This is a genomic window from Ruegeria sp. AM1 (genome assembly GCF_056540745.1).
In genome coordinates, this window is sequence record NZ_JBQFXH010000014.1 from 1 (window position 1) to 54,390 (window position 54,390).

Annotated in this window: 47 protein-coding genes and 2 pseudogenes; 35 read left to right on the plus strand and 14 right to left on the minus strand. The window is 55.6% G+C overall.

All coding sequences use genetic code 11. The features are described 5' to 3' along the window. Positions 1 to 146: 146 nt before the first annotated feature. Complete coding sequence (locus tag ACR0I7_RS18040; RefSeq protein ID WP_480513495.1) at positions 147 to 1,190, minus strand: LacI family DNA-binding transcriptional regulator; 1,044 nt, start codon at positions 1,188 to 1,190, stop codon at positions 147 to 149. 101 nt (positions 1,191 to 1,291) lie between these two features. Here ACR0I7_RS18040 and ACR0I7_RS18045 point away from each other — a divergent pair, with 101 nt between their 5' ends. The 5 genes from ACR0I7_RS18045 (at position 1,292) to ACR0I7_RS18065 (ending at position 7,044) form a co-directional block, all read left to right on the plus strand. Next, the gene (locus ACR0I7_RS18045) at positions 1,292 to 2,530 is read left to right on the plus strand and encodes an ABC transporter substrate-binding protein (RefSeq protein ID WP_480513497.1); all 1,239 of its coding nucleotides are present in this window, start codon (positions 1,292 to 1,294) and stop codon (positions 2,528 to 2,530) included. Positions 2,531 to 2,641: 111 nt separating this feature from the next. Then, positions 2,642 to 3,496: a carbohydrate ABC transporter permease gene (locus ACR0I7_RS18050; protein WP_480513499.1), complete on the plus strand. Its 855-nt coding sequence runs from the start codon at positions 2,642 to 2,644 to the stop codon at positions 3,494 to 3,496. Continuing rightward, entirely contained in the window at positions 3,489 to 4,394 is a 906-nt protein-coding gene (locus ACR0I7_RS18055) for a carbohydrate ABC transporter permease (protein WP_480513500.1), read from the plus strand. Before ACR0I7_RS18050 ends, ACR0I7_RS18055 begins: the two co-directional genes overlap by 8 nt. After that, complete coding sequence (locus ACR0I7_RS18060) at positions 4,391 to 5,521, plus strand: ABC transporter ATP-binding protein (protein ID WP_480513502.1); 1,131 nt, start codon at positions 4,391 to 4,393, stop codon at positions 5,519 to 5,521. The genes ACR0I7_RS18055 and ACR0I7_RS18060 overlap by 4 nt, the downstream gene beginning before the upstream one ends. A gap of 95 nt (positions 5,522 to 5,616) precedes the next feature. Beyond that, positions 5,617 to 7,044 carry a beta-glucosidase gene (locus tag ACR0I7_RS18065; protein WP_480513503.1) on the plus strand — a complete coding sequence of 476 codons (1,428 nt, stop codon included), beginning with the start codon at positions 5,617 to 5,619 and terminating at the stop codon, positions 7,042 to 7,044. A 508-nt stretch (positions 7,045 to 7,552) separates the two neighbouring features. Here the strand turns inward: ACR0I7_RS18065 and ACR0I7_RS18070 are convergent. Further along, the gene (locus ACR0I7_RS18070) at positions 7,553 to 8,923 is read right to left on the minus strand and encodes a tryptophanase (RefSeq protein WP_480513504.1); all 1,371 of its coding nucleotides are present in this window, start codon (positions 8,921 to 8,923) and stop codon (positions 7,553 to 7,555) included. A gap of 210 nt (positions 8,924 to 9,133) precedes the next feature. Next, positions 9,134 to 10,003 (minus strand): LysR family transcriptional regulator, encoded by an 870-nt coding sequence (locus ACR0I7_RS18075; RefSeq protein ID WP_480513506.1) that lies wholly within the window; start codon positions 10,001 to 10,003, stop codon positions 9,134 to 9,136. Positions 10,004 to 10,106: 103 nt separating this feature from the next. On the opposite strand from ACR0I7_RS18075, the gene ACR0I7_RS18080 reads away from it, so the two are divergent. The 3 genes from ACR0I7_RS18080 to ACR0I7_RS18090 are packed head-to-tail and all read left to right on the plus strand — an operon-like array spanning position 10,107 to position 12,240. After that, the gene (locus tag ACR0I7_RS18080) at positions 10,107 to 10,685 is read left to right on the plus strand and encodes a redoxin domain-containing protein (protein WP_480513508.1); all 579 of its coding nucleotides are present in this window, start codon (positions 10,107 to 10,109) and stop codon (positions 10,683 to 10,685) included. 26 nt (positions 10,686 to 10,711) lie between these two features. Beyond that, positions 10,712 to 11,605: an SDR family oxidoreductase gene (locus ACR0I7_RS18085; protein WP_480513509.1), complete on the plus strand. Its 894-nt coding sequence runs from the start codon at positions 10,712 to 10,714 to the stop codon at positions 11,603 to 11,605. A gap of 2 nt (positions 11,606 to 11,607) precedes the next feature. Continuing rightward, the gene (locus ACR0I7_RS18090; protein WP_480513510.1) at positions 11,608 to 12,240 is read left to right on the plus strand and encodes a hypothetical protein; all 633 of its coding nucleotides are present in this window, start codon (positions 11,608 to 11,610) and stop codon (positions 12,238 to 12,240) included. A gap of 50 nt (positions 12,241 to 12,290) precedes the next feature. On the opposite strand, the gene ACR0I7_RS18095 is transcribed toward ACR0I7_RS18090, so the two are convergent. Next, entirely contained in the window at positions 12,291 to 12,623 is a 333-nt protein-coding gene (locus ACR0I7_RS18095; protein ID WP_480513511.1) for a winged helix-turn-helix transcriptional regulator, read from the minus strand. 136 nt (positions 12,624 to 12,759) lie between these two features. Between ACR0I7_RS18095 and ACR0I7_RS18100 the strand changes: the two genes are divergently transcribed. The 4 genes and pseudogenes from ACR0I7_RS18100 (at position 12,760) to tnpB (ending at position 15,466) form a co-directional block, all read left to right on the plus strand. Next, the gene (locus ACR0I7_RS18100) at positions 12,760 to 13,176 is read left to right on the plus strand and encodes a YybH family protein (RefSeq protein ID WP_480513513.1); all 417 of its coding nucleotides are present in this window, start codon (positions 12,760 to 12,762) and stop codon (positions 13,174 to 13,176) included. A 29-nt stretch (positions 13,177 to 13,205) separates the two neighbouring features. Beyond that, a complete protein-coding gene (locus ACR0I7_RS18105; RefSeq protein WP_480513515.1) occupies positions 13,206 to 13,601 on the plus strand; it encodes a YybH family protein in 396 nt (131 codons plus the stop codon). Between the two features lie 69 nt (positions 13,602 to 13,670). Continuing rightward, on the plus strand, positions 13,671 to 14,654 hold the full coding sequence (locus tag ACR0I7_RS18110; protein ID WP_480513517.1) for an NADPH:quinone reductase: 984 nt from the start codon (positions 13,671 to 13,673) through the stop codon (positions 14,652 to 14,654). A gap of 528 nt (positions 14,655 to 15,182) precedes the next feature. Further along, positions 15,183 to 15,466 (plus strand): annotated as a pseudogene (gene tnpB, locus ACR0I7_RS18115) (IS66 family insertion sequence element accessory protein TnpB). Positions 15,467 to 15,576: 110 nt separating this feature from the next. Here the strand turns inward: tnpB and ACR0I7_RS18120 are convergent. The 3 genes from ACR0I7_RS18120 to ACR0I7_RS18130 all read right to left on the minus strand — a co-directional run bounded on the left by ACR0I7_RS18120 (position 15,577) and on the right by ACR0I7_RS18130 (position 18,804). After that, positions 15,577 to 16,203, minus strand: a complete 627-nt coding sequence (locus ACR0I7_RS18120) for a hypothetical protein (protein WP_480513519.1) — start codon at positions 16,201 to 16,203, stop codon at positions 15,577 to 15,579. A gap of 111 nt (positions 16,204 to 16,314) precedes the next feature. After that, complete coding sequence (locus ACR0I7_RS18125; protein ID WP_480513521.1) at positions 16,315 to 16,923, minus strand: DUF6778 family protein; 609 nt, start codon at positions 16,921 to 16,923, stop codon at positions 16,315 to 16,317. A 648-nt stretch (positions 16,924 to 17,571) separates the two neighbouring features. Beyond that, positions 17,572 to 18,804 carry a Hint domain-containing protein gene (locus ACR0I7_RS18130; protein ID WP_480513523.1) on the minus strand — a complete coding sequence of 411 codons (1,233 nt, stop codon included), beginning with the start codon at positions 18,802 to 18,804 and terminating at the stop codon, positions 17,572 to 17,574. 330 nt (positions 18,805 to 19,134) lie between these two features. Here ACR0I7_RS18130 and ACR0I7_RS18135 point away from each other — a divergent pair, with 330 nt between their 5' ends. Together ACR0I7_RS18135 and ACR0I7_RS18140 are read left to right on the plus strand one after the other, a co-directional pair. Further along, the gene (locus tag ACR0I7_RS18135; protein WP_480513524.1) at positions 19,135 to 19,941 is read left to right on the plus strand and encodes a LytTR family DNA-binding domain-containing protein; all 807 of its coding nucleotides are present in this window, start codon (positions 19,135 to 19,137) and stop codon (positions 19,939 to 19,941) included. An 815-nt stretch (positions 19,942 to 20,756) separates the two neighbouring features. Continuing rightward, positions 20,757 to 22,292, plus strand: coding sequence for a sulfatase (locus ACR0I7_RS18140; protein WP_480513526.1), 1,536 nt, complete (start codon positions 20,757 to 20,759; stop codon positions 22,290 to 22,292). 17 nt (positions 22,293 to 22,309) lie between these two features. On the opposite strand, the gene ACR0I7_RS18145 is transcribed toward ACR0I7_RS18140, so the two are convergent. The 3 genes from ACR0I7_RS18145 to ACR0I7_RS18155 form a co-directional block, all read right to left on the minus strand. Continuing rightward, positions 22,310 to 23,161 carry a formylglycine-generating enzyme family protein gene (locus tag ACR0I7_RS18145; protein WP_480513528.1) on the minus strand — a complete coding sequence of 284 codons (852 nt, stop codon included), beginning with the start codon at positions 23,159 to 23,161 and terminating at the stop codon, positions 22,310 to 22,312. Positions 23,162 to 23,262: 101 nt separating this feature from the next. Next, complete coding sequence (locus ACR0I7_RS18150; RefSeq protein ID WP_480513530.1) at positions 23,263 to 24,267, minus strand: transketolase family protein; 1,005 nt, start codon at positions 24,265 to 24,267, stop codon at positions 23,263 to 23,265. A gap of 12 nt (positions 24,268 to 24,279) precedes the next feature. After that, a complete protein-coding gene (locus tag ACR0I7_RS18155; RefSeq protein ID WP_480513532.1) occupies positions 24,280 to 25,206 on the minus strand; it encodes a transketolase in 927 nt (308 codons plus the stop codon). A 122-nt stretch (positions 25,207 to 25,328) separates the two neighbouring features. Here ACR0I7_RS18155 and ACR0I7_RS18160 point away from each other — a divergent pair, with 122 nt between their 5' ends. The 9 genes and pseudogenes from ACR0I7_RS18160 (at position 25,329) to ACR0I7_RS18200 (ending at position 35,620) form a co-directional block, all read left to right on the plus strand. Beyond that, entirely contained in the window at positions 25,329 to 27,614 is a 2,286-nt protein-coding gene (locus tag ACR0I7_RS18160) for a molybdopterin-dependent oxidoreductase (RefSeq protein ID WP_480513534.1), read from the plus strand. A 19-nt stretch (positions 27,615 to 27,633) separates the two neighbouring features. Next, entirely contained in the window at positions 27,634 to 29,145 is a 1,512-nt protein-coding gene (locus ACR0I7_RS18165; RefSeq protein WP_480513535.1) for an FGGY-family carbohydrate kinase, read from the plus strand. Next, positions 29,142 to 30,203 carry a zinc-binding dehydrogenase gene (locus ACR0I7_RS18170; protein ID WP_480513537.1) on the plus strand — a complete coding sequence of 354 codons (1,062 nt, stop codon included), beginning with the start codon at positions 29,142 to 29,144 and terminating at the stop codon, positions 30,201 to 30,203. Before ACR0I7_RS18165 ends, ACR0I7_RS18170 begins: the two co-directional genes overlap by 4 nt. Further along, a complete protein-coding gene (locus ACR0I7_RS18175; RefSeq protein WP_480513539.1) occupies positions 30,196 to 30,861 on the plus strand; it encodes a class II aldolase/adducin family protein in 666 nt (221 codons plus the stop codon). The genes ACR0I7_RS18170 and ACR0I7_RS18175 overlap by 8 nt, the downstream gene beginning before the upstream one ends. Before the next feature lies 1 nt (position 30,862). Continuing rightward, complete coding sequence (locus tag ACR0I7_RS18180) at positions 30,863 to 31,837, plus strand: sugar-binding transcriptional regulator (protein ID WP_480513541.1); 975 nt, start codon at positions 30,863 to 30,865, stop codon at positions 31,835 to 31,837. Between the two features lie 184 nt (positions 31,838 to 32,021). Further along, positions 32,022 to 33,056 carry an ABC transporter substrate-binding protein gene (locus ACR0I7_RS18185; protein ID WP_480513543.1) on the plus strand — a complete coding sequence of 345 codons (1,035 nt, stop codon included), beginning with the start codon at positions 32,022 to 32,024 and terminating at the stop codon, positions 33,054 to 33,056. A 1-nt stretch (position 33,057) separates the two neighbouring features. Further along, positions 33,058 to 33,834, plus strand: a complete 777-nt coding sequence (locus ACR0I7_RS18190; RefSeq protein ID WP_480513545.1) for an ABC transporter permease — start codon at positions 33,058 to 33,060, stop codon at positions 33,832 to 33,834. After that, the gene (locus ACR0I7_RS18195; RefSeq protein ID WP_480513547.1) at positions 33,834 to 34,589 is read left to right on the plus strand and encodes an ABC transporter ATP-binding protein; all 756 of its coding nucleotides are present in this window, start codon (positions 33,834 to 33,836) and stop codon (positions 34,587 to 34,589) included. Before ACR0I7_RS18190 ends, ACR0I7_RS18195 begins: the two co-directional genes overlap by 1 nt. A gap of 400 nt (positions 34,590 to 34,989) precedes the next feature. Next, a pseudogene (locus ACR0I7_RS18200) lies at positions 34,990 to 35,620 on the plus strand (tyrosine-type recombinase/integrase). A gap of 381 nt (positions 35,621 to 36,001) precedes the next feature. Here the strand turns inward: ACR0I7_RS18200 and ACR0I7_RS18205 are convergent. From ACR0I7_RS18205 to ACR0I7_RS18220, 4 genes are read right to left on the minus strand one after another with little or no spacing between them, the layout of a single operon-like run. Then, complete coding sequence (locus tag ACR0I7_RS18205; protein WP_480513549.1) at positions 36,002 to 36,784, minus strand: arginine deiminase family protein; 783 nt, start codon at positions 36,782 to 36,784, stop codon at positions 36,002 to 36,004. Between the two features lie 3 nt (positions 36,785 to 36,787). Beyond that, positions 36,788 to 38,392: a 5-guanidino-2-oxopentanoate decarboxylase gene (locus tag ACR0I7_RS18210; protein ID WP_480513550.1), complete on the minus strand. Its 1,605-nt coding sequence runs from the start codon at positions 38,390 to 38,392 to the stop codon at positions 36,788 to 36,790. Beyond that, the gene (locus ACR0I7_RS18215) at positions 38,389 to 39,573 is read right to left on the minus strand and encodes a pyridoxal phosphate-dependent aminotransferase (protein ID WP_480513552.1); all 1,185 of its coding nucleotides are present in this window, start codon (positions 39,571 to 39,573) and stop codon (positions 38,389 to 38,391) included. Before ACR0I7_RS18215 ends, ACR0I7_RS18210 begins: the two co-directional genes overlap by 4 nt. Then, a complete protein-coding gene (locus tag ACR0I7_RS18220; RefSeq protein WP_480513554.1) occupies positions 39,570 to 40,226 on the minus strand; it encodes a TetR family transcriptional regulator C-terminal domain-containing protein in 657 nt (218 codons plus the stop codon). The genes ACR0I7_RS18215 and ACR0I7_RS18220 overlap by 4 nt, the downstream gene beginning before the upstream one ends. 77 nt (positions 40,227 to 40,303) lie before the next feature. Here ACR0I7_RS18220 and ACR0I7_RS18225 point away from each other — a divergent pair, with 77 nt between their 5' ends. The 12 genes from ACR0I7_RS18225 to ACR0I7_RS18280 all read left to right on the plus strand — a co-directional run bounded on the left by ACR0I7_RS18225 (position 40,304) and on the right by ACR0I7_RS18280 (position 54,095). Continuing rightward, positions 40,304 to 41,101, plus strand: a complete 798-nt coding sequence (locus tag ACR0I7_RS18225) for an ABC transporter ATP-binding protein (RefSeq protein ID WP_480513556.1) — start codon at positions 40,304 to 40,306, stop codon at positions 41,099 to 41,101. A 39-nt stretch (positions 41,102 to 41,140) separates the two neighbouring features. Further along, a complete protein-coding gene (locus ACR0I7_RS18230) occupies positions 41,141 to 41,905 on the plus strand; it encodes a transporter substrate-binding domain-containing protein (RefSeq protein ID WP_480513558.1) in 765 nt (254 codons plus the stop codon). Positions 41,906 to 41,914: 9 nt separating this feature from the next. Beyond that, on the plus strand, positions 41,915 to 42,667 hold the full coding sequence (locus ACR0I7_RS18235) for an ABC transporter permease (RefSeq protein ID WP_480513560.1): 753 nt from the start codon (positions 41,915 to 41,917) through the stop codon (positions 42,665 to 42,667). Then, the gene (locus ACR0I7_RS18240; RefSeq protein WP_480513562.1) at positions 42,664 to 43,446 is read left to right on the plus strand and encodes an ABC transporter permease; all 783 of its coding nucleotides are present in this window, start codon (positions 42,664 to 42,666) and stop codon (positions 43,444 to 43,446) included. Before ACR0I7_RS18235 ends, ACR0I7_RS18240 begins: the two co-directional genes overlap by 4 nt. A gap of 730 nt (positions 43,447 to 44,176) precedes the next feature. Beyond that, the gene (locus ACR0I7_RS18245; protein WP_480513564.1) at positions 44,177 to 45,055 is read left to right on the plus strand and encodes a LysR family transcriptional regulator; all 879 of its coding nucleotides are present in this window, start codon (positions 44,177 to 44,179) and stop codon (positions 45,053 to 45,055) included. A 92-nt stretch (positions 45,056 to 45,147) separates the two neighbouring features. After that, positions 45,148 to 45,993, plus strand: a complete 846-nt coding sequence (locus ACR0I7_RS18250) for a putative hydro-lyase (protein ID WP_480513565.1) — start codon at positions 45,148 to 45,150, stop codon at positions 45,991 to 45,993. Then, a complete protein-coding gene (locus tag ACR0I7_RS18255; protein WP_480513567.1) occupies positions 45,990 to 47,015 on the plus strand; it encodes a TRAP transporter substrate-binding protein in 1,026 nt (341 codons plus the stop codon). Before ACR0I7_RS18250 ends, ACR0I7_RS18255 begins: the two co-directional genes overlap by 4 nt. Positions 47,016 to 47,044: 29 nt before the next feature. Continuing rightward, the gene (locus ACR0I7_RS18260) at positions 47,045 to 47,593 is read left to right on the plus strand and encodes a TRAP transporter small permease subunit (RefSeq protein ID WP_480513569.1); all 549 of its coding nucleotides are present in this window, start codon (positions 47,045 to 47,047) and stop codon (positions 47,591 to 47,593) included. Next, positions 47,590 to 48,873: a TRAP transporter large permease gene (locus ACR0I7_RS18265; protein WP_480513571.1), complete on the plus strand. Its 1,284-nt coding sequence runs from the start codon at positions 47,590 to 47,592 to the stop codon at positions 48,871 to 48,873. The genes ACR0I7_RS18260 and ACR0I7_RS18265 overlap by 4 nt, the downstream gene beginning before the upstream one ends. A gap of 68 nt (positions 48,874 to 48,941) precedes the next feature. Next, positions 48,942 to 52,520: a hydantoinase B/oxoprolinase family protein gene (locus ACR0I7_RS18270; protein ID WP_480513572.1), complete on the plus strand. Its 3,579-nt coding sequence runs from the start codon at positions 48,942 to 48,944 to the stop codon at positions 52,518 to 52,520. Then, positions 52,517 to 53,170, plus strand: a complete 654-nt coding sequence (locus ACR0I7_RS18275) for a DUF2848 domain-containing protein (protein ID WP_480513574.1) — start codon at positions 52,517 to 52,519, stop codon at positions 53,168 to 53,170. Before ACR0I7_RS18270 ends, ACR0I7_RS18275 begins: the two co-directional genes overlap by 4 nt. 187 nt (positions 53,171 to 53,357) lie before the next feature. Continuing rightward, a complete protein-coding gene (locus ACR0I7_RS18280; RefSeq protein WP_480513576.1) occupies positions 53,358 to 54,095 on the plus strand; it encodes a Stf0 family sulfotransferase in 738 nt (245 codons plus the stop codon). Positions 54,096 to 54,390: the final 295 nt, after the last annotated feature.

A 54,390-nucleotide genomic window follows, 5' to 3' on the forward strand; every position in this document is an offset into this window, starting at 1 on the left:
TTGAGCTACGCAACGGCTCCGCTCAGCAGGCCTTGACCGCAACCTAAACACGAGAAAGAAACAGGAACGGATTCTACATCCAAACGGCCCGGATCAAGGGGCTGGGTCAAACTGTTTCGAGCTCTTCAAGAGCTATGGCGTGGCTTTTACGCACGATCATCGGGTAGATTTTGAGGGACCTCAAGATGCTGCATCAAGGGTTCATCTGGGGCTTCGATGCGGCGCAAAACGGCTTTTGCCAAGAAGGTTCCAGCCGCGCCGGCATCTTCGAATTGGGTCAGAATACCGGGCCGAAATCGGGACAGGAACGGAATCGCTTCTTTTGAAAAGAGATCGAGTTCTTTGCCGACTGACAGCTTCTGCTGTTCTGCTGCATACACGCAGGCCATGCAACTTGCGGAAGAGGCGCAGATTACCGCGTCGGCTGCGATACCTCTCTGATTCAAGAATGGCATCATGGCCTCTTCGATCTGGGCGGTAGGGGAGTCGCTTGTCGCGTCCTCGACGATGTGTATGGTTGCCCCGACTTTTTCGGCCTGAGCCTTTGCTCCGGCGATCAGCTCCATTGCATAGAATTGGTTCGGAGGCGGCGCCAGAAGCGCAATATTTTTTCTACCTCTGGAGATCAGGCGGCTTACCGCGATGTGTCCCAAAGCGCGGTTGTCAAAATCGTAATAGTCGTGCTGGCTTGCGAAATCGGTCCGCCCATGTGTGGCAAAGGGGAAGCTCTGTTCCATCAGGTATCGAACCCGAGGATCTTCAGGCTGCGTTTGGTTCAGGATGATTGCGTCAGCCGCTTTTGTTTCGACGATGTTTCGGATTGGAGACATCGGATCTTCATCGGGGAAAACTGGCGTAATCGTAAGGTTATAGCGTGTACCTCTTAGACCTGCTGCCACTGAGTTGATCAGCTTGGCCGTCAGATTCATGACATCTGCTTCTGTTGAAAGAACAAGCGACACAACATAGCTACGACCAGTCCTCAATCGCACACCCGCCCGATTCGGAACGTAGCCAATTTCCTTTGCAACTTCCTGAACCCGCGCTCGGGTCGAGGCCCCGATATCTTGCGCTCCGCTTAACGCGCGGGAAACTGTTGGAACCGCCAAGCCGGTGATATCAGAGATGGTTTTCAAAGTTGGTCGTTGGTTTTTTTTGTTCATTTTCAAAGCCACCAATTCTTTGTTCACGCCTGAACTACCCTACTTCACCATAGATATCCAAACGACGCTTGCAAAACAACCTAAAACGTTTTAGGAAAATCTATAACGTTTTAGATTGGGAGGATCTGATGAATAAGGTGAAACACTTTTTGGCGGCTTCGACTTTGCTATGTGGCAGCGCTGCCATGGCTGAGGGGGTCAAACTGGAAGTGACACACTGGTGGACCTCCGGTGGTGAGGCTGCCGCTGTGGGCGCATTGGCGGATGTGTTCAGCAGCAAGTCTGACAATGAGTGGGTCGATGGCGCAATCGCGGGCGGTGGCTCGACAGCCAGGCCCGTCATGATCAGCCGGATCACTGGCGGCGACCCAATGCATGCCACTCAGTTCAATCATGGCCGTCAGGCCGAAGAGCTTGTCGAGGCTGGCTTGATGCTGGACCTCACCGACGTCGCCGAGGCAGAAGGTTGGAGCGACACGATCAACCCAGTTTCCCTGCTCGAGAGCTGCACATACGATGGAAAAGTATATTGCGTGCCGATCAATATTCATTCCTGGCAATGGATGTGGTTGTCGAACAAAGCGTTTGCAGATGCGGGTGTAGATGTGCCTGCCGATTGGAACGAATTCGTTGCGTCTGCGCCAGCGCTCGAAGCCGCCGGGAAGGTTCCGTTGGTCGTTGGGCAACAAGATTGGCAAGCTCGCGGTGCATTCACTGTTTTGCTTGTCGCGATTGGTGGGCCAGACTTATGGCGAGAAATCTATGCCAATAAAAATGCCGATGCCGTGCGTGGTGATGCAATGGTTAAAGTGTTTGAGGCAGCAGATACCGCGCGCAAACTGAGTGCAAACAGCAATGTTGGTGATTGGAACCTTGCGACTGCTAAGATCATCAATGGTGAAGCTGGCGCGCAGATCATGGGTGACTGGGCGCAGGGTGAGTTCGCTATTGCCGAAAAAGTTGCAGGCGAAGACTACACCTGTTTACCTGGACTGGGTGTGAACGAAGTAATCTCGACCGGAGGGGATGCATTCTATTTCCCGAAACATGACGATCCGGCGGTTACCGCAGCTCAGAAAGAGCTCGCCTCGACTATGTTCTCGAAAGAGGCGCAGGTTGCGTTCAACCTCAAGAAAGGCTCGCTGCCCGTGCGAGGCGACATCGATCTGGCCGCGGCCAATGATTGCATGAAGAAGGGTCTCGAAATCCTGGCGGCTGGGAATGTTCTGCCTTCGGCCGAACAGGCGATCTCGTCAGATACTGAACAGCAAATGCGTGACCTGTTCATCGAGTTCTTCAACAATAAGGACCTGTCGATTGCCGACGCGCAGGAGCGTATGGCACAACTTATCGAGCAAGCTGACTGATCAGCGTTTGATACGTTTGATCCAGTGGTCATGCCGGGAACCCACGGCATGACCCCTAGTATCGGAATGACCTGAATGCACACCCAAAGGCCAAATGCACTGTTTCGCAATATGACCGCAAAAATTGCGGCCTTGCCGATGATTGCGGTCGCCCTTTGCGTTTTTGTCGGCTGCACGCTTTGGACGGTATACTACTCTTTCACAAAATCCCGGATGCTGCCCAGCAGCAAATGGGTAGGGCTCGACCAGTACGAGCGTTTGTGGAACACGCCCAAATGGCAGATCGCCGTTGAAAACCTGTTTATCTTTGGGTTCTGCATGATGATCCTAAGCCTTGTGATCGGCTTTACGCTTGCGGCGCTTCTTGACCAAAAAATTCGGTTCGAAAACACCATTCGCACCATCATTCTTTATCCGTTCGCATTGTCCTTTGTGGTCACCGGGCTGATCTGGCAATGGTTGTTGAATCCCGATTTCGGTCTGCAAAAGATCGTGCGAAACCTGGGATGGACAAGTTTTGAGTTCAATCCTTTGTTCGACGCCCAGATCGTCATTTATGGCTTGCTGATCGCGGCGATCTGGCAAGGGTCCGGCTTTATCATGGTGGTGATGCTGGCCGGGCTACGCGGGATCGATGAAGAAATCTGGAAAGCCGCGCGCGTTGATGGGATCCCGAAATGGCGGACGTATGTTTTCATCATTATCCCCATGATGCGTCCGGTTTTTGTGACCGCGCTGGTATTGATCGCCTCGGGCATCATAAAGGTCTACGACCTTGTAAAGGCTCAGACAAATGGCGGGCCCGGAATTTCTTCCGAGGTGCCGGCAAAATACGTGATCGATATGATGTTCGGCAATCAGAACCTGGGTCAGGGCTTTGCCGCATCTACGATGATGCTGTTGTCTGTCGCCGTCATCCTGATCCCGTGGGCCTATCTTGAATTTGGGAAGAAGAAGCATGTCTGACGCCGGATACATGACGGACACAGCTGCCCGCGGCCCGAAACCCCGGCGCGTTGTTTCGAAGGGGAATGTGATCCTGTGGTCATCCCTTGCTGTGATCCTCGCCTACTATGCACTGCCGCTTTACATTATGGCTGTGACCTCGCTGAAGGGCATGCCCGAAATCCGCATGGGCAACATCTTTGCCCCACCGGTCGAGATCACGTTTGACGCCTGGCACAAGGCGGCATTCACCGCATGTACGGGGCTGAATTGCGAGGGTCTGTCGCGCGGGTTCTGGAACTCGGTTCGCATCCTGATCCCCTCGATCATCATGTCCATAGCGGTTGCTTCGGTGTCCGGCTACGCCATGGCCAACTGGAAATTCAAAGGGTCCGAAGTGTTTTTTACCATCCTGATTTTTGGGGCCTTCATACCCTATCAAGTGATGATTTATCCCCTTGTTATCGTGCTGCGCGAGATCGGTCTTTTTGGGTCACTCTGGGGGCTTGTTCTGGTTCACACGGTGTTCGGCATGCCGATCCTGACGCTGTTGTTCCGCAACTACTTCTCATCCCTTCCAGAGGAGCTGTTTAAGGCGGCCCGTGTCGATGGCGCAGGGTTTTGGGGCATTTTCCTGCGGGTGCTGGTGCCCATGTCCCTGCCGATCTTCATGGTTGCCCTGATCCTGCAGATCACCGGTATCTGGAACGATTTCCTGTTCGGTGTGATCTACACAAGACCAGAGAATTACCCGATGACCGTCCAGCTCAACAACATCGTAAATGCGGTGCAGGGTGTGAAGGAATACAACGTCAATATGGCCGCGACCCTGCTGACCGGGATCGTACCGCTGACCATCTACTTTGTGTCAGGCAAGCTGTTCGTGCGCGGTATCGCAGCCGGAGCGGTCAAAGGATGAAAGATGAAATCAAACTCAATCTGGCTGAGGGCATCACTATGACTACTCAAGAGCCCTCTGTCTCAATTCGCGATTTGGATCTGAGCTTCGGCAGCGTCGATGTCCTCAAGGGCCTGAACCTGGAGATCGCACCCGGAGAGTTTCTGGTTCTATTGGGATCGTCAGGTTGCGGCAAGTCCACCCTTTTGGGGTGTATCGCCGGGCTTCTCGATCTTTCGGACGGGCAGATCTTCATCAACGGCAAGAACGTCACATGGGCCGAGCCCTCGGAAAGGGGCATCGGCATGGTTTTCCAAAGCTACGCGCTTTACCCCCAGATGACGGTTGAAGGAAACCTCAGTTTTGGCCTGAAGAATGCCGGCGTCCCTCGAGGCGAGATCAATGAACGCATCGCCAAGGCGGCGAAGCTGCTTCAGATCGAACCACTTCTCAAACGTCGACCCGCCGCACTGTCTGGTGGTCAAAGGCAACGGGTCGCAATCGGGCGCGCGCTGGTGCGCGATGTTGATGTGTTCCTCTTTGATGAGCCTCTTTCGAACCTTGATGCCAAGCTGCGTGCAGACCTACGAGTTGAAATCAAGGTACTGCATCAAAAGCTTGGCAACACTATGATCTACGTGACCCACGATCAGGTCGAGGCCATGACACTTGCCGATCGTATTGCGATCATGAAGGATGGCCGGATTATGCAGCTCGGCTCGCCTGATGATGTGTATAACTGTCCCGAAAACAAGTATGTTGCCGAGTTCGTCGGGGCGCCTGCTATGAACTTCCTGGACGGTACAATCACTGGCGACACGCTGACCGTTGGCGGTTTGAACATGGACCTCAGTTCCTACGCTTTCCGTGACGCCAATCAAGGCGATCAGGACGTCATCGTCGGAGTTCGCCCGGAGCATATCATGTTCGGAGGTGACTTCGCACGGGCTGCTGCCACAACCACCGTGACGGCTGAAATTGTCGAGCCTATGGGGGCGGATACGCTGGTCTGGACGTCTTTTGCAGGTCATCGGTTCCGCGTTCGGATCGATGGGCAGATCAAGATCACAACGGGCTCTCAAATGGAGATCGGCTTTAGCGCCGACACCCTGAACCTTTTTGATCGCAACACCGAAGTGCGGCTTTAGGAGCAACCCTGATGAATAAAACAGACCTAGCAACTTCGGTTGTTCCAGACGCGGCAAACCAAACGACGGCGCCAGGTTCATTTAGTGCCCAATCCATGTCTGATCCGAAGACACTGGCGGCGCGTTTTGGGAAAGATTTTCTTTGGGGCGTGGCAACGGCGTCCTATCAGATCGAAGGCGCAACGCGTGAGGATGGGCGCGGTCCAAGTATCTGGGATGCGTTTTCCAACATGCCCGGCCGGGTGTATCAGGGCCACAACGGCGACATAGCCTGTGACCATTATCGCAGGTGGGAAGAGGACCTTGATCTGATCCAGTCCATGGGGGTGAAAGCGTATCGCTTCTCAATCGCCTGGCCCCGTATATTTCCAAATGGCCGCGGAGAGGTGAACGCGGCGGGTCTCGATTTTTATGACAGGCTCATCGACGGTCTGGTCGCGCGCGACATCGAAGTATTTCCGACCCTTTATCACTGGGATCTTCCGCTGGCTTTGGCTGGCTACGGCGGTTGGACGGACCGCGACACAGCGCAGGCATTCGCCGAATATACCAGCGCGGTCGTTCGGCGGCTGGGCGACCGGATCGACGCGTTAGCGACGTTCAACGAACCCTGGTGCTCTACCTTTCTTGGCCATTGGATCGGCAAACACGCCCCGGGCGAACGCAGTATCGACGCCGCACTGGCAGCGGTTCATGTGACCAACCTTGCCCATGGTCTGGGCGTTCAGGCCGCACGGGCAGAACGGGCGGATATTCCGATGGGTACGGTCCTTAATGCCCAATCGATTTACCCGGCAAGCTCTTCCGAGGAAGACAAGGCCGCCGCAGAACGCTCTTTCCAGTTCAACAACGGTGTCTTCTTCGATCCGCTCTTCAAAGGTCAGTACCCCGAACTGGTGATGGAGTCCCTCGGCGAGAAACTGAAAATACAAGAAGGCGATCTTCTCACAATCCAGAAACCGCTCGATTGGTGGGGTTTCAACTATTACTTCCCGGCGACCGTCAGGGCTGCAAACTCAGTTGACGAGCGTGGTGGGCTTACAGGTGTTGGTGCGATGGGCAAATTCCAAGCCGATCAGGACGAAGCCGCTGTATTCCTCAACCTTCAATCGGTGCCCAGTTCAACAAGCAACGTTCGCACAGATATCGGCTGGGAAATTGAGCCCCGCGGGATCAGAGATCTGTTGCTGCAGGTCTACGAACGCTATGATTTACCGCCGGTGTATATCACCGAGAATGGAGCATGCTACAACGTCGAGCCTGATGCCGATGGCCAAGTCGACGATAATGATCGCTTGGACTACATTTCAGCACATCTCAACATGCTTGCGGATACTTCAGATGAAGGTATCCCACTCAAAGGCTATTTCGCCTGGTCTTTGATGGACAATTTTGAGTGGGCCGAAGGCTATCGCATGCGCTTTGGTCTGGTTTTTGTAGACTACGTCTCTCAGGAACGAACAATAAAGAAAAGCGGCGACTGGTATTCTTGTCTTGCGCAACACCATAGCGAAATGAAATAGAGCCCACTTTTGGTATTGTTGGGAGCGATAGCCAACCCCTCTGACACGAGGGGTTCAAAGATGAAATGGGGCAGCGCCGGTTCTCTGTTTATTTGACTTCTGACGATGCTTCAAAGACCAGTGATGTTTTCAGTTTGTATTTCAACAGTTTGATTTCCCCGCAGAACGTTAATTCATCACCTACCAAGTCTCACGGTCGACGCGAATGTCTGGTTCGACGGGCTGCGACGCAGCGACGAAATGCTTCGACTATGGCTCTGCCAGCTTTTGTAGCTGCTCAACCACTAGGTTTAAGCAATATCGAGACTGTTTTTAGGTTGATCCCGCGCATCGAAATACAGAACTTGCTCGGAACTTCATCGCTGACGTTCGAAACCAGATCAAACATCAAGACTGTGTAGAATGGCAGTTATGGGGATCTCTGGATTCAGAAAACCACCATTTTTGATAGAGACGGGCAAATCAGTGATGCCCGCCAAAGTTTTTCCAGAGCCCGTTTTCCGACGAGTTAAGCAGACAGTCTTTCAAACCTGCATGTAAAGTGGCGCATCAACGCCGGTTGTTGCGTAATGCGAAAACCGCTCAGACCATCTTTAATTGTCGCAAGCTCCTCAAAAACTTCGATCAAGTAATCTGCGTGGCTTTGTGTGTAAGTTCGCCGCGGGATAGCAAGGCGCACAAGATCCATTGCGGCGGGTGCCTCGGTGCCGTCAGGGTGTGCCCCAAACATAACCGTTCCGATCTCACATCCGCGAATACCGCCAAGTTCATACAACGCAACCGCCAAAGCCTGTCCGGGATACTGCAGCGGCGATATGTTCGGTAGCCAGGAACGGGCGTCGATGAATACAGCATGCCCTCCTGCAGGTTTGACGACCGGTACACCCAAGGCATCAAGACGCTCAATGATGTATTCATTCGTGCGGATGCGGTACCGTAGGTAATCCTCATCCACGATTTCTGAAAGACCCTGAGCCAGTGCGTCCAGATCGCGTCCTGATAAGCCTCCGTAGGTGGGAAAACCCTCTGTCCGGATCAGGTGATTGCGCGCTTGTTCAGCCAACCCGTCATCATTCAGAGCAAGCCACCCACCGATGTTTCCAAAAGCATCTTTCTTAGCACTCATCGTCATGCCATCCGCCTCCGAAAAACAATCGCGCACGATGTCTGGGATGGATCGAGATTCCTGTCCCTCTTCGCGTTGCTTGATGAACCAAGCGTTTTCCGCAAAGCGGCACCCGTCAATGATGAAAGGCTTGTTGTATTTGCGGGCAAGCGCTGCGGTTGCCTTGATATTGGCGAGACTGACAGGTTGTCCTCCCCCGGCATTGTTGGTGATCGTGATCATGACGCAGGAAACACTATCGTTGTGTTCCTGCAGGTAGGCTTCAAGACGGTCCAGATCCATATTGCCTTTAAAGGGATGCAAGCTCTGCGGGTCCTGTCCTTCTGCAATCACAAGGTCATGACCAGCGGCGCCAGATGCTTCGATATTGCCGCGCGTGGTATCAAAATGCGTGTTGTTAGGAATGCTGCGCCCTTCACCACCATATATCGAAAACAGGATGGCCTCCGCCGCCCGACCCTGATGGGTTGGTATAATATGTTTGAACGGCATGAGTTCACGGACCGCATCGTGAAACCGGTAGAAAGACGGTGATCCGGCGTAGCTTTCATCGCCGCGCATGACAGCAGACCACTGTGCGGCACTCATAGCGCCGGTGCCGCTATCGGTCAGAAGGTCAATCAGAACATCGTCAGAGCGGAGGGCGAACAGGTTGTAACTGGCATCTTCAATCAACGCCCGGCGTTCGTCCGGTGTCGTGACGCGAATTGGTTCGACAGATTTGATGCGAAAAGGTTCGAAGATAGTATACATCTCAGGGCTCCTGAATACGGCCCCAATACATCGTGGCAACACTTACACGAAAGGGCCGAAGCGCCGCGGTTGCCCGTGCCGGACCGCGCTCAGCGCCCAATCTGTTGCATGAGCGAAGCTATCCGATTAAGCGAGGCTGTCAATTGCGCATTGATGAAACATCGGCGGATGGGTGAAGCATCGGGTCGTTCTTCTATGGCCTTTCACTGGCTACCCTTTCATCGTCTGTTTAAGAACCGCAAGGAAGGCCTGGATTTTCGCAGAACGATGCAAATCGATATGTGTGACCAGCCAAAGAGGGATTTTCCAATCGTCAGCGTTTGGCAGCACGCGGCGCAGATTCTCCACAGGGCGTGTGCCCAATTCCGCAACAAAGCCAATGCCCATACCGTTGGATACAGCTTTCTCGGTGACGCTGAGGTCACGGGATGACAAAACGATGCTTTTCTCTGGCACAAATTGCGCGAACCAGCGCGAAAACGGCATGCCCATGCCGCGTGTATCCCACCGTACGACCTTGTGATCGGCAAAGCTATTTTCGTCGTTCGGGCATCCAAAAGCGTCGAGGTATTGCGAGTGTGCGTATAACCCAAACTTCAGGTCCATAAACGGCCGTACTACGTTGTCTGGGTCCGAGGGTTCGGGACCACTGCGCATCGCGACATGGGCCGCGCCATATTCCAGCTTCAGGACCTCGGCGCTGGCAAGATATTGCACATGGAGGTTCGGATTTTCCAACTGGAACCGGACAAGTGCGGGCATCAAGAGACCGGCGACATGTTCGTGCGACGTCACGATGAAATCTCCGGAGAGGTCCCCGGATGCATGACGCGCCCGCGCTGCCAATTGATTGAACTGATCCTGGGTTGCGCGGGCGACATTCAACAGGTCACGTCCAACTTCAGTCGGCTCATAGCCCCGGCTATGGCGGTGAAAAATCTTTGCGCCAAGGTCCCGTTCTAACGCTTCAATTTGGCGAACCACGGTCGCGCGATGCAAACCAAGCGCCTCGGCGGCGGCGCTTATGGTTTTGAGTTCAGCCACATAAAAGGCAGTGCGAATCTCGGCCCAGGTGTTCATCAGCCATCTGTACAATTTTTCACCGCCATATGCATAATGTGTGATCTTTTGTACATCAACCCATAAGCCTATGTTCTGGTCGTCAAAGCTTGGAGGACGGTACATGAGCACAATGATTGGTGAATGGTTGGACACAGAAATCACCTCGCGCCCATATACGGCGCTGATTTTCTATCGGGGGAAGTGGTGCCCGTTTTGCGAAGGCCAAATTCGAGAATTGAATGGCAGTTTCCTGAAAGATATTCGAGCGATTGGGGGTGAGCTGTTCGGCGTGACGTCCCAATCTCAAGGTGGTGTCGATCTTGCGGCCTTGGAATGGGGCCTGGATTACAAGGTTGTGTCTGATATCGAAAACACCCTGGCGCACCGCTTTGACATCGCGGTCTCCCTTAAGGAGATGCCCGGTGAATACCCGAACGGCATGGCGCAGCCCGGTGTCGTGATACTGGATCAGACCGGCAAGGTGATGGTGCGATGGGCCATTGACCCGCAAGAGACCAACGGCTTCGGCGCGCTTGGACGCCCGACACCAGACGTGATCTGGGCGGCCTTCACGGCAGCACGCGAGGGCAACGAAGAGATCAGTTTTAACGGCCCGACCGTCGACCCGGAATTTCTGAAAGCAGGTTACCCTGCGGCCTATGCCGCCTTCGATGCCTGGATGAAGGCGCGCGCGTCCTGATCCCGTTTCAAAGAAAGGAACACAGAATGACATTCACCGTTGCAGTATTCGGCGCAACCGGTGCCCAAGGCGCGCCTGTGGTGACAGAGGCTCTGGCCAAAGGCATGAGGGTTCATGCTGTCGCGCGGAATGCCGACAAGATCAGCGCCATGCACCCGCAGGCCAAAGCCTGCGCTGCAGACCTGAATGACGAAGAAGCCATTGCGGCCGGTCTGGAAGGTGTCGACGCGGCCTTCCTGCACTTACCCATGCCTGGTAGCCCCGATGACGTTACCACCTGGATGGGCGCATTTATGTGCGCTGCGCATCGTGTGAAGCTGCCGCTTCTGGTGTATTCTACCAGCGGTCCAGTGGGTGAGCGCTATCCATCCTCCGTGATCATCGACGCCGCGACGCAGGGACTGGAAGCTGTGCTTGCCTCTGGCATCCCGACCGTCGCCCTGAAACCGGCCATCTACCTGGAAAACCTGTTGCCACCGTTCTTCCTTCCGCGGATGCGCAGCGAAGGACTGGTGGACTACCCACCGCTCCCACAGGCAACACGCGTGCAATGGACGTCACATCTCGATCAGGCACGGATCGCGGTTGCGGCCCTTGCCCGCCCGGATCTGGCGGGTCAGTCATTTGACATCGGCTCGCCGGGCGCTTTGACAGGACCGGAGCTGGCCGAGGCCCTGGGCGCTTGGGTCAGAAACGATCTGACCTTTGCGCCGACGACACCTGAGGCGTTTGGGAACCGCATTGCTGATGTGCTCAACAGCCCCGGGGCTGCCTTTGCACTGAATGACAGCTACTCTGCGATGGCTTCAATGGGGTCGGACGACCTTGTGATTGACACAGACGCCCTTGAAACCCTGTTCGACGTCAAACTGACCCCAGCCGCAGCGCATATCGCCAGCTGGCCAAAATCTGTAGGTTGAATATGGCAAAGCTGTCTTATGTCTATGACCCGCTTTGCGGCTGGTGCTACGGCTTTGTCCCGGCTCTACTGAAATTTGTAGATGTGCATCCCGAAGTCGAGATTGACGTTGTGCCGGCAGGTCTGATTAAGGGGGATCGGGTTGGGCCTTACCGCGACATGTTGGACTATATCTCCGGCGCTGCTCCGAGGATGACAGCCGTCACCGGGCAAACGGTCGGAGAGGCGTTCTTTGACATGATGCGCATGCAACCCTCGCCGCTGAGTATTTCCGCCCCGCCCAGTTTGGCCGTACTCGAAATGAAGTCTCTCGCCTCGCCCCAAAACGTGTTGCAGTTTGCCGAAGCACTCCTGGTCGCGCATTTTATGCATGGGCGAGATCTGAACATCGCAGCAACCTATGATGATTTATGCGAACGGTTGAATTTGCCGCACCTCAACACAGCAGACATTGTTGCAGCGACCGAAGACCACCCGACCGTGGCAAAGTCCTATAAACACGCGTGTGATCTGGGTGTCAGCTCTTATCCGACATCAATTATCTGGGATGATTCCGGACAAACCCGCGGGGCAATTACGTCGATCTATGACCCGGATAAATTTGTACAAGCGTTTAGGACAACACTCGAAGGTTGAGCATATCGCAAGGCGCAGGATTTGAGACTTGCGTTTATAACACCCCCGGCTCAACGGTTTTGCCGGTTCGTCCCCCAGCGGCTCATCTCCGCAAGGATCGGATAAAGCGTCTCGCCATCTCTCGTAAGAGAATACTCAACACGCACGGGAACTTCGGCGAAGACCTCCCGATGGACAAGGCCGTTCTGTTCCAATTCCCGCAGTGATCGAGTGAGCATCCGATCTGAGGCGCGTGGCACCAAGCGTTGCAGCTCCGAATAGCGTTTGGCCCCCATCATCAGATGAAACAGCAACACGGGTTTCCACTTGCCGCCGATCATGGCGACGGCAACCTCTACCGGACACTCTTCGACGGATAGATCGAGATCAAATTCAAATGCCATTTCGAGCCTCACACCGCACTTAATTACATCTTTGTAAGTAGCACACAAAACTGCATGTAGATAGCTAAAACAAGAGAAGCTATCTCAGGTGCAGAACTCGCCTGATCGAGGCTGGAACTGCAAGAGGAAACAAAGAATGGACAATACTGAATTGGAGAAGGTACGCGCGAACCTGTCTGCCTGGCTCAAAGCGTTTAATGCCAAGGACAGCAATGCGTTGTTTGCGCTCTACGATCCCGAGAGCATTTATGCCAATGCGGCAGCCCCGCTGATGCGGGGCGTGGCTGAGATCAGACCTTGGTATGAACAAGCATTTCAGCAGGTTGAGGGAACGCTCCAATACAAAGAAGAGGCGGCCTTCGTAGAGGGATCCATGGCGCTGCTGGCCGGCATTTACTATTTCGAGCCGCCAGCGGGTGTCACCCCGCCTGCAGACGCGAACCTGACGGGTCGCGTGCTGCTTGCCTATCGCCGCAATGACGCCGGTGAGTGGAAGTTGCTTTTTGACATAGACAACACACCGCCGGACGTCACGCCCGCATCCTTCGCCTGAACTCCATTCAACACCTCCGGAATAATCAAATGACCACACGCAAGATAGCAGAGCGCCCACACCAGATTGTCGAACGCGTCGCAGAATTTATAAAAGAAGGGGATATGGAAGGCGTCGTCTCGATGTTTCACCCAGAGTGCCGGATCGCGATGGACCCGGACGGCATCCCGATGGAGGGCCATGCCGGGGTCCGCGAGATTTTCAGGGATTTCGTGACCAACCGGGTCAATCTGAAAGGCACCGTCTCTGGCGAAATGATTAACGGTGACACCGGAATCCTGCAGGGCGCGTGGACGGTTGAAGATCAAAACGGCAACACGCTTGGCGGCGGCACCTCGACCGAGGTTGTGAAGCGTCTCGATCATGGCGGATGGACTTACTTCATCGACTGTCCGGTCAGTGTTCCAAAGCCGGATCGCCAGTAATTACCCCGACAAGAACCTGACACGCGATTGAACCATGGCTTCAATCCATACTCAAAAAAGGACATCGAAATGAAAGCCGCTATCTATCGCAAAACAGGCACCGCACAGGACGTGCTGGAAATTGTAGAATGGGACAAACCTGAACCAGGGCCAGGGCAGGTTCTCGTCCGGGTCCATGCCTCAGGCGTTAATCCAACCGACACCAAGGCACGGGCAGGCATCTTCCCGATCCAGGGAGAGTGGTCACACGTGCTTCCCCATCATGATGGCGCCGGTGTAATCGAAGCTGTTGGCGAGGGTGTTCCGAAAGAGAAGGTTGGCCAAAGGGTCTGGCTGCATGCGGTGCAATGGGGTGGAACGGATGGCACTGCGGCGGAGTATGCCGTGACATCTGCGGAAAATGCGGTACCGCTTCAAGATACGGTTTCATTTGAGGCAGGTGCAACCTTTGGCGTGCCTTTTCTGACCGCTTATCATGCGGTCACAATGGATGGCCCTGTCTCCGGCAAGACCCTGCTGGTGCAGGGCGGTGCCGGTGCTGTCGGCAATTACGCCATACAAATCGCAAAACAAAAGGGCGCGACGGTGATCGCGACTGTGAGTTCACCCGAAAAAGCTGAGGCCGCACAAAATGCAGGGGCCGATCATGTGATAAACTATCGGGAGGAAGAGCTTTTAGAACGGATCGCCGACATCACCGATGGGACTGGTGTCGATCACATTGTAGAGGTCAATCTTGGGGCAAATGCGCCGCTGTTGCCGGGTATAGTAAAAAATGGTGGTTTTGTTGCAGTCTACGGTTCGGATGCATTCACGGCAGAGTTCCCGATGGTCGGCGCAGTCATTCAACAAATGAGATTTGGCTTCTTCATCGTCTTCATGCTCCCCTGTGAAACGTTAGACCACGCCATCTCCGAACTGACGCAAATGCTAGAAGATGGGAAGATCAACGCACCCATTCATGGTACGTTCCCGCTGCAGCACATCGCCCAAGCCCATGTGGCCGTCGATGACAAACACACCATCGGCAACGTGGTCGTGACGCTTGCGTGAGCTACGATTGCAGCGCTTAAAACTAAATTTCATCAACAAAAGTCAGCGTTGCTCAGGGCAGATCGCAAGCAGGGTCATCCCAGCGAAGAGTATTAGAACGATATCGATACCGCGCCAAATCACCATCGAAGTTCATATAGGCGGAAGACGTGTCTGACCACCTAGCGTCAAAAGGTTCATTAACTCAGGACTAGAAAACGGCGGACTGTCTGTTCGCGAAGTAATGAATGCCTGCAGTGTCTCGCAGTCACTAATCTATAAATGGCGCTCGGACGTTCGGAGTGCAGGAGGCCAAAAAGCCGAAATACGTGACGAAAGGGCCTTCTCAGAGATCATTGTTGAGGACGAAACGTGTGGACCGCTAGTACATTCTGAGATCGTTCTGCGAAGCGAGCAGCTGGAGATATACCCGCCAACCATTTATCCAGTATCTGACTTGATTCAAGTCATCCAAGCTCTATCAAGATTTCGCCGTCAGAGAACTTCAAACTGTACCTGGCATCCACGCCTGTCGACTTTCGCAGAGGTATGGATGGATTGGCGGCAATCGTACTGAATGAATTTGATCTGAACCCTTTAGGCAGCGTCATCTTTGTCTTCCTTCCAAATGGGCTGATCGGATGAAAATCATTGTTTGGGGCGGCACCGGCCTCGTCATGATCTACACAAGGATCGAAGGGACCGGTTTTGTTTGGCAAAGAATGAGTGATGGTGTCATCACTATCAAAAGATCACAATTTGAAGCACTGTTCGAAGGGCTTGATTGGCAACGAGTTGTACCTCGGCATGTTAGAAATCCCGTCGCTGTATGACACAAAAGCAGTCGTTCTTTTGCGCTGCGGCGAATGGCAAAAAACGAGCCCATTCTGCCGGATACTGCACAGGGGACTAACGTCAGCTTTGCAGTTGACTAAACAAGCTCCTAACTTGGGACTATTGGGCCTATGTAGTCAGAGTGATTGAAACGGCTTTTGAATACACTCTTGGAAGCCTTTACTAATCGACGAACGTCTTGAACTGCAGCAGATTTCTCTAAGCGTGCATTGTGGGACACCAGCGCGAGACCATTTCCAAAGAAAACGGTCTGACGATCAAGCCCGATCAGAAACAGTTCGCCAGCATGGACATTGAATGAGCGCAGGCCAATCATCTCGTGCAATTCCTTTGCCGTAAAGATTTCCTTTGGGGCCTCGTGAGCAGTTTCCGTACTGGCTAGATTTTGCCGCCAGATCAGCTGATCGGGCCCACACCGCACATCGGCGTAGTTGCCAAAGAGTGATTTGGGTATGACGATATGTTTTCGTCTGACGTCGGGTGTAGGTTTGAGCTTCGTCACGGATTCAACATGAGCATAGCCCTGATCCGGCGTCATCACTTCATCGCCCGGTTTCAGTTCATCCAGAAACCGTTCGCCTTTGTGACTTGCGATGCAGAGATCGCCTGGCAGACCGACATTGATCAGTTCTGTGACGTCCGGACTCACGCCCTGTACCGATGCAACCGGGCTTTCCAGTTTGAGGCTTTTCAGAAAGGTTATGATGCTTTTCATTCGGTCACCACGCCAAACAAGTGATTGATGTAAATCCCTTCAAACTCCACTGCATCCCGCCTGATTGTCGCCTTCGATGGTTCTCCCGGCAGGGCACATCGGGGCCCACAGTTATCGGCCAACGGATTGGAAGGTTCGGCGAATGTCGGGCCCGATGCCAAGCCAGCCCGCCGTCACCTTCTCAAGATGCGAAGTGATCCTTACTTTCTGTGTCTGACCGTTGGCTGCGGCTTCATAAGCCACCGCTCCCACGAGTGCCGGAAGGGCGGCCTCAATATGTGTAGGCCCGGCAATTTGCATGCGGGTATTGGTGTCGAGTACCTCAAGTGTGTAGCGGATGTTGTGAACAGCTGATGGCGCGAAGGCTACGGCGCGTGGCGTGATTGCGTGGAACTCTTCGACAGTTACGACCAGCTCTACCTGTTGGCTGCCGTGCAGCGATCGAACGGCCCGGCTGATGCCTGTCTCGAACAGCGCGGCCACCTGTGCTTTCCGATCACCGATCGGTTCGCCAAGCCAAACGATGTCAGCTTCAGGGGCAAATGAATTAGCGTTTGAGACCTTCAGTTCGTCGGGTACGTTGACGGAGATCGTGGAAACCCGCCAGTTCTGGCTGACATCCTCTGACAATGGCTCTCCATAATCTGTCTCCCATGTTCGGGTACAGCCCGAAACGCCAAATGCGGCAAGTAAGGTGAGGAATACAATTTGCAGTTTCATAATTTTCACAAGTCTTTTGATTTAGCGGGGTTGGGCCAGGGGTGGCGCGCCGTTGGTGCACTCGCAGACACGCTGACAGAAACCCCGACGCCATCGATCAGTACCCTTGCGGCCCGGTCTGTGACGATCGCGTAGTATGAGAGCCATTCACCTTGCAGATGCCGCGCGATTTTTGCGGTCAATCCAACACTGAGCGCGTCGACCTCGATGCCCTGTTGGCAGGCTGGGGACACCCAGCACCCGGCTGCATTGGGCGAATATGGTGATGCGATCTTGCGAGGTTGAAAACAGATCCCATTGCGGCATGCGGTGGCAACGACGCGCCTTACAAACAGAAAACTGCCGTCATCTGCAAGAAGCTGATCGCCGGGTTTCAGGGACTGGACCCTTGAGAAATCCTGACGGGTTGCCACCTCCGTATCTGCGAACAGGCAGGGAACGATCCGGGGATCGAAACGTGTCCATCCGCGGTGGTGGGGGAAGAGGTTATGTTCTACGGAACTCGGTTGTAGATCCGCTAAGCGCGCTGGGTGGCAGGGCATTTGTTACTCGCAAAGTGGTTGTTGGACGAACATTGGGTGACTGGTTAACGTCAACGACGGCCAAGGAGGGTCAGAGAAAAAGCCGCGCGAGACCGAAGGGATCGGTTTAAAGATCTCGCGCGGACCAGGGGAGTGGGATGTTGATCCCCTTGGATTTGCTCCTTTGCTGCGCGAATTGGGCGCTAGCTACGTTAGGAGAGATGGCTGTCATCGCCTTTGACAGGGAAGGGTCTTTGACCTGAGCGAGGTTCTTGTTGTTCTTTTTGAGCCTGGCAACAAATGCCTTCGCGCGTCTGCCCTCGGGCACATAGCGCGCGGGTGTGTATCGGTCCGCTCCCTCTGGTCCCAGGATCTGAAGCAATTCCAACCGGGCGAAAGTGTTCATAGCGCGCAGTGCCATGGGTCCGGGCAACAACGATTCTGCCACCGCTCCCTCTGCCTCGATCAGTTCGTGATGATCAAACAGCACATGGTAGTAGTTGATGGCATCTCCGTCAGTCACCTCCTCAATGCCGGCTAACCCGACCAGTTTCTTGGCTGGAAGCAGGATCTCCGCGCATCCAAACATGCGCCGGGCCACTTCGGATCGAATAAGAATGCGATGTTGGGGGGAGACGAAAAGGGGTCTTTTGGGCGTACCCTGACCAAATGTGCCCGCTGGTATCCTTATAGGCGCGGATTTGCCCTGCGCTGCCTTGCGGCTGGAACCGATCCATCGGACAATTTGCGGGCCGTGATCGACAGTTTCGACGAGGTCACCCTTTTGGATGCGTTCAATAGGCCGTTCACCCTCAGAAGTCCGGATCAAGGTGCCCGCAGCAAAACAGACAACGCCCCCATAGCTCTCGGTGATTGCAAAACTGGTATTGGTCCGACCGTCCGAAAAACCTCCGCCCAGAGTAACGCTTTGAATGTTTGCGCCCGCCAGGTTCGGATTGTTGCCTGCAAGATCGTGGATAAACACGTCGCCATTCTCAGCCTGCAGCAGAAACACAGGTACATTATTGAAGACTGTGCCATCCCCCAGCGTGATCGTGGCACTGAAGAAAAGAGTGGTTGCATCCAACGTGGTGGTGGTGGTTGTCGTGCCATCGAGGCTGTACCGTAACTCTTCAGCCGTGTTCCCTTGATCGTTGTCTTCGACCAGGCCATCATTGTCGATGTCGTCGAGCGTGACATTGACCAGGCTCATGTTCGAGCTGTCATAGGTGGTGTTCAGCAGGTTAACGCCGGTTGTCAGGTTGAGCGGATTATCGTTCTCGTTATCGATGTCTCCTTCGAACGTATCCATCTCTTCGAAACGTCCGAGGTAAAGAATGTTGAATGCCTGGGCGACCATCAGACCAGACCTCTGGCGCGCAGCGGGCTGTGCAAACGAGCGGGTGACCTAAATGAGTCGGCTCCGTTTGTCGGCGGTGTTTCAGGTATGAACGTCGTTTTAGTCATGCAATTTGTCCGATCACGCTGGAAAATTTCCGAGGGAATTCGTGTGTTGGACTTCTGAAAATCCGAGCAATATCAGCCAGAACAAGCCGATTTACGTGAAGCGGCATGGATTTTACGTGAGTGGCTCCTGTATCTTGCACACTTAAAAAGTACGCTGTTTGATGTGCATTATTGTTGAGTACCGACTAAGCGCCGATCCATAGGCCATCAGGAGCAACGCCGCTTGAGGACATCACTGAAATCGCTTCTGCCGACGCAGTTCAAATCTTGGATGACGAACAAACCGGCGATTGCTGCAACCACAACGATCGCTTTGGCAATGACCTTTGCGCAGCCATTCACCTTTGACAGGTATCCGTTCTACATTGATGCGGCCTACTGGTTCTTTAATTGCTTTGCCGCATATTTTCTGACGGTTGTTCTGATCTACGGGTCGCGTGAGTGGTTCTGGCTGCAAACGCTCAGGATCAGGGTTCGGGAACTCGTGGGAGCCACGATCTTTTCCGTTATCTATCCAGCGTTGCTCTTTCTGCAGGATCAGTTCCTACCGATCTTCGAAGGAGACGTTCCATTCTGGCTTTACTTTGCCTGGGTAGCGCCCATCGTTATTGGAACGCAAGTTTGCCTGCTCGCATTGCAAAAGGATGTCGAGGATCAGTTGGAGCAAGCAAATCCCAAAATGCCTGCTTTCTTTGAACGTCTCAACCCGACCATCGGAACTGACATTATTCGGCTCGAGATCAAGGATCACTATGTCGAGGTTGTTACAAAAATGGGAAAGCAGATGATTTACATGCGGTTTTCTGATGCTCTAAGTGAACTGGATAGCGTGGCCGGTCTTCAGGTCCACCGATCACATTGGGTGGCTTTCTCGGGCATTGATGAAATTGAACGTTCTGGCAGCAAAATAAAACTGCATACCAAAGATGGAGCAATTGTGCCCGTCAGCCGATCTCACAGAGGTGAACTCAGATCGACCGGGTTACTGTCGGAGGCTTATAAGACATCGTTGGTCGACGCTGACCGTTGATCGCCGCAAGAGACGACAAATACAAAGGCGTTTGGTGCGGTTTCCTGCAGCTCTTCGAACGCAGCTACGGCATTCAATGTCGGGCTCGAAAGGCTAGAGGCACTTTGGTGTCGATAACTGCGACCACTTATTCATCGAGATTACTAGAGGGTTCGCCTATGCTCTGATCAGCCTGCCATGCCAGCGCAAAAAAACCAGAGTGATGGATTAGCGGCTACCGAGGTGTTTACGTTGCTTGATCGAGAACCGATAGCGGCCATTTGCGCAGCCACAGCTAAAGTGCGCTTCGTCCCGCGCCTTACCGGTTCATGCCGCGTGCAGCGACAGTCGATCCATATCAGACCGGCCCTTGGTGCAGACCTTGGCGAAGCGGCCAGGAGAGCCCAATCTGTGAATTCGAAATACTCGCTGCACGCACGTAGCACAGATTTTGCCGCGCGCGGATCATCTTGAGCTCGGCGGCGCGGCCTAAAGAGCGGCCACTCTTGCCGGGCCCAGCAAAATTTCGCCAGGCAATGAGTGAGACGCGGGACAAACTTGCCGTTGACGATTTTCGCTCAAACGGCCGCTTTGTGTACTCTGCAACCACTGCGGAAAGAACTTTGGCGGATAGTGCGTTTCAGCTGCAAAGGAGAGAGTGACACCCATCGTTCGCCGAAACGGACATAGAAATTTCTGCTACATAAGGCTCATCAGAAATATGATCAATTGTAAATAAAATTGACAGTTGATAATCTCTAGGTGAGCGCTAAGATCGGTTTAGCAATAGACGCCCAGACCGCTGGTCAGATAGGAATTGAAAGGAATGCCGTAGCATGAACATTATCATGGTTCTCGTCGACAGCCTGAACAAGGATTGCCTTTCAACGTACAATCCCGAAACGCCGTGTAAAACGCCAAATGTCGCAAAGCTAGCGAAGCGTGGACATATCTTCGAAGACCATTATGTCGGTAGCCTGCCCTGCATGCCCGCGCGACGTGAAATCATGTCGGGTCGCAAGGAGTTCCTCTGGCGTCCTTGGGGCGGTATGGAAGTGTTCGACCCACGAATGCCAAAGGAAATCGCCAAGGCCGGGTACAATACCGCGATGGTCACCGACCACTACCACTATTGGGAGGAAGAGGCGAACGGGTACATGCAGGGGTTTCAGAATCTTCAGCTTGTGCGCGGGCACGAGGTGGATGGCTGGAAGCTACCGGACCCCGAAGCTGAAGACCCGCCGTGGGTCAAGAATGTCATGAAGTATCGCGCCGCTGAGCATATTCGCCAATACGCTGCAAACGTTAAGGATTTCAAGGGCGAAGAAGACTACTTTGCACCCAAAGTTTTTCAGGGTGCGATGGATTGGCTTGACGAGAATGCCCAAAAGGGACCGTTCTTTTTGCAAGTCGAGTGTTTCGACGTACACGAACCTTTTGAAGTGCCTGAACCCTACGCCTCGATGTACACAGATGGCGACAAAAACGATTTCAACGTCTGGCCGCCGTATCAGGTCTATGCCGATCTTGAGCGCTTTATGTATGAGACCACGCCCGAGGAACTGGACTTTCTGCGCGCCCAATACTTGGGCAAAGTTACGATGATGGACACTTGGCTCGGCAAATTCATGGCTAAGATGGATGCGTTGAATCTGTGGGACGATACGATGGTGGTTTTCACTACCGACCACGGTCACGATCTGGGCGAGCGGCGCGCCTTTGGCAAACAATTCCCGCACTATGATAGCCACGCCAATATCCCGTTGATCGTCTGGCATCCTAAGGCACCTGGCAGCGGCCAGCATGTCAGTGGGTTGACTCAGACAGTCGATTTGTTTGCCACACTGATCGAAGCTGCTGGGGGTGAGGTACCTGCTGCCAACCGGCACTCGAAGTCGTTCCTGCCCATGATCAGCTCAGGTGCTGATAGCCCGCATTGCGCCTTGATCTACGGTACATTTGGTCAGGGGTTATGCGTGACGGATGGGGAATATACGCTGTTTCGCGCACCCGTCGAAGGGAAGCCGCTATTCACCTACTCCACAGCGATCTTTCGTCCGCTGATTGTCGACAACCCAGTGGATGGTCGTGTTGGAAAACCGCCCGAACCGCCTGCAGAACAGGGCATGTTTGACCCGTCTGTCGACTTACCGCTTTGGAAAACACCGATCAGTATCGATCCGCGCACCTATGAGTGTTTTCTCTACAATCGCGCGCGGGATCCGGGCCAGACGAAAAACCTTTGGGATACAGAAACCGCGCAAAGGAACCGCATGCTGCGGCTGGCGCGGGAGCTGATGGATCAGGAAGGATATCCTGCAGAACAGCTGGAAAGACTGGGCATGACGGATGCGGAGCTAAAAGCTGCTTAGGCCAGACCGCTACCGATTTATCGGTCAAACGCCACTCTGAACCCGCAATTCGAGGTGCCGTTATCGGACTGCCTTCCCGAGCGTGCGGCAATCCGATAACGCCAGCACGAGCTGTGGTGACACAGGAAGGACCCGCCTTTTAGAACGCGCTCGTTATCGCGTTTGGCAATCCTGTTGCGCTCATTCGCCTGAGAACTGACCGATCGAATGCGAAACAGATCCTCGCACCACTCCCACACATTTCCCGCCATGTTGTACAGCCCTGCGTCATTCGGCGGGAAGCTGAGTGCCGGCGCCGTGCCGTAGTACCCGTCAGCCTCTGTGTTGTGGTCGGGAAAGCGGCCCTGCCAGATGTTGCAATGCCAGGTATTGCCGTCATCTGGTTCGTCTTCGCCCCAGGGATAGCGCGCTTCGTGCGAGCCGCCACGTGCGGCATGTTCCCATTCAGCCTCGCTTGGCAAGCGTCCACCCGCCCAGTCGCAGAACGCCTGCGCATCGTTCCAGGAAACATGGACAACCGGGTGATCCGCGCAATCTTTCCAGCCGCTGCCGGGGCCCAGTGGTGCCTGCCAGGTTGCGTCATCCATCGCGTTCCACCACGGCAAATCCGGCGGTTTCGGACCTGCGTCTTGGTCCACAAGGCCACGGAACACAAAGGACCACCCATAGCGTTCGGCGTCCGTCTTGTAACCCGTCGCGGCCACGAAGGCTGCGAACTGCGCAAATGTCGTGGTGCAGGATGCCAAGCCGAATGGTTTCAAGAGCGTTTTGCGGATTGGGCTTTCGCCGTCTGCCTTTATCTCGGGCCGCGAGGTGCCGATATGGCTGCGCCCGCCATTGAACCAGACAATGTCAAAATCACTCTCCATGAACGGGTCCCGGAACGCCTATAGCGGTACTCAGGATATCCGCGCGCGCGGCCAGACGAAAGCAGATTTGGCAACGTGCTTCCCGGGTCACCATTGGCTGGTCAAAGCGCCTCGGCCTTGACCAGAGAGTGCACATCTTCAACCCGAGCCGCCTCCAGATCACTTTCGGTAATGCCAAAACGCTGACCCATCAGGTCTTCGATCCCGTGGACCATCGCCAGCGCGTCCAGCCCGTAGTACCGCATCAGATACGGGCGCGAACCGCCATGGGCATAGGTGTCTTTCAGTCCCAGCCGCACCAGGCGCTTGCCGACCCCTGCGTCTGCCATGGTCTCGGCTACCAGCGAACCGATGCCACCCTCGGTCACGTGGTTTTCCAGCGTCACTACGCCATGCTGTACCGACCCGATGTGATCCAGCAGCGCCTTGTGGTCAAAAGGCTTGATCGTGTGCAGATGCAGATGCCGGATCGACAGGCCCGCGCGCGAAAGGGCCGACCGCGCGCGCATGGCCTCTTCTGTACAAATCCCGGCAGTGACCACCAGAATGTCATTCCCGGTTGACAGCTCGCGCATTTCGCCAACCCTGATCGGCGTCTCGAATAGGCGCGGCACAGACCCACGCAAGACCCGGCACCAGACCGGACCATCAATGCTGTCGGCGGCTTCACAGATACTTTCCACCTCGGTGGCGTCACCGGTCTCCAGGATTGTCATGTTCGGAATCGACCGCATGACCGAAATATCCTCGATCGATTGGTGGGTCATTCCGCCCGGAGTGGTGACGCCGGGGAGAAACCCCATAAGACGAACCTTGCGCCGCGGATAGGCGATCGAAGCCATCAGTTGATCGTAGGGACGCCTGTACATGAACACGCCGAATGTGTGGATAAATGGCCGGAAACCGGCCAAACCCAATCCTCCGGCAAAACTCATCATGTTCTGCTCTGCCATGCCCAGGCTCAGAAACTGATCCGGGTAACGATCGCGAAATCCATCGACCTCACATGATGAGGTCAGATCCGCCGACAGGCACAGAATGTCGGTATTGCCAGCCGCGAAAGCTTCGAAAGCCTTGGCATAGGGTCGGGATACCATTTCTACCATATCGCGGGTTCCTCAGTGCAGATAGTCAACAGGGTCGACACCGAGATCGGCGGCGATGGACTGGTTCATGCGGGCTCGTTCGTCTTCGGATTTGAAGCGTACGTAGTGCAGCCGCGGAAAACGTTCCTCAAGGATCGACATCGTATGGAACGGGTTTGTTCGGGCGAGAATGATCAGCGGTTTGCCATCATGCGGCTCGCGCACCGCATCGCGCATCGCGCCGATATCGTGACCGTCGATTTCGACGCAGGCCGCTCCGAAGTCTAGGAATTTGGTGCGAATATCCCCAACTTCCATCACGCTGGACATGGCGCCGTCGCATTGCTGGTCGTTCACATCCATGATGGCAAACAGGTTGTCGATACCGTGATAGGCCGCGGCTTGGACGGCTTCCCATGTCTGGCCTTCCTGCACTTCACCGTCGGACATAAACACCCAGGTGCGCCCGGCGTCGCCACGCAATTTGCGGCCGTAGGCCAGACCGGCACCCGTTGAAAGGCCGATGCCCAGCGTGCCATTGTGCACTTCCATGCCGGGGCTATGCTCTGCGCCAATCATTTCGACGCTCGAACCGTCCTTGTTGAACATCTCCAACCCCTCGGAGGCCATGCGGCCAACCTCGATGAGAGTTGCGTAGGCGACCAAAGCATAATGCGCCGGCGCGATAAACAACCTATCAAATTCCGGTGTCGCTGGCCCGTTGTAGCCTGCGCCTGTGTGGTAGTCTGGATTCGAAGGCGACGGCACGCCTTCGAACGGCTTAGGGATTAGGGGCAACGTGGGCGAACCCAGATTTAATTCTTCATTATATAGCCAAGCGAGCTGTTCCCCGGCAGAGCAAGCCTGTGACAGATACCCGCCGTTGTTTCGCATGGAGTGTTCAAAAACACGACGCCTGATTCCAAGCGCGACCTCTTCCGTGGTCTTGTCATTGCGCATTGCGCATGCCTCCTTAGTGAAATACACGGTTGCCCAATGAAATATCATATGACATATTATTTTACAAATGTAAAAAATAATGTCTAGGGATGGCAATGGATAGGCGTCGTAAAAATCCCCGAATGACCGTCGCGCATTGGGGCGCCTACCGTATCGAGGAACGCGATAGCGGGGTTGCCCTGCATCCAAATCCAGAAAACCCTTCGCCTGCGCGCATCGGAAACGGCTGGATTTCGGCGGCCACAGACAAAAAAGCCCGCATCCTGCAGCCGGCAATCCGCAGGGGCTGGTTAGACGGTGACGCAGGCCAAGACCGATGCCGGGATGCCTATGTGCAGGTTCCCTGGGACCAAGCGTTGGACATAACGGCACGCGAGATTGCACGCGTGGTCAAGAAGCATGGAAATCACAGCATTTTCGGCGGGTCATACGGCTGGGCCAGTGCAGGTCGGTTTCACCACAGCCAGTCGCAGTTGCGGCGATTCCTCAATATGATCGGCGGTTACGTATCAGCCCGCGATACTTATTCGCACGCGGCGGCCGAGGTGATCCTGCCCTACATCACCGGTATGCCGTTGAAGGAGGTCGAAGAAGGGCTGACAAGCTGGCCGTTGATTGCAGAAAACTGCACAATGATGCTTGCATTCGGTGGTATCTCGGGGCGGACCTCTCAGATCGCATCCGGCGGGACCTGGGCGCATGAGGTTCAGGACTGGTTGCACCGCGCCGCCAGAAACGGGATGCGAACCATCTGTGTATCACCGCTCGACAACGACCACGATGTGGTCCCGGCTGAGACTTGGTTGCCAATCCGTCCCGGCTCGGACGTGGCGCTGATGCTGGCGTTGGCATATGAACTGATCCGCAACGATCTTCAGGACGACGCGTTTCTGCAGCGCTATACACATGGGTACGACCAATTCCGGTCCTACGTAATGGGCGATGCAGATGGTGTCGCAAAGTCGCCAGACTGGGCGGGGCCATTATGCGATCTCAATCCATCGGAGATCTCCGAACTGGCCGTCATGCTCTCGCGCGAGAATGTCATGATCTCAGTCGCATGGGGGCTACAACGTGCCGATCACGGCGAGCAGGTCGTCTGGGCCGCACTCGCGCTTGCCTGTTTGCTTGGTCAGATCGGTCAGCCGGGCACTGGATTTGGATTTGGATACGGATCAACGACACCACCCGGTCGACCGCGGCGCTTCATCCACTGGCCATCGATGCCGCAGGGCAGGAATCGGGTGGATGATTTCATTCCGGTTGCACGCGTCGCAGATATGCTGCTGAACTCTGGTGGTCACTACACCTATGACGGCCAGACCCGTTCTTACCCCGATATCCGGCTGGTCTATTGGTGTGGCGGCAATCCGTTCCATCACCATCAGGATCTGTTGCGGCTGGAAAAGGCTTGGATGCGCCCCGAAACGGTGATCGTGCAAGACCACAGCTGGACCGCAACCGCCAGGCGTGCGGATATAGTACTGCCCGCTACGACGCCGCTGGAACGCGACGATCTGTTTATCAATCGGCGTGATCCCAACCTGATCGCAATGCGCCGCGTGCTGGAGCCAGTGGGTCAAGGGCGACACGATCACGACATTTTTTGCGGTCTGGCAGCCCGACTTGGAATAGAACAAGATTTCACCGAAGGGCGCGACGCAGCCAGTTGGCAGGAATGGCTGTGGCATGAATGCCGCGCAGTGGCCAACAGCGAAGGTATCAATCTGCCGGACTATGAACACTTTCTAGAGGCAGGGCATTTCGAACTCCCTGACAGCCATCAGACACGCATCCTGTTCAGCGACTTTATTGATGATCCGGACGGTAACCCGTTGAACACCCCTAGCGGCCGGATTGAGCTGTACAGCGAGGTGATAGCGGCGATGGGCCATGCCGACTGCCCCGCTCACCCCGCTTGGCTGGAGCCTGTCGAGTGGTTGGGCGAGGCGGCGGCCGACCAACTGCACTTGATCTCGAACCAGCCCGCAACCCGCCTGCACAGCCAGTTGGACAATGGGCTGACCAGCCGTAGCGACAAGATCGAAGGTCGGGAAAAGTGCCGTTTACATCCGGCAAGGGCCGCGTCACTGGGACTGCAACAAGGTGATATCGTGCGAATTTTCAACGACCGCGGAGCTTGCCTGGCAGGTGTCGAATTGTCTGAGCATATGCGGCGCGACGTTGTGGTTTTGCCAACAGGGGCCTGGCTGGATCTGCAAGAGACTCCGATCGGACGGCTCGAGGTGCATGGCAATCCCAACGTGTTGACCATCGACAAAGGGGCGTCGGCGCTTTCGCAAGGCAACATCAGTCATACAGCACTGGTGCGGGTTGAGAAATGGGACGGGCCCCTGCCTGAGATACGGGCATTCGACCCGCCAGAATTTGTATCGCGGAACACTTAGGGTGCATGAGGTGGCTCATATGGAACAGCTTTGGCTGGGCATCGATGCGGGAACGACCGCGATAAAGGCTGGCGTCTATCAGCGCGACGGAAACTGCGTGGCAACCGGCGCATGCCCCAGCGCGGTCAGTAGTCCGCAACCGGACCAATCACAGCAAAACATGGAACAGGTTTGGGACGGTGTGTGCACTGCGGTCCGCGCAGCGCTGCAGGAAGTTGATCCGGCCCGGATCGCCAGCGTCGGGATCGCCGCGCAGGGTGACGGGCTTTGGGCTGTAGATGGCGCCGGCGCACCGGTTGGTCCGGCAATCCTTTGGAACGATACACGCTCGGCTAAAGTGCTTGAGAGGCTGAGCGCGGATCAACAGGCAGTGATCAACCGCACAAGCCATACGTCTCTTTGGCCAGGCACTTCCGGTACGATTCTTCGGTCACTCATGGACACGGCACCCGATCAGGCCGCACGGATCAAGCACGTGATGCATTGTGCAGGTTGGGTCGGCTATTGTCTGACAGGTGAAATGGCGGTGGACTATTCGGATGCCACTATTCCCTTTCTTGACCTGAACAGCCGCACCTACGCCAGCGCAGCCATGACGGCACTTGGGGTTGATGCTATCAAGTCTGCTTTGTTGCCACCCAAGTCGGCAGAAACACGGCTTGGTGAGATCAGCACAAGTGCTGCCAGCAAAACTGGCCTGATTGCTGGAACGCCCGTTTCAGTGGGAACGCTCGACTTGTCGGCAATGATTGTCGGCATGGGGATGGATCAGCCCGGCGATACTATGATGATCCTCGGGACAACCGCAGTGGTCAATATTCTGACAGACCAGATTACACCTTGCGATGCGCCGGTCGGCGCGACGGTGTTACACGTAAACGGGGAACTCATGACCCGTGTTCTTGCCCCAACAACCGGAGCGGCCGCCTTTGACTGGTTCTGCGCCTTGCATCCTAAGACGCTTGGGGGTGAAACCCCCGCCGAGATTGCATCCAAGCTGAACGCCTTGGCCGAAGCGGTTCCCCCGGGTTCGAACGGCGTTGTCTTCCTACCCTATCTCAACGGTGAACGTGCGCCCTTTGTCGAGCCAGATGCAAGCGGTGCCTTCTTTGGGCTGAAAGCCGTGAACACTAAGGCGGATATGGGTCGCGCAGTGATGGAAGGCACGGCATTCAGCCTGCGCCATTGTTACCTGGCCGAGCGAGGGCACCTTCCGCAAGCACCGATCCGATTGACAGGGGGGGGCGCTAAGAATGCGCTCTGGTGTCAGATCATCGCGGATGTCATGCAAACCCCGATCGAAGTCAGCGCAGCATCGGATCACGGGCTTTGGGGGGCAGCATGCCTTGGAGCGGCGGCAAATGGTCAGGGCGAGGCCTGCGTGCTTGCGCGTCGAACCGAGGAAGCCTTGACCTATAAGCCAGACCCCAAGGCGGCTCGACCTTATGAAATCGCATTTGGCAGATACGCGGCACTATCCGAAACCTGCCAGACCCTTTGGGCCCAGCAAAAAGGCAAGGACCAGACATGACCAATATGATGAAAGCTGCAGTATACCATGCGTTGGACGATATCCGGCTAGAGGAGCGGCCTATTCCGGAAATCGGGCGTGACGAGATTTTGCTCAAGACGCTGGCCTGCGGTCTTTGCGGTGGCGAGACAATGGCCTGGTACAAGAAAGCCGAGCCTAAGGTATTGGGCCACGAACCGATTGGCGAAGTGGTTGAGGTCGGTGCGGATGTTGTTGACTACAAGATTGGCGACCGGCTGTTCATAAATCATCATGTAGGGCGGATCGACAGCCACTTGTCGCGGCGCGGCCATTTTACCCGCGATCCGTTCTACGCTTCTATGAAGCTCGATCCCGGTGGGGTTTGTGAATACTACAGAGTAACAGCGCAACACTTGCGCATGGATGCCCACAAGCTGCCCAAAAACATCTCGACCGAGGCGGCCGTGACCATCGAGCCATGGTCCTGCGTTCTGTCCGGTTTGAAAGTCTGCAATATCCAGCCCGGCGATACCGTGGCTGTTGTGGGCGCTGGGTTCATGGGGCAAGGGTTTGTGCATCTCGCACCACTTTTCGGGGCGGGCAAGGTCGTCGCACTCGATTTCTCGGATTGGCGTCTGACGAAAGCACGCGAATTCGGCGCGACACATACAATCAATCCCAAAACCAAAGACGCAGTCGAAGCGCTGCGCGCTGCAAACGGCGGCCGTCTGGCCGATACGGTAATCGTTATTGCACCGTTTCCGCAGGCCTGGGCCGATGCAGAGGCGTTGGTCGAGGTAGGCGGGACGCTACATCTGGGCGCGCCGCTGGCACCCGGAACCGATTGGGTGCGCGAAGGCAGCCGCGCCTATTTCGACCAAATCACGATCACGTCGCGTTACAGCTCGGATCACACGGATACCTACAGCTATATCCGTCTACTGGAAGCGGGCCGGATCAAAGCGGATGAGGCAATCTCGCACCGATTTGACATCTCGGACAGCGCAGAGGCTTTCGAGATGCTTCGAAAAGCTGAGAAGTCATTGAAGATTGTCGTCTACCCCCATGGAGTTCCCAAGGAGGCAGCCCATGCTTGAGGCGCTGAAGGAAGAGGTTTGCGAACAAAACCACGAACTGCCGGCCAATGGGTTGGTGGTGGGATCAGGCGGCAATGTGTCGGGGCGCGATCCCGAGACGGGCCTCGTAGTCATCAAGCCCTCTGGCGTGAAATTCAAAACACTGACGCCCGACACGATGGTCGTCGTTGATATGGATGGCCATGTCATCGAAGGAGATAAGAAACCGTCGGTCGATACTGGGGTACATCTCTACATCTATCGCAATCGCGCTGATGTGTTCGGCGTTACTCATACCCATTCGCCCTATGCGACTTCGTTTGCTGCGCGCGGTGAACGTATTCCTGCGATACTGACTCCGATCACACATATTCTGGGTCGCGACGTGCCTTGTTCGCGATACGCCACGCCGGGTGAAGTCGACACTGGTCAAGCGGTGATCGAAGCAGCTGACGGGGGCTATGCGGCCCTGGTACAGGCACATGGGGTCTTTACGATGGGCAAATCGGCCAGCGAATCGACATCGATTGCAATGTATTTGGAAGAGGCTGCAATGACCACGCATCTGGCCATGTGCCGCGGCCCCGTCGAAGAGCTGTCGCAGCAGGAAATTGATCGCTGCTTCAATTGGTTCCGCAAGAACTATGGTCAATCCGGGCAAAAAAACGTAAACGCATAAGATGCGCCGCGACGATCCTAACCGCCAGAAAGACAAAGACGCTCTGCTCGCCAATGTGGCTTTGCTCTACTATGGCGAGGGTCTTACTCAGAGTGAAATCGCTAAACGCCTCGGTGTGTCACGGCCCACCGTGGTGAACATGCTGCGCGACAGTCGCGATCGTGGAATTGTCGAGATTCGGGTGGCTGGTGAGGTGCTGTCAGGCTCGAACCTGTCTCGAGCTTTGTGCGATCAATTCGGGCTGCAGGACGCGTATATTGCCCGCTCACGCGACGGCAAGCGGCAGGCGACGCGCGCGGAAACCTTGCCGCAAGTCGCACGGGTTGCGGCGATGGCGATGCTAGACATCGTTCGGTCTGGCGATACGGTCGGTGTCGCATGGGGTGAGACGATCAAGGCTACTTCGCTGGCCATGAGCCGCAGTGATTTAAGCAACGTGACGGTGTGCCAAATGATCGGTTCTATGGTCTCTGATCGGGTTCCGACATCAGAAGACTGTACAATCCGTATTGCCAATTGCCTGAATGCCGAGTGTTTCACGCTGCATGCGCCGGCAGTGCTCTCCTCGACAGGGCTGGCGGATCAATTGAGGTCCGAGGCGACAATTGCTGCCCAACTCGACCGACTGAAGACCTTGGATGTGGCCGTGTTCTCGGTCGGCAATACTCACAGCGATACGCATCTTGTTGCTGCGGGGATCGCGGACGGAGATGAGCTGTCGCATGCTGTTTCGGCTGGGGCAGAAGGGATCTTGTGTGGCCGTTACATCGACCGTAAGGGTCAAGACATGAGCCTGCCGCCCGAGGATCGATTAATCGCCATTCAGATCGCGCAGCTGCGAGAGGTAGAGCGCAAGTTTCTAGTCGCTGCCGGAGAGGATCGCCTCGGCGCGGTCATGGCGGCAATTCGAGGTGGATTAGTTACTCATCTGTGTGTCGATGACGTGCTGGCTAAAAAGCTCTTGGCTCTGAGTTGACATCACCCGCTGTGCTCTTGGATTTCGTCAATAGTCAGCGGCGCTAGAGGGAAACTCCGCAGGCAATTAAATCTGCCTTATGACAAAACAATTGACATTTGTAAAATCTCGGCGCTACAATTAGCCTAATGGCCCAACTGAGGAGAATTGGGCGCTGGCTGTTGATGTCCATAGGGAGGATACCATGTCGAATTCCAAGGTTAGCTATGTTTCCAGGCGCAGCATTTTGAAGGGCGGCGCTGCGGCGACCGCTGCTCTGGCGGCGCCCAGTTTCTTTGTAGGCAAAGCGCATGCAGCAAACGAAAAACTGAAGATCGGTATCATTCCGGCCTATTCATTTGGCATCTATTGGCTGATTCAAGATCAAGGTTTCGCTCCAGGTGTCGAAATGGAGTTCAGTGTCTTCCCCTCGGGCCCGCCCGCGATTGAGGCAATGGTCGGCGGGTCGGTTGACGCGATCACGGTTGGATCGGTCCCACCTCTGGCTGCAATGGCGCGCAAGGTTGCCGATTTCCGCGAAGTTTCGATCTGTGGCGATGCGTCGGGCCTGTTCACCATTGTTGGCGCGCCGGGACTTTCGTCGCTTGCCGATCTGGAGGGCAAGCGGATCGCCGTAACTTCGGGGTCTAATTTCGACTTCTTCCTTGGCGTTGCGCTGGAGCAGGCAGGGCTGGCCGACATGGATCTAAAACGCATCAACATGGAGCCCATCGACGCACAGGCCGCGCTAATCGCCGGCGCGGTGGACGCCACCGTACCGCTGGCTACTTCGCGTGAGTTGATCTTTGACAAACTGCCAGGGGCCAGCATGCTTGTGGATGGATCGAAAATGCCGCTGGATGCGCGCCCGTCGATCATGGATGTCTTTATGACCACGCAGCAGACCATGGATGCCAATCAGGACGCGCTAATCGAGGTCGTTTCGGCCTTCCACAATCAGGGCGTCGACATGCTGCGCAATGACAACGAAGGCGTCGTCCAGCGCATGATTGCTTGGCAGGAAAGCGTAGGCCGGGCCGGTGTGACGGCCGAAGAGGTCGAACCGCTGCTGAATGGTTACTTCTACTTTGACACCAAAGAGATAAAGGATATCTATGCGCAAGGCGTGCTGTATAACGCTCTGGCGGTGCAATCCGAGTTCCTGGTCGCCAATGATCGCATACCAAGCATGCCGGATCTCGACGCCCTGATCAGCGACCAGATCGTCAGCAGACTCTGATATGGCACTGCTCGACCTCATGACCTCGAGGCGCCTGTGGCTGGGCGCCTTGTCGGTGGCAATGGTATTCGCCGCCTATATTTGGGTCACGAACCTACCGGACAATAACCCGGCGCTGTTGCCACCGATCTCGGACATCGTGAAGTCCTTTTTCACCAATCTCGAGTCAGGCAGTCTGATCACTGCGTTGGGGGCCAGCTTGTTCCGGATTTTCATGGGTTTTTTTATCGGCACGACGGCGGCGCTGGTAGTGGGCTGTTTGGTGGGCTGGTACAAAACGATAGAATATCTTGTCGATCCGCTGATCGAGGCGCTGCGCCCGATCCCGCCCCTGGCTTATATCCCGATCATTATCATTTGGTTCGGGATTGAAGAATTCAGCCGTGTTCTAATCATCTCGATTGCCTGTTTCATGGTCTGTGTGGTCAACGTGATCGCTGGTATGAAAAACGTTCCGCAGGTCTATGTGGACGCCGCCTCGACCATGGGCGCAAGCAGGTTTCAAGTGTTCCGAACGGTTGCTGTGCCTGCTGCAACACCGTTCATTATCACTGGATACCGAATTGCGCTTGGCGCGGCTTGGACTACGCTGGTGGCCTCGGAACTGCTGGCGGCGCAAAACGGTCTAGGCTTCCTGTTGCAGGAGGGGCGACGTTATTTCCTTACCGATCAAGTGATGATGGTGATTGTCATCATCGGCACCTGTGCATTCATCATGGACAGGATCTTCCGCCGAATTCAGGCACATCTCATGCAATGGTCGGAGGCGCGGGAATAATGCCAGAGATTAAAGTCGACAATCTGACTCACACCTTTGGCAAGGGTTCTCCAGGCGCGCTGACCGTGCTGGAAGGGATCGACATCACCTTTGAGTCGGGAAGCTTCAACTCAATCATCGGCACTTCGGGCTGTGGTAAGTCCACGCTTCTGAAAATGATGGCAGGGCTTTTCGACCCTTCGGATGGTCATATGACGTTGGATGGTGAGATCATCAAGGGTACCAATCGTCGTCGCGGCATGGTGTTCCAGCAGGATGCGGTGTTCCCCTGGATGACGGTCTCCAAGAACATCTCATACGGCCCACGCTTGCGTGGGGCTTCCAAAGCAGAACAGGCCGAGATCGAGGCAAAATGGACCGAGATGGTCGGGCTCAAAGGTTTCGAGGACCGCTGGCCGCGCGAATTGTCGGGCGGGATGCGCAAACGCGTCGACATAGGCCGGGTCTACGCCAACGACCCTGATGTTTTGCTGATGGATGAACCCTTTGGTGCGCTGGATGCGCAGACCAAGGAGCGGATGCAGTCAGACTTGCTGGAGACCTGGAATCAGACCAAAAAAACTGTTGTCTTCGTGACCCATGACATCGAAGAGGCGATCTTTCTGTCCGACAAGATCGTCGTGATGTCCGCGCGTCCGGGTCGTATTCACCATATCGAAGAGGTCGCCTTGCCTCGCCCCAGAACAGACGAAATGCGTCTGACCGAGGATTTTCTGGCCATCAAACGCCGACTTTGGGGTATGTTGGATCACTAGAGGCAGACCTCACAATGATTGCGCCTGGGTGTCAGAGCCGATAGCAATGAATCAAGTTTTGGCGTGTAAACTCTGTTGCCCGATGTGTGAACTCGAAGCAGTTGAGCATTTGATACTGCGACGAATGCCGCTCAATCGGAGGGCGGCTAAAGAATTGTCAAACTCTGTCGAGTAATAGGTTTGGACCGCCCGTACAGTGTTCAATTTCGGCTGTACGCGCTTATTTGCGATTAGTGCAGATTGCAGCATCAGGTAGATGTGGGCTCGGACCGGCCCAATGCATCTGCGGCGTTTCCCAGAGAACAAGCAACCGGACAACGGCCATTCAAACTACCTGTAAAATCCTGGCGTCAGCACGGTGCTGATGTCTGCGCCTGGCGGGAGTATTGGAGGGCAAACTATGCTAAGAGTCCAATTTCCCGCTGTCACTCCAAAAAGAAGAGCTTGGAACAAGGGCTGGATCATCGGCCAGAAACGACCGCTATTGCCGAAACAGGTCTGGGCAATCGGCGTGCGGCTCGAACTGGCGGGCAACTTGCGCGACCTTGGCTGTTCAACGTGGCAATTAATAGCAAGCTTCGCGGATGCGATTTGGTCAAACTGGCTGTCACTGACTTGATGAGGGATGATCGCGTTCGCGAAAGGGTGTCGGTGATCCAGAGCAAAACCAAGCGACCCGTTCAGTTCGAACTCTCTGAAAACACGTGGGACACTATTGCTGCGTGGATCAAATCACCGGAAATGATTGGCTGCCGTTTCATGTTTCCCAGCCGGTTTCACGACCGCCCGCATATCTCAAATCGCCAATATGGCCGACTTGTGCGTGATTGATGGCCACGATTGGGCTGGAACCCAGTGGACACGGCACCCATTCGCTGCGCAGGACTAAAGCTGCAGAGATTTACCGAAAAACCGGAAACCTTAGAGCAGTTCAATTGCTGATTGGACACACAAAGGTCGACAGCACTGTCCGATACCTTGGCGTCGAACTCGAAGATGCGTTGAGCATCGCCGAGCAAATCGACATTTGAACCACGTTAGCGGGCGGCACTTGTCGTTCGCCAATCTGGACCGGACTTACATTAGCGGTGCAGCAGTGGTTCGGACTGAGCCGATACCTCCCTTAATCCGCGCTCCACAAGTTGCGGTGAAGCGCTGAGAGCAAATATTGACCGCTTTCAAGATGGACCATTCCGGACTTTGCCGATGCCGTAAAGCGCTGCGGTGACGCTTCGTATGACCGGACTTTCGCCGCAGCTGCATGATCCAGGTTTCCAGAAACTCACGGACTGCGGATATTCCAGATGTTGCAGGCGCATTCTCTCGAAGATAGCGTGACTCGGAAAACGCATTTTGGAAGGCGCTAGTGTACCATCTGTTAATAGCCAGCATCTGAATCTTGGATATCACACTCAAAACCGCAAAGAAAGACAGGACATGCCCCCGTCCAGCTTGGCGCAATCGGTGTTGTCGATCTCAACCACCTCATATCCCGCACGATCCAGCATCTCGGCGGTGCAGGGGAAGCCGGCGGCCATCAGCACCAGATTGTTGAAACGGATCGCGTTGGCGGCGGCTTCTTCGCCGTCGGCCACATGCAGCACGCGGTAGCCGTCGAAACAGCCAGACGCATCCAGCCGCCGGGTCGATAGGATCGTTTCCGGATCCATCAGCGAGCAATCCGTCTTGAAATGCAGAACATCCTCGGGCGTGAACACTTCGCGCACTCTATGTCCCCAATCGGATGTGATGCGGGCGAGTTCGGCAACGCCCTCGGCATCCGTTCGATCTGATCGGCCCACCAGAATTTCACGTCCGGTCACCAGAATATCCCCGCCCTCGATATGGCCGGGGCCTTCGATCTTGCGGACGGTGTCGTAGCAGCTGTGCAGGGTAGGGGCCATTTCCACCACTTCGCCCAGACGCGAGGGCGCGCCCGGTCGCATCAGTACCGCACCTTGCGGCAGGCACAGCGCGGTGTCCTCGACAAACTGCGCATCAGGGAAGGCGTCCAGCGGGCCAAGTTCGATCACCTCCGCTCCGGTGCTTTTTAGTGCCGCCACATAGGCCGCGTGCGCTGCCGTCATGCTGTCGAAATCCGGGTTTCCGATATCCTCGGCCCGCAACCCGCCCGCAATGGTCGGGGCCGGGCGGCGGGTGATGGCGCGGGAAAACTCATAGGTCGGGTCAGGCATGGCTTACTCTTTCCGAGGTTCGAATATCGGGGATTTCACTTCGATCATGGTTGGCCCGGTGGCCTCTGCGGTCTCGCGCAGCGCTTGGGCAACAGCCTGCGGTTCCTCGGATACGCTGGTGAACGGGATGCCAAACGATCTGCCGGTTGCGGCAAAATCGGGGGGCGAGGGGTCGCAACCAATCACCGTCACGCCCACATCCTCCATGGCGGTCGCGATCTCGCGATATCCGTGGTTGTTCCAGATCACAAAAGTGACGGGCAGGTTTTCGTCCACCGCCGCCATGATCTCGGGCAGCGAATACTGTGCGCCGCCATCTCCGGTGATGCAGATCACCCGCGCCGAGGGGTCGGCGATGGCCGCGCCGATGGCCGCCGGAATGCCATAGCCAAGCGCGCCATAGCCGGTTGCGGCGTTGAACCAGCCGCCGGGGCGGTCATGATCATAGTAGAGATCACCGGCATAGATCGGTTGCGTGGAATCTCCGACCATCAATGTATCCGGTGCGGCATCGCGCATCGCAGACAGGATGTCGACTAGATGGCGATAATCTGGGCCGATCTCCTCCCACGCGCCAGCACGCGCCTGAGCCGCCCTTGCGGCGCCGTCGCTTTGCTTTCCGGCAACGTTCAGCCCATCCAGAATTGTGGGCGCGATCTCTTCAACGTCGCCATGCAGCGCAATTTCGGCCGCGTGCCGCGCCAGTTGGGCGCTGCACCGATCCACCCGGATCAGGCCAGTCAGCGCCGCCGTCTGTCCGGTTGCATACATGTCATAGTCGGTCGGCCCCAGTTCGGTTCCCAATGCCAGCACGCAATCGGCATCTTCGATCAGCGCGCGCACCGCGCCTAGGCTGGGGCTGGCTGGAACCGTCAGGGGATGCCCGTGCATCAGGCCGCGCGCGTTGGTGGTTTGCACGACCGGCGCGTCCAGCTCCTCGGCTAGCCCGAGCAAGGCAGCCTCGGCCCGTTTGGCCCCGCCGCCTGCCAGAATGACAACCTTCTGCGCCTCAGCCAGACGTTTTGCGGCCTGCGCGATCTGTGTCGCATCCAACTCCGGCCCCGGACCGGGCGCAGCGCCGGGCGCTTTGACATAATCAGTGGCTGCAACGTCCAGCGGAACCTCAATATGCACCGGACCGGGCCGACCTGCCGTGAAACACTCAAACACGCGGTCCAGGACCTGGTCCAGGTCAGTGGCCTCGGTGATTTGTTCGGACAACAATGCAACGGTCTTGGCCAGCCCTTGCTGATCCGGCAACTCGTGCAGATGCCCCATGTTCCGGCCCAGCGACGGGGTGGCGTTGACCCCCGACACAACCAGCATCGGCACCGAATCCGCCCGCGCCTGTGCCATTGGCGTCAGCGTATTAGTCAGGCCCGGCCCGGTGATCACAAAGGCCACGCCCGGTTTGCCCGACACCCGCGCATAGCCATCGGCCATGAAACCGGCACCCTGTTCGTGCCTGGGCGTCACATGCCGAATGCCCGAGGCCGCCAACCCGCGATAGAGCTCAACCGTGTGCACACCCGGAATACCAAACACGCAGGTCACGCCGCGTTGCCGAAGCTCTGCGACCAGAGCTTCCCCCACTGTCAGTTTGCTCATGCAACCTCGCGCGGTGTTGTGTTGGCGTGCTGAATGATGCGGGTGAGGACGGTGGTAAATTCAGTGTCGCTGATCGTCAGGGCCACCCGCACCCAGTCTTTCAGACCGTCCCCGAAGGCCGAGCCCGGCATAACGGCCACCCCGGATTGCAGCAGGTCCCAGGCATAAGCCTCGCCGTCCAATCCGGTGGAGGCGACATGGATCAGCGCAAACATCCCCGCCTCGGGCCGATGCACCGTCAGTTCGGTTTCGGCCTCCAGCCGGTCGGCCAGCATATTGGCCCGGCTTGAGAACCGCCGAGCCATGCCGGGGGCCACTGCAGACCCATCGCGGATCGCCTTTTCGGTCATATCCGCAATAAAGGGCTGGTTGCCGAACAGCATGGTCTCGGAATAGGGCAGCAGCGCTTCGCAAAACGCTGCCGGACCCACGCACCAACCGCTCCGGAAGCCGGGGGCCGCGTGGGATTTTGAAATCGACGACACCGCGATGACCCGATCCGCCAGCTTGGGATCAGAGAGCGGAGAGACAAAGTCGGCCCCCTCAAAAACCAGCTCTTCATAGACCTCGTCGGAGATGATCCACAGGTCATGCTCAATCGCCAATTGCCCGATTGCGGCAAGCTCGGATGCGGTCAGGATCGCGCCGGTCGGGTTATGCGGCGTAGTCAGCAAAATGGCGCGGCTGCGCGGGGTGATCCGGGCGGCGATATCTTCGGCCTGCATCCGAAACCCGTGCTCGGGCCGCAGCGGCACTGGCACCATCTCGGCCCCCGACGAGCGCACGACGCCCTCATAGGTGGCATACATCGGATCACCGACCAGAACCTCATCCCCGGCCTCGGCCACGCCTGCCATGACCGCAAACAAAGAGGTTTGCGTACCGGGAAAACACAAGAAATTCTCGGGTCCGAACGTCCGCCCGCGTGTGGCTGAATAGCGCGCGGCCAGTGCATCCAGCAGGCCCGCCTCACCACGCCCGTTCGAATACCCGGTCCGCGCCGCACGCAGAGACTCCACGGTGGTTTCGATCAGCGCATCGGGGACCGGAACATCCGGTTCCCCAATGGTCATTTCAACGATATCCGCTCCGGCCTTGATAAGCTCCAGCGCTTTCAGATGAACGCCCCATTTGGCGCCCCCCAGACCCGCTAAGCGTTCTGTCACGGCTGTGGTTCTCATGATTGCTCCACCTCTTTAGTCAATGGAATTCCGACGATTGCGCTGACCGATTCCAGCCCGATCTGCGGCAGCTGGCCTTCCGAGAACGCATCCGGCAAAGCTCCGCCCTCAAGCCAAAGGCCGTCGATCACCGCGTTGCAGGCAATGGCCAGCCCAGTGGCCTCGGCCGCATCGACCGAACGCCCACATTCTTGCAGCGCGGCGACGATCAGCGTCTCTAACTGATCCCGGAAATAGCTATAGGTCCGTTGGTGAATGCGCTGCATCTTTGGATCGTGCTGCACCTTGTTGATAAAGCCCGCCCACAAGGCGACTGCGCCTGGGTCAACGATGGGTGGGCGCAGCGATGCGTCAACGAAATTTACCAACCGAGATACCGCGCTGCCTTCACCGGACGAGGCCGCCGTCTGGTCGGTCAGCGTTGTCATATGATGCTCATAAGCGGCCTGAACCAGCTCTTCTTTTGAGGAGAAATAGTGCCGGATCAGCCCCTGCGTCACGTTTGCCCGCGCCGCAATCTCACGCACGGTGGCTCCGCGAATGCCGACCTCGGCGATCAGGTCCAGCGTCGCGTGGATCAACGCCTCACGCCGAAACTCGGCAGATTCGCGTCTGAATTTTGGGCAGGCATCCTGCACGTCGGGCGCATCCATGACATTAAGTTATTATACACTTGCATAATTGCGAGATTCGAGGCTTACTTCAACCCGAAATCAGAAGAATCTTGGATATGGACACAGCCAAAGCCGTTACTCCCGTAGACGATGCCACCGTGTTAGAAGAGGCGATAAAGGTTGAAGACCTGCACAAATCCTTCGGCCTGCTGGAGGTTCTGAAAGGCGTCTCGCTGACCGCGCACAAAGGGGATGTTGTTGCGATCATCGGGGGCTCAGGCTCGGGCAAGTCCACCATGCTGCGTTGCATCAACTTTCTGGAAAACCCCAGCTCGGGCAAGATCACCATCGGGGGTGAACTGGTTGAAATGCACGCCGATGGCAGCCCTGCCAACCGGCACCAGATCGAACGCATCCGCACCCGGCTGGCCATGGTGTTTCAACAGTTCAACCTGTGGACCCACCGCTCGCTTCTGGAAAACGTGATCGAGGTGCCGGTGCATGTGCTGAAGGTGCCCAAGGCGCAGGCCATCGCGCGGGCGCATGAGTTGCTGGAGCGGGTCGGGCTGGGCGACAAGGCCGACACCTATCCGGCCTATCTGTCCGGCGGCCAGCAGCAGCGCGCCGCCATCGCGCGGGCGCTGGCGGTGGACCCGTCGGTCATGCTGTTTGACGAGCCGACCTCGGCGCTCGATCCCGAGCTTGTGGGCGAGGTTCTGACCGTGATCCGCGATCTGGCTGCCGAAGGCCGCACCATGCTGCTGGTCACACATGAAATGAAGTTCGCGCGCGAAGTCGCCAGCCATGTCGTCTATCTCTACCAAGGCCGCATTGAAGAGCAGGGGCCACCTGCCGAGGTCTTTGGAAATCCGAAATCCGAGCGATTGAAGCAATTCCTCAGCTCGGTGGCCTGATCCAACAAAACTCAACAAAATCAACTGGGAGTCATAGAAATGAACATCAAGAAACTGCTCGCATCCAGCGTTGCCGCCGCCATCCTTTCGGCAGGCGTCGCCAGCGCCGAAGAGGTCAAGATCGGCATCGCCGCCGAGCCTTATCCGCCCTTCGCCTCGCTCGACAGTTCCGGCAACTGGGTCGGCTGGGAAATCGACGTCATCAACGCGGTCTGCGCGGCGGCTGAACTGGAATGCGTGATCACTCCGGTCGCGTGGGACGGTATCATCCCGTCGCTGACCGGCCAGCAGATCGACGCCATCATGGCCTCGATGTCGATCACTGAAGAGCGGCTGAAAACCATCGATTTCAGCGATCCGTATTACAACACGCCTGCAGTCATCGTGGCCGACAAGTCGATGGATATCGAAGCCACGCCCGAGTCACTGGCAGGCAAGGTGATCGGCATTCAGGCCTCGACCATCCATCAAGCCTATGCGCAGGAGTACTTCAAGGATTCCGAACTGCGCGTCTATCAAACGCAGGATGAGGCCAATCAGGACCTGTTTGCGGGCCGTATCGATGCCACTCAGGCCGACAGCATCGCCATGGCGGATTTCGTGAATTCGGATGCGGGCGCGTGCTGCGAGATCAAAGGCTCGGTCAAAGACGATCCGGCCATCCTCGGGCGTGGCGTTGGTGCGGGTGTGCGCAAAGGGCAGGAGGATCTGCTGGAATCGCTCAACAAGGGTATCGCAGCCATTCTGGCGGATGGCACACATGAGAAAATCACCTCAAACTACTTCTCGGCCAGCATCTACTAAGCCGCTGCTGTGACCGGACTGTTGGATTCACTTGGCCTGGCGCAGAGCGCAGAGCTTCTTTCGCTCTCGCCGCCGGGATGGGGCAGCAATCTGCTGCGCGGATTGTCCCATTCGCTGCAAATCGCCTTTGGCGCTTATGCGATGGGCCTGGCGATCGGATTGTTCGGCGCTTATGGCAAACTCTACGGCGGGAAGGTCACGCGCGATCTTCTCGCCATCTATACGACCGTGATCCGGGCTGTACCGGAACTGATCCTGATCCTGATCCTGTATTACGTGGGCTCGGATATCATCAACAAAATCTCCACCGCTATGGGCGGTGGCCGGGTCGAGGTCAGCGGCGTTGGCGCAGGCATATGGGTGCTGGGCGTCGTTCAGGGCGCTTACGCGACCGAGATTCTGCGCGGTGCCATTCAGGCGGTTCCACCTGGTCAGATCGAAGCGGCCAAATCCTACGGAATGCCCGCCTTCATGACCATGCGCCGGGTGACAATCCCCGCTATGATGAGCTTCGCCGTGCCGGGCCTCGCCAATCTGTGGCTGATCGCCACCAAAGACACAGCGCTTCTTGCGGTCGTGGGCTTCAACGAACTGACGCTCGAAACCCGCCAGGCTGCCAGCAGCACCCGCGCCTATTTCACCTTCTTCCTCGCGGCAGGCTTTCTCTACCTAATGGTCACGCTGTGCTCTGGGGCCGTGTTTGGGCGGGTCGAGAAATGGGCCCGTCGCGGACAACCCTCTCTGAACGGAGGGGGCAAATGATCGATCTTAAATCCCTGATGCAGCCGCATCGCATTGTGATGATGCTGATCTTCGCCGGCATCGTTGTCTGGTGTGCCTTATCGCTGCAATGGGACTGGATACCCAAATACGCCCCGCTGGCGCTTCAGGGTATCTGGACCACGATCTGGCTGCTGGTTGTCACCGTTGTACTTGGCTTTCTTCTCGCCGTTCCGTTGGGATTGGCGCAAGCGGTCGGCCCATGGTATCTCGCGGCCCCCGCAAAAGCCTTCTGTACTATCATCCGGGGTACACCGCTGCTGTTGCAGCTTTGGCTGCTGTACTATGGTCTCGGATCGCTTTTCCCGCAGTTCCCTTGGATACGCTCATCCGAGCTTTGGCCCTATCTCCGCCAAGCCTGGCCCTATGCGGTGCTAGCGCTCACCCTGTCTTACGCGGGCTATGAGGGCGAGGTCATGCGCGGTGCCTTCAAAGGAGTGGCCAAAGGCCAGCTAGAGGCAGCCAAGTCCTTCGGCATGCCCCGCCTGACCATGTTCCGTCGCATCTGGCTGCCGCAGGCGATCCGCAATGTCCTGCCGACGTTAGGTGGAGAAACCATCCTGCAACTTAAAGCGACCCCGCTGGTGGCTACCATCACCGTGGTCGATATCTATGCGGTCTCGTCCCGCGTGCGCTCGGACACGTTCATTATCTATGAACCACTGCTGTTGCTGGCGGTGTTTTACATACTGGTCGCGGGCCTGATCGCACTAACCTTCCACTGGTTAGAAGTGAGGGTGTTGGGGACCGGAAAGATATGAAATCAGTTCTGATACCTCTATCCGTAAGACGCCTTCGTCCAAAAGAACTTACCTCACTGTTCACTTGAGGAATACGTGAATTAGTATGTTTGGAACGACGATCTAATTACTTTCTTTTTTGTAGAAAAACCTTATTTGGTTTTTCCCTAACCCTGCGCGTATTTCAAAGGTGATGACTTAATGAAGAGATCATAATTTCGATAGCTCTCTTAAGATATATCACGTTTCTTGAACTTCTGCTTTGCCAGTTTTGAACATCAAACCTCTCAACACCAGCGAATGGCTCCTCTCCGCCCGAGGTGTTTTTGCCTCAGTTGCAAAGTGCACAATGCGGCCGTTCGAATGGAAAATACTAGCGGCAGGTTTGTCAGTGTCGAACTTGTCTGAACAAGCCGCGGCGAAAGCCCGGACTCGGATTCGGGCAAATCAACGTTGGCGAAAGACTGCTCCGACGACATCGGATGCAACGCAGCGACTACCATGCCGCACATGCGATCGGATGCTGCGTCGGCAACATGTCCGAACATCGATGTCGGAGAAGCCCTGCGAAGCTGACACGAACGCTGGCCGCGGCGAATGTCCAGAGCGAACCCATTTCGACAAATGCTGCGCAAACTATGAATGGCCACGTTTCTGGATCCAATTTTCATCAAAGCCGATTTGGAAGTTGGCTCCAATCTAAGGATAAGTGATCGATTGAAGTGCAATCCGATAAGTGTTTTGAATAGCCATGACCTTCGAACAACTTCGTACTTTCCTTTGGGTTGCCCGCTTGGGTGGCTTTCGCAGAGCCTCAGACCGTCTGCATCTATCACAGCCAGCGGTATCGACACGTATTTCCAATCTAGAAGACGAGTTGGAAGCCAAGCTTTTCGAACGTGGGCCGGGGGAGCTTGTACTCACTAAGAAGGGCCAGCAACTTTTGGGCTATGCTGAGCAACTTCTTTATGTCGAAGAAGAAATCAAAAACCGTGTTGCTAATCCAGCCGAGACCGAAGGTCTGTTCAGGCTGGGAGCGTCAGAAACGATCGCACAGGCATGGTTACCATCCTTCATTCAGGCATTCAGTGCACGGTTTCCGAGAGTGAACATCGACCTCACAGTAGACATTTCGCTCAATCTACGCGCAGCAATTCTGGAGCGTCGTCTCGACCTGGCGTTCTTGATGGGCCCCGTCTCTGAGTATTCAGTGAAAAATGTTGCTCTGCCAGCATTCGATCTTCACTGGTATAAGTCCAAGAACTTGGGCGAGGTTGATTTGGCCGAGATTCCGATCATCTCGTATTCAAGTCAGACCAGGCCATACCGTGAATTGACCTCGGAATTGGCAAGACGGGTAGGGCCAAAATCTCGCGTTTTTACCTCAGCATCTTTGTCGGCAAGCCTGAGAATGATTGCAGCGGGAATCGCAGTTGGACCACACCCGCGGATACTTGCAGTTCCCTATCTGGAAGCAAACGAAGTCGAAGAGTTTGACCCTGGATTCGTCCCACCGCCCTTGGAATTCACGGCGTCATACCTTGCTGAACCACGAAGCTTTCTTGTTGAAAACAGTGCAGAAATCGCCCGCGACGTCGCAACCATGTGGCACAAGTCCCATCCCAAATAATTTCAAAAAATCTATCACTACAGATAAATAATGATAATTTGAATGAATACTCTCTTTGTGTGAACCTTTGGTGACATGCACATGGAGAGAATATGTCTAGTCATCAGGCAGAAGAATTCGACGCATCACTCCTATCGAGTCAAAGCATCCGACAGCGCATTCGCGCCGGCTTATATGCGGAAAACACAGCAGGTCTCGCTCCAGGAAAGCTGCAATGCAACCTTGCCATTCTCCCTGAAGCTTATGCACTGGATTTTCTCCGGTTCTGTCAAAGGAACCCTAAACCATGCCCGATCGTTGGTGTCAGTGAGACTGGGGATTCGATGTTGCATACCCTTGGGCAAGATATCGACATCCGTACTGACGTGCCGCGATACAGGGTATTCCGAGACGGCGAATACTCGGAGGAAGTCACCGATATCTCTCATATCTGGGCAGATGACCTTGTAACAATTGCCTTGGGCTGTTCTTTCACATTTGAAAACGCACTCATGCGGGCCAACATACCAGTCCGTCATATCGAGATGGGCCGGAATGTTCCAATGTTTCGGACCAATATCGATCTTGCGCCCGCTGGACCCTTTGAGGGGAAAATGGTTGTGACGATGCGACCTTTGCGCGAAGACCAGATCGACGAAGCAAAAGCCATCAGCGCGAAGTATCCACAAGCCCACGGCGCCCCCATTGCCGTGGGCGATCCTTCATCCATAGGCATTTCTGATCTCAGCCAACCCGACTACGGAGATCCTGTTGAAGTCAAACCCGGCGAGGTGCCGGTGTATTGGGCTTGCGGTGTGACGCCGCAAAACGTCCTTCGCGCTGCAAAGCTACCCGTCTGCATCACTCACGCGCCCGGACACATGCTGATTACTGACGTGCCCGAAGATGCAGAGACTACAATCTATCAAGAACTAAACCAACAAGGAGTGAACACATGAAACGTACGCTGACTATGCTCGCTGCAACCACGGCTCTTGCTGTACCCGCTTTCGCTGAAGACCTTTCGGTCGTCGGAAGCTGGTCAAGCCTGCCTTTGCACAAACAGTATGAAGCGCCTTTTTGGTCCGAGACTTTGCCGGGTGCCGGGGATTTCCACGTTGAGTTGACGACACACAACCAGATGGGTCTGGGACTGTCAGAGATTTACCCGCTTCTTGGCCAAGGCGTCTATGATGTTGCGATGACGGTTGCAGACTACGCCGTTGGCGATGCTCCCGAGCTTGAAGGTCTTGATGTGCCGCTTCTGGCGCTGACCGCTGATGAAGCACGTGCTATGGTCGATGCTGCGCGCCCGATGGTGTCTGACATCTACCGTGACCGTTTTAATGCGGAAGTCTTGGCAATCGCACCGTACCCGCCGCAGGTTGTTTTCTGCAACGCTGAGATCGGCAGCTTTTCCGATCTTGAAGGGTTGAAAGTTCGCGCCTCTGGCCGCATGACCGCTCTTTTCCTCGAAGCTCTTGGTGCCGAAGGTGTCAACGTGTCTTTCTCTGAGGTGCCGGGCGCGCTTCAAAACGGCGTAGTGGACTGTGCTGTAACTGGGGCCGGCTCGGGGTATTCCGCTGGTTGGTGGGAAGTCTCAACCCATCTTCTGCCAATTCCCTTGGGCGGTTGGGATCACGTTGTTACAGCCATGAACGCTGACAAGTGGGATGGCCTGAGCGCGGACGATCAAGGTCTAATCCGCGAACAGATTTCGGCAGGGTTTGAAGAACCTGCCTGGGCCAGCGCACAAGACGCTCTTGTCAACGACATCGCCTGTCTGACCGGCAACGGCGAATGTGCGGCTGGTGACGCACGCGACATGGCTCTCGTCGAGATTTCCGATGCGGACTTTGAAAAGGCGCGCGGTATTCTGATTGGTGAAGTGCTTCCCGATTGGGCCGAACGCGCAGGCGGTGATTGGGCGTCTCGCTGGAACGAGTCGGTCGGTCAGGTTGTCGGTGTGACCATCGAATAATCAACGCATCAGACTAGGGGACGTTCAATATGGAACTGGCGTTGATCAATAGGCTCCGAAAGATAAATCATACAATAGCGATTGTGGTTGGCCTTGGCCTTTTGGGAATGGCAGCCTTTGTGGTTGCAGATATTGCTCTTCGCCAGGTCCATGCATCCTTTGGCGGATCTGAAGAGTTGGCAGGCTATGCGATGGCACTAGTCAGCTCATGGGGTATGGCCTTCGCTTTGTTGGAACTGGGCCATATCCGCATCGACCTCTTGAGATCGCGCGCTCAAGGTACGCTACGCGCGCTCTTCGACGTTTTTTCAATGATCATCATGTCAGGGGTTGTGGTCACAATTGCCATCAAATGCTGGCCGGTCGTGGAACGCGCGGTCGAAAATGGCAGCAGAGCAAACACACCCCTCGCAACTCCGTTAGCCTGGGTTCAAGTCCCTTGGTTTGCGGGTTGGGTCTGGTTTGCCATCATGGCGTGCCTCGTCACGCTCGCAGCAATCAGTCTGTTCGTGCGTGGCCGGGGAAGCGAAACAGAAACCTTTATTGGCGCGTTTGCGGAACAGGATACCTTGAAATGATCACCTATGTTTCTGCGGGGTTGCTGGCACTTCTCGCCCTTTCGATACCCGTTGGTATCGTGCTTTTCCTACTTGGCTTTGGGGTCGACCAGTTCTTTTCGAACTTCCCGCTCAGCCGCGCATTGGGCAACATGGTCTGGTCATCGTCCAGTTCCGCCACATTGATTGCGATCCCGTTCTTTGTCCTTCTTGGTGAAATCCTGGTGCGTTCCGGCGTTGCGACTCGCACCTATGCCGCGCTGGACCGGTGGGTCAGTTGGCTGCCGGGCGGCTTGGTGCACGCCAATGTCGCAACCGCGACGATGTTTTCAGCCACATCGGGCTCGTCGGTTGCGACCGCAGCAACTGTCGCGACTGTGGCGATGCCGCAGGCCGAGAAACTAGGCTATGACCCGAAGCTGTTCTCGGGTGCTATCGCCGCTGGTGGTACACTTGGCATCATGATCCCACCGTCGATCAACCTGATCGTCTATGGTTTCCTGACGCAATCATCGATCCCGCAACTGTTTCTGGCTGGTCTTATTCCTGGGCTAGGGCTGGCGTTGGCTTTCCTCGTGATTACAGCCATCCTCTGCACGATCCGTCCTGAATTGGGTGGAACCCGACGGGTGTTCCCGTTCCTTCAAATGGCGCGCGCGCTCGTTGACCTTGTGCCGATCCTCATCCTTTTTACTCTTATTGTGGGTTCCATCTATCGCGGATGGGCCACACCAACTGAGGCCGCAGCCGTTGGCGTCGCGGGCGCATTACTGATCGCGCTGGCTTTCGGCGGGGTGAACTGGGCAATGATGCGCGAAAGCCTGTTGGGCACAATTAAGGTCACCTCAATGATCATGCTGATAATCATCGGCGCGTCATTTTTGAACTTCACGCTGTCCTCCGCCGGACTTGGCCGTGAGCTGACAGCTTTCCTCGAAGGTTTGGGCCTCTCCCCTCTCGGCTTCATCATGGTGGTTGTGCTGATCTACATTGTCTTGGGCTTCTTTATCGAAACCTTGTCGCTGATGGTCGTGACAATCCCAATCATCGTGCCGATGGTCCTGGCGCAGGGCTACGATGTGATCTGGTTCGGCATTTTGATGATCGTCTTAATCGAGATGGCATTGATCACTCCGCCGGTTGGGCTGAACCTCTACGTTGTCCAGGGTGCCAGGAAGTCGGGCAATCTGAACGAAGTCATGCTCGGGGCTCTGCCCTACTGCCTGACCATGTTGGCAATGGCGTTCGCTTTGATCGCGTTCCCGCAAATTGCGCTCTGGCTGCCAGCCGCCCTCGAATAGCGACCAAAGCAAATCGAGTTAATCTAAATGCTGCGGCCAAACGGCTGCAAATGAAGGAGAACTGTCCGATGTGGCAATTTTGGGTAGATCGTGGTGGCACGTTCACAGATATTGTAGCGAAGTCCCCAACTGGCGACTTAAAGACCCACAAGCTCTTGTCGGAGAACCCGGAAGTCTACAAAGATGCTGCGGTTCACGGCATTCGCGAATTGCTCGATCTCGAAGCTGATGCGGCTGTGCCAGGCGGATTGATCGACGCTGTGAAAATGGGCACGACAGTCGCGACAAATGCACTATTGGAGCGCAAAGGCGAGCGGACGGTCCTGTTCATCACCAAAGGCATGAAAGACCTTCTGAGGATCGGGTACCAAAACCGTCCCAAGCTTTTTGATCTCAACATCCAACTGCCCGAGTTGCTGTACGAGGACGTCGTTGAGGTCGAGGAGCGACTGGACGCCCAAGGCAACATCCTGTCACCGCTCAATTGCACTGCCGCGCGCGAGGCTTTGTCGCGGGCCTATGGGAAGGGATATCGTTCCGTCGCCATTGCGCTGATGCACAGCTACCGTTTTCCCGAGCATGAACAACGTCTGGGCGAGATGGCTAAGCAGTCCGGCTTTGATCAGATTTCCCTAAGTCATGAAGTCAGCCCGTTGATTAAGCTGGTGGGCCGTGGCGATACCGCTGTCGTCGATGCCTATCTCTCCCCGATTTTGCGCCGCTATGTCGATCAGGTTGCCGACGCGCTTGGGACGCATTCAGGCGGGTGTGAGCGGCTGATGTTTATGCAGTCGAACGGCGGCTTGACTGATGCGCGGCTCTTTCATGGCCGCGACGCCATTCTGTCTGGCCCCGCCGGCGGGGTGGTTGGCATGGTCCGGTCTGCAGCTGAGCTGGGTTTTGAAAAGCTGATTGGTTTCGACATGGGCGGAACATCCACCGACGTCTGTCACTACGCCGGGGAATTTGAGCGTTCGTTCGAAACTGAAGTTGCGGGCGTGCGGATGCGGGCACCGATGATGTCCATCCATACTGTCGCGGCGGGCGGAGGCTCGATCCTATCCTACAGGGACGGTCGGATGCAGGTTGGCCCGGAAAGCGCAGGCGCAAATCCGGGCCCCGCCGCCTACCGCCGTGGCGGTCCGCTGACTGTCACAGACTGCAACGTGCTTTTGGGCAAGCTGAACCCCGATCACTTCCCGCATGTCTTTGGGCCAAACGCCGATCAGCCGCTTGATCAAGACGCAGTGCGCCAGAAATTTGAGACCCTGGCAGCAGAGATTGGCGACGGCAAATCGCCAGAAGAACTCGCCGAAGGGTTCTTGCGCATTGCTGTTGAGAACATGGCCAATGCAATCAAACAGATCAGCGTTCAGCGCGGCTATGACGTAACCAAATACACGATGAATTGTTTTGGCGGCGCAGGTGGTCAGCACGCCTGTCTTGTGGCCGATGCCTTGGGCATGGAGAGCATCTTTATTCATCCCTTTGCAGGCGTTCTCTCTGCCTTTGGCATGGGGCTGGCGGATGTACGGGCGATGCGCGAACAGCAGTTTGAGCGGCCCCTCTCAGATACCGGCACGAATGACGCACTTAATGACATGGCGCAAATCGCTGGGAACGAGGTAAAAGATCAGGGGATCGACCCCATCGACATCACAATCTCTAAACGCGTACAAATCCGCCCTCGCGATGCGCAGCAAAGTTTGGAAGTGGTCTTCGGCACACCTTCAGACATGGAAGCGGATTTCGTCGCAGTGCATCAGCAGCGGTTTGGATTCGCGCCAGATACCAGCGATTTGATCATTGATGTGCTGATCGTTGAAGCCATCGGGCAGACTGGCGAACAGGTGAGCCTGCCTGATCCGCAGGACACGAAGTTGGACAAGACAGCGGTCTCTGTCTGCTTTGATGGAACATGGCAGGATGTTCCCTTAGTGAACCGCGCGAGCCTGGCTCTGGGTCAAACAATTGAAGGGCCCGCCATTCTGACCGAGCCCACAGGCACCAATGTGGTTGAACCGGGCTGGCGCGCCACCTGTGCTAAGGGTGGCAATCTGATCCTGGAACGGGCTGTGCCGATTGAGCGTGCCGAAGCGATAGGAACCTCGGTGGAGCCGGTAATGCTCGAAGTGTTCAACAACCTGTTTATGTCCATTGCCGAGCAGATGGGGGCGACGCTGGCCAACACGGCCTATTCGGTGAACATCAAAGAGCGCCTGGATTTCTCCTGCGCCATCTTCGACCAAAACGGCGATTTGGTCGCCAACGCGCCGCATGTGCCCGTACATTTGGGGTCCATGTCGGAAAGCGTACGGACAGTTTTGCGCGAGAACGCGGACAAAATCCGACCCGGCGACGTGTTTATGATGAACAACCCCTATAATGGCGGCACTCATCTGCCTGACGTCACGGTGATCACGCCTGTTTTTGATGAAGACGGACGAGACATCCTCTACACCGTCGCGTCGCGGGGACATCACGCGGACATTGGGGGAAAAACACCCGGATCGGCACCACCTGACAGCCGCACAATTGAAGAAGAAGGCGTCGTTATCGACAATTTTCTTCTGGTGGAACAGGGGCAACTGCGAGATAGTGAAACCCGCGCGCTTTTGTCCTCTGGCACGTATCCATGTCGGAACGTTGATCAGAACATGGCCGATCTTGCAGCGCAGATTGCAGCGAACGCCACCGGTGTTGCTGAGTTGCAGAAGATCACGCGACAGTTCGGGATCGAGGCGGTTCATGCCTATATGGGGCATGTTCAGGACAACGCCGAAGAAAGTGTGCGGCGTGTTCTGGATGTCCTGAAAGATGGCAAGTTCAGTTATCCCATGGATGACGGTGCCAAAATCGAGGTGGATATCCGAGTCGATAAGGCCAATCGCTCCGCAAAGATTGATTTTACGGGCACATCACCGCAAAGCCCGCTCAATTACAACGCGCCAATGGCGATCTGCAGCGCTGTCGTGCTCTATGTGTTCCGGACGCTTGTTGGCCGCGACATCCCAATGAATGAAGGGTGTCTCAAACCGCTTACGTTGATCGTGCCGGAAGGGTCGATGATCAATCCAACGTCTCCAGCAGCAGTGATCTCTGGAAACACAGAAGTGAGCCAATCCATCGCGGATACGCTCTATGGCGCGCTTGGAGTCATTGCGGGCAGTCAAGGCACCATGAACAACTTCGTCTATGGCAACGACATCTACCAGAACTACGAGACGATCTGTGGAGGTACAGGAGCCGGAGACGGCTTTCATGGCACCAGCGCGGTCCATAGTCATATGACGAACACGAGGATGACCGATCCTGAAGTTTTGGAAACGCGCTTCCCAGTCCAGGTCGATGAATTTTCCATTCGTCAGGGCTCTGGTGGCCTCGGGCGGTTCGTGGGTGGCAACGGGATTGTCCGGTGCCTGAGATTCAACGACGTGATGACAGTGACGACCCTGAGTTCGCACCGGAAGGTGCCGCCCCAAGGCACTCAAGATGGAGGCCCAGGAGCCACTGGAGAAAACTCTGTTCAGCGTGCAAACGGTGCTATTGAAATCCTTGAGGGTAACGACCAAGCGGAATTGGAACCCGGTGACACCTTCATCATGAAAACGCCCGGCGGCGGCGGTTTTGGGAACCCTGACCTATGAAGTTTCATCATTCAGGCTCTGAAATAGACCTTGCCGTCGAGCACCTTTACGTCGCCGGCTGGACTGGTCGAAATGCCGATGCGGTGCAGCATCATATCGACGAGCTTGCCGAAATTGGCGTGGCACCCCCTAGCGAGGTGCCGCTCTACTACCGAGTTTCCAGCAGTCTTCTCGTTCATTCGGACACTATCGAAGTGCTTGGCAACGAGACATCGGGCGAGGTTGAGCCACTCATCATACAAAGTGCTGGCGCCTTGTGGCTCGGCTTAGCATCTGATCACACTGACCGCAGTTTGGAAACACATTCAGTCGCAGCATCAAAGCAGATTTGCGCGAAGCCCGCCTCCAAGGGCGTTTGGCGATTGTGTGACGTTGAAGCAGACTTGGACACCTTAATACTGCGCTGCTCAATCAAAGAAGACGGAAGCTGGGTCAGCTATCAAAAAGGCACGCTCTCGAACATCTTACCGCTGCAAAAACTGATTGGCGGATCTAGCATGGGCGACAACTCAGCGATGCTCTGCGGGACTCTTGGCGCAATCGGCGGTGTCCGTGCTTCTCAATCCTACAGAATGGAACTGGAAGACCCTAAGCGAAACCGGCGGCTCACAATGGAGTATTCGATCCGTTCGCTGCCCATAGTCCTTTAGAAGAACCAACAAAAGGAACTGCATTTTCAATGCCTAGTAAGTGGTTTTGGTTATCCCAATGCCGCCATTGGCGCAGTCGCAGCGAAGGGGCCAGGAGAGCCCAAAGTACCACTTGCTTGCTGACGTTGTACGAACGACAACTACCGGATAGTCTTCCTGTCTTACATATCTGAGTAAGGACGCTCCTTTGCGCTCATATTTTCTTTGCGGCACACCGAGAAGCGGAAGTACACTGCTTTGCAATCTTCTAAGCGACACCAAACACGCGGGCCGACCAGACTCCTATTTTCGAAAGAACTCTGTCGCAGAACGGTCGGTTCAGTTTCAGATTTCTCATCTTTCAGGGCCAGATTTTGATCGTGCTTATCTCACTTCGGTCATTGATACCGGACGATCCAAGTCAAATGTTTTTGGTCTAAGGATAATGTGGGATACATTCATTGAGTTAGACGAAATACTCGGCAGAGCTTTTCCAGGCCATGTCGATTTCCTACAACGCTTGGAACATGCTTTCGGAAGTGTAAAATTCGTTTTTCTGACCCGCCAAGATGTTGTTTCTCAAGCTGTTTCCTTATTGAAGGCCAAACAGGATGGACTTTGGCACATGGCAATAGATGGAACACCTTTGCAACAACGGCCAAGCAAGCGCCCGCTCACTTATGATCGAATAGCAATAGGTAAGCTTGTCGCCGAAATGGAGGATCATAACGCTGGCTGGGAATCATGGTTTCAGGAAAATAGTATTTCTCCGATGCGACTGACTTACGAGCATTTGGCTGAAAACCCAAATAGGGAGTTGAAGCGTGTTCTTGACTACATCAATGTTCCGCTCAAATACGCTGAAGGAATACAACCGAAAACGGCCAGAATGGCAGATGAAGTCAATCAAAAATGGGTAGATCGATATAGAAGTGAAACAGGTTAAGCCTCGATTGCTCTGATCAGTCGTATCCCACTTCGAAGCGGCCATTGGCGCAGCCGCAGCTAAATGACGCTGTGTCCGCGCAACTAACTTCCAGGAACGTCTCGGCGAACGGCGGCACTCCGGATCGTTGATAAGCCGCTACTATTCAGATTGTTGGTTTGGTCTCTAAAGCAACTGACTGAGGATGACCCAGCCCCCTGAAATCAGGCCATTGAGGTGTTAGTAATCCGTCCAAGCAAAGGATGGACTATGAAACGCAGATTTAGCGACGAACAGATCATTGGAATGATCAAGG

Coding starts and splice junctions, on each gene's coding strand:
- ACR0I7_RS18160 (WP_480513534.1), top strand. CDS start 25,329: ATGACCGTCGCGCATTGGGGCGCCTACCGTATCGAGGAACGCGATAGC.
- ACR0I7_RS18230 (WP_480513558.1), top strand. CDS start 41,141: ATGAACATCAAGAAACTGCTCGCATCCAGCGTTGCCGCCGCCATCCTT.
- ACR0I7_RS18105 (WP_480513515.1), top strand. CDS start 13,206: ATGACCACACGCAAGATAGCAGAGCGCCCACACCAGATTGTCGAACGC.
- ACR0I7_RS18270 (WP_480513572.1), top strand. CDS start 48,942: ATGTGGCAATTTTGGGTAGATCGTGGTGGCACGTTCACAGATATTGTA.
- ACR0I7_RS18125 (WP_480513521.1), bottom strand. CDS start 16,923: ATGAAACTGCAAATTGTATTCCTCACCTTACTTGCCGCATTTGGCGTT.
- ACR0I7_RS18210 (WP_480513550.1), bottom strand. CDS start 38,392: ATGAGCAAACTGACAGTGGGGGAAGCTCTGGTCGCAGAGCTTCGGCAA.
- ACR0I7_RS18250 (WP_480513565.1), top strand. CDS start 45,148: ATGTCTAGTCATCAGGCAGAAGAATTCGACGCATCACTCCTATCGAGT.
- ACR0I7_RS18180 (WP_480513541.1), top strand. CDS start 30,863: ATGCGCCGCGACGATCCTAACCGCCAGAAAGACAAAGACGCTCTGCTC.
- ACR0I7_RS18120 (WP_480513519.1), bottom strand. CDS start 16,203: ATGAAAAGCATCATAACCTTTCTGAAAAGCCTCAAACTGGAAAGCCCG.
- ACR0I7_RS18070 (WP_480513504.1), bottom strand. CDS start 8,923: ATGTATACTATCTTCGAACCTTTTCGCATCAAATCTGTCGAACCAATT.
- ACR0I7_RS18095 (WP_480513511.1), bottom strand. CDS start 12,623: ATGGCATTTGAATTTGATCTCGATCTATCCGTCGAAGAGTGTCCGGTA.
- ACR0I7_RS18085 (WP_480513509.1), top strand. CDS start 10,712: ATGACATTCACCGTTGCAGTATTCGGCGCAACCGGTGCCCAAGGCGCG.
- ACR0I7_RS18260 (WP_480513569.1), top strand. CDS start 47,045: ATGGAACTGGCGTTGATCAATAGGCTCCGAAAGATAAATCATACAATA.
- ACR0I7_RS18215 (WP_480513552.1), bottom strand. CDS start 39,573: ATGAGAACCACAGCCGTGACAGAACGCTTAGCGGGTCTGGGGGGCGCC.
- ACR0I7_RS18255 (WP_480513567.1), top strand. CDS start 45,990: ATGAAACGTACGCTGACTATGCTCGCTGCAACCACGGCTCTTGCTGTA.
- ACR0I7_RS18190 (WP_480513545.1), top strand. CDS start 33,058: ATGGCACTGCTCGACCTCATGACCTCGAGGCGCCTGTGGCTGGGCGCC.
- ACR0I7_RS18170 (WP_480513537.1), top strand. CDS start 29,142: ATGACCAATATGATGAAAGCTGCAGTATACCATGCGTTGGACGATATC.
- ACR0I7_RS18110 (WP_480513517.1), top strand. CDS start 13,671: ATGAAAGCCGCTATCTATCGCAAAACAGGCACCGCACAGGACGTGCTG.
- ACR0I7_RS18240 (WP_480513562.1), top strand. CDS start 42,664: ATGATCGATCTTAAATCCCTGATGCAGCCGCATCGCATTGTGATGATG.
- ACR0I7_RS18265 (WP_480513571.1), top strand. CDS start 47,590: ATGATCACCTATGTTTCTGCGGGGTTGCTGGCACTTCTCGCCCTTTCG.
- ACR0I7_RS18075 (WP_480513506.1), bottom strand. CDS start 10,003: ATGAACACCTGGGCCGAGATTCGCACTGCCTTTTATGTGGCTGAACTC.
- ACR0I7_RS18165 (WP_480513535.1), top strand. CDS start 27,634: ATGGAACAGCTTTGGCTGGGCATCGATGCGGGAACGACCGCGATAAAG.
- ACR0I7_RS18205 (WP_480513549.1), bottom strand. CDS start 36,784: ATGCCTGACCCGACCTATGAGTTTTCCCGCGCCATCACCCGCCGCCCG.
- ACR0I7_RS18175 (WP_480513539.1), top strand. CDS start 30,196: ATGCTTGAGGCGCTGAAGGAAGAGGTTTGCGAACAAAACCACGAACTG.
- ACR0I7_RS18080 (WP_480513508.1), top strand. CDS start 10,107: ATGAGCACAATGATTGGTGAATGGTTGGACACAGAAATCACCTCGCGC.
- ACR0I7_RS18045 (WP_480513497.1), top strand. CDS start 1,292: ATGAATAAGGTGAAACACTTTTTGGCGGCTTCGACTTTGCTATGTGGC.
- ACR0I7_RS18155 (WP_480513532.1), bottom strand. CDS start 25,206: ATGCGCAATGACAAGACCACGGAAGAGGTCGCGCTTGGAATCAGGCGT.
- ACR0I7_RS18050 (WP_480513499.1), top strand. CDS start 2,642: ATGACCGCAAAAATTGCGGCCTTGCCGATGATTGCGGTCGCCCTTTGC.
- ACR0I7_RS18220 (WP_480513554.1), bottom strand. CDS start 40,226: ATGGATGCGCCCGACGTGCAGGATGCCTGCCCAAAATTCAGACGCGAA.
- ACR0I7_RS18065 (WP_480513503.1), top strand. CDS start 5,617: ATGTCTGATCCGAAGACACTGGCGGCGCGTTTTGGGAAAGATTTTCTT.
- ACR0I7_RS18150 (WP_480513530.1), bottom strand. CDS start 24,267: ATGGTAGAAATGGTATCCCGACCCTATGCCAAGGCTTTCGAAGCTTTC.
- ACR0I7_RS18100 (WP_480513513.1), top strand. CDS start 12,760: ATGGACAATACTGAATTGGAGAAGGTACGCGCGAACCTGTCTGCCTGG.
- ACR0I7_RS18245 (WP_480513564.1), top strand. CDS start 44,177: ATGACCTTCGAACAACTTCGTACTTTCCTTTGGGTTGCCCGCTTGGGT.
- ACR0I7_RS18185 (WP_480513543.1), top strand. CDS start 32,022: ATGTCGAATTCCAAGGTTAGCTATGTTTCCAGGCGCAGCATTTTGAAG.
- ACR0I7_RS18055 (WP_480513500.1), top strand. CDS start 3,489: ATGTCTGACGCCGGATACATGACGGACACAGCTGCCCGCGGCCCGAAA.
- ACR0I7_RS18275 (WP_480513574.1), top strand. CDS start 52,517: ATGAAGTTTCATCATTCAGGCTCTGAAATAGACCTTGCCGTCGAGCAC.
- ACR0I7_RS18145 (WP_480513528.1), bottom strand. CDS start 23,161: ATGGAGAGTGATTTTGACATTGTCTGGTTCAATGGCGGGCGCAGCCAT.
- ACR0I7_RS18090 (WP_480513510.1), top strand. CDS start 11,608: ATGGCAAAGCTGTCTTATGTCTATGACCCGCTTTGCGGCTGGTGCTAC.
- ACR0I7_RS18140 (WP_480513526.1), top strand. CDS start 20,757: ATGAACATTATCATGGTTCTCGTCGACAGCCTGAACAAGGATTGCCTT.
- ACR0I7_RS18195 (WP_480513547.1), top strand. CDS start 33,834: ATGCCAGAGATTAAAGTCGACAATCTGACTCACACCTTTGGCAAGGGT.
- ACR0I7_RS18225 (WP_480513556.1), top strand. CDS start 40,304: ATGGACACAGCCAAAGCCGTTACTCCCGTAGACGATGCCACCGTGTTA.
- ACR0I7_RS18060 (WP_480513502.1), top strand. CDS start 4,391: ATGAAAGATGAAATCAAACTCAATCTGGCTGAGGGCATCACTATGACT.
- ACR0I7_RS18130 (WP_480513523.1), bottom strand. CDS start 18,804: ATGGTCGCCCAGGCATTCAACATTCTTTACCTCGGACGTTTCGAAGAG.